The 57,671-nt window shown below is 68.5% G+C and carries 49 protein-coding genes (2 of these 49 running past the window's edge); 20 read left to right on the top strand and 29 right to left on the bottom strand.

The features are described from left to right. Both EV646_RS02545 and EV646_RS02550 read right to left on the bottom strand, forming a co-directional pair. Positions 1-541, bottom strand: partial view of a dienelactone hydrolase family protein gene (locus EV646_RS02545; RefSeq protein WP_132143461.1) — the 5' portion only. The gene continues 137 nt to the left of window position 1, outside the view; 541 of the gene's 678 nt are visible here — the first part of the coding sequence; it begins with the start codon at positions 539-541; the stop codon falls past the left edge of the window. Between the two features lie 10 nt (positions 542-551). After that, positions 552-1,223 carry a hypothetical protein gene (locus EV646_RS02550; protein WP_132143463.1) on the bottom strand — a complete coding sequence of 224 codons (672 nt, stop codon included), beginning with the start codon at positions 1,221-1,223 and terminating at the stop codon, positions 552-554. Between the two features lie 205 nt (positions 1,224-1,428). Between EV646_RS02550 and EV646_RS02555 the strand changes: the two genes are divergently transcribed. Then, on the top strand, positions 1,429-2,628 hold the full coding sequence (locus EV646_RS02555; protein ID WP_132143465.1) for a thiolase family protein: 1,200 nt from the start codon (positions 1,429-1,431) through the stop codon (positions 2,626-2,628). Further along, the gene (locus EV646_RS02560; protein ID WP_132143466.1) at positions 2,625-4,736 is read left to right on the top strand and encodes a 3-hydroxyacyl-CoA dehydrogenase NAD-binding domain-containing protein; all 2,112 of its coding nucleotides are present in this window, start codon (positions 2,625-2,627) and stop codon (positions 4,734-4,736) included. The genes EV646_RS02555 and EV646_RS02560 overlap by 4 nt, the downstream gene beginning before the upstream one ends. 53 nt (positions 4,737-4,789) lie before the next feature. Here EV646_RS02560 and EV646_RS02565 read toward each other — a convergent pair whose 3' ends face one another. Then, positions 4,790-5,122, bottom strand: a complete 333-nt coding sequence (locus EV646_RS02565) for a hypothetical protein (RefSeq protein ID WP_132143468.1) — start codon at positions 5,120-5,122, stop codon at positions 4,790-4,792. Between the two features lie 125 nt (positions 5,123-5,247). Between EV646_RS02565 and EV646_RS02570 the strand changes: the two genes are divergently transcribed. Further along, positions 5,248-9,450, top strand: coding sequence for an nSTAND1 domain-containing NTPase (locus EV646_RS02570; protein ID WP_132143470.1), 4,203 nt, complete (start codon positions 5,248-5,250; stop codon positions 9,448-9,450). Here the strand turns inward: EV646_RS02570 and EV646_RS02575 are convergent. From EV646_RS02575 to dxs, 5 genes are all read right to left on the bottom strand, one after another. Further along, positions 9,447-10,757: a peptidase MA family metallohydrolase gene (locus EV646_RS02575; RefSeq protein ID WP_132143472.1), complete on the bottom strand. Its 1,311-nt coding sequence runs from the start codon at positions 10,755-10,757 to the stop codon at positions 9,447-9,449. The two genes, EV646_RS02570 and EV646_RS02575, sit on opposite strands and share 4 nt — an antisense overlap. A 61-nt stretch (positions 10,758-10,818) precedes the next feature. Next, the gene (locus EV646_RS02580) at positions 10,819-12,300 is read right to left on the bottom strand and encodes an amino acid permease (protein ID WP_132143474.1); all 1,482 of its coding nucleotides are present in this window, start codon (positions 12,298-12,300) and stop codon (positions 10,819-10,821) included. A 73-nt stretch (positions 12,301-12,373) separates the two neighbouring features. Further along, complete coding sequence (locus tag EV646_RS02585) at positions 12,374-13,723, bottom strand: hypothetical protein (protein ID WP_241995174.1); 1,350 nt, start codon at positions 13,721-13,723, stop codon at positions 12,374-12,376. Positions 13,724-13,812: 89 nt separating this feature from the next. Continuing rightward, positions 13,813-15,132 (bottom strand): gluzincin family metallopeptidase, encoded by a 1,320-nt coding sequence (locus tag EV646_RS02590; RefSeq protein ID WP_132143476.1) that lies wholly within the window; start codon positions 15,130-15,132, stop codon positions 13,813-13,815. Between the two features lie 11 nt (positions 15,133-15,143). Next, on the bottom strand, positions 15,144-17,021 hold the full coding sequence (gene dxs / locus EV646_RS02595) for a 1-deoxy-D-xylulose-5-phosphate synthase (RefSeq protein ID WP_132143478.1): 1,878 nt from the start codon (positions 17,019-17,021) through the stop codon (positions 15,144-15,146). 190 nt (positions 17,022-17,211) lie between these two features. Between dxs and EV646_RS02600 the strand changes: the two genes are divergently transcribed. From EV646_RS02600 to EV646_RS02610, 3 genes are read left to right on the top strand one after another with little or no spacing between them, the layout of a single operon-like run. Next, the gene (locus EV646_RS02600) at positions 17,212-17,718 is read left to right on the top strand and encodes a DUF402 domain-containing protein (RefSeq protein WP_132143480.1); all 507 of its coding nucleotides are present in this window, start codon (positions 17,212-17,214) and stop codon (positions 17,716-17,718) included. A gap of 26 nt (positions 17,719-17,744) precedes the next feature. Continuing rightward, complete coding sequence (locus tag EV646_RS02605; protein WP_132143482.1) at positions 17,745-18,239, top strand: ribonuclease FAU-1 family protein; 495 nt, start codon at positions 17,745-17,747, stop codon at positions 18,237-18,239. Then, positions 18,236-18,847: a dihydrofolate reductase family protein gene (locus tag EV646_RS02610; protein ID WP_132143484.1), complete on the top strand. Its 612-nt coding sequence runs from the start codon at positions 18,236-18,238 to the stop codon at positions 18,845-18,847. The genes EV646_RS02605 and EV646_RS02610 overlap by 4 nt, the downstream gene beginning before the upstream one ends. On the opposite strand, the gene EV646_RS02615 is transcribed toward EV646_RS02610, so the two are convergent. Beyond that, positions 18,803-20,305 (bottom strand): CocE/NonD family hydrolase, encoded by a 1,503-nt coding sequence (locus EV646_RS02615; protein ID WP_132143486.1) that lies wholly within the window; start codon positions 20,303-20,305, stop codon positions 18,803-18,805. The genes EV646_RS02610 and EV646_RS02615 overlap by 45 nt on opposite strands. A gap of 138 nt (positions 20,306-20,443) precedes the next feature. On the opposite strand from EV646_RS02615, the gene EV646_RS02620 reads away from it, so the two are divergent. Both EV646_RS02620 and EV646_RS02625 read left to right on the top strand, forming a co-directional pair. Further along, a complete protein-coding gene (locus EV646_RS02620; RefSeq protein ID WP_132143488.1) occupies positions 20,444-22,357 on the top strand; it encodes a Na+/H+ antiporter in 1,914 nt (637 codons plus the stop codon). A gap of 3 nt (positions 22,358-22,360) precedes the next feature. Then, positions 22,361-22,774 carry an HIT family protein gene (locus EV646_RS02625; RefSeq protein WP_132143490.1) on the top strand — a complete coding sequence of 138 codons (414 nt, stop codon included), beginning with the start codon at positions 22,361-22,363 and terminating at the stop codon, positions 22,772-22,774. On the opposite strand, the gene EV646_RS02630 is transcribed toward EV646_RS02625, so the two are convergent. Both EV646_RS02630 and EV646_RS02635 read right to left on the bottom strand, forming a co-directional pair. Beyond that, positions 22,771-24,399 (bottom strand): alkaline phosphatase D family protein, encoded by a 1,629-nt coding sequence (locus EV646_RS02630; protein ID WP_132143492.1) that lies wholly within the window; start codon positions 24,397-24,399, stop codon positions 22,771-22,773. The genes EV646_RS02625 and EV646_RS02630 overlap by 4 nt on opposite strands. A gap of 67 nt (positions 24,400-24,466) precedes the next feature. Next, the gene (locus tag EV646_RS02635; RefSeq protein WP_132143494.1) at positions 24,467-25,036 is read right to left on the bottom strand and encodes a HEAT repeat domain-containing protein; all 570 of its coding nucleotides are present in this window, start codon (positions 25,034-25,036) and stop codon (positions 24,467-24,469) included. Positions 25,037-25,275: 239 nt separating this feature from the next. Here EV646_RS02635 and EV646_RS02640 point away from each other — a divergent pair, with 239 nt between their 5' ends. Next, on the top strand, positions 25,276-26,055 hold the full coding sequence (locus tag EV646_RS02640; protein ID WP_132143496.1) for a hypothetical protein: 780 nt from the start codon (positions 25,276-25,278) through the stop codon (positions 26,053-26,055). 44 nt (positions 26,056-26,099) lie between these two features. On the opposite strand, the gene acnA is transcribed toward EV646_RS02640, so the two are convergent. The 5 genes from acnA to EV646_RS02665 all read right to left on the bottom strand — a co-directional run bounded on the left by acnA (position 26,100) and on the right by EV646_RS02665 (position 36,642). Next, positions 26,100-28,877, bottom strand: a complete 2,778-nt coding sequence (acnA, locus tag EV646_RS02645; protein WP_132143498.1) for an aconitate hydratase AcnA — start codon at positions 28,875-28,877, stop codon at positions 26,100-26,102. 265 nt (positions 28,878-29,142) lie between these two features. After that, the gene (locus tag EV646_RS02650) at positions 29,143-30,075 is read right to left on the bottom strand and encodes an LLM class F420-dependent oxidoreductase (RefSeq protein ID WP_132143499.1); all 933 of its coding nucleotides are present in this window, start codon (positions 30,073-30,075) and stop codon (positions 29,143-29,145) included. A gap of 10 nt (positions 30,076-30,085) precedes the next feature. Continuing rightward, positions 30,086-33,382, bottom strand: a complete 3,297-nt coding sequence (locus EV646_RS38740; RefSeq protein ID WP_158290888.1) for an MSCRAMM family adhesin — start codon at positions 33,380-33,382, stop codon at positions 30,086-30,088. 36 nt (positions 33,383-33,418) lie between these two features. Continuing rightward, the gene (locus EV646_RS02660) at positions 33,419-34,615 is read right to left on the bottom strand and encodes a class I SAM-dependent RNA methyltransferase (RefSeq protein ID WP_132143501.1); all 1,197 of its coding nucleotides are present in this window, start codon (positions 34,613-34,615) and stop codon (positions 33,419-33,421) included. Beyond that, positions 34,612-36,642: an APC family permease gene (locus EV646_RS02665; RefSeq protein ID WP_132143503.1), complete on the bottom strand. Its 2,031-nt coding sequence runs from the start codon at positions 36,640-36,642 to the stop codon at positions 34,612-34,614. Before EV646_RS02665 ends, EV646_RS02660 begins: the two co-directional genes overlap by 4 nt. A gap of 94 nt (positions 36,643-36,736) precedes the next feature. On the opposite strand from EV646_RS02665, the gene EV646_RS02670 reads away from it, so the two are divergent. Together EV646_RS02670 and EV646_RS02675 are read left to right on the top strand one after the other, a co-directional pair. Beyond that, positions 36,737-37,399, top strand: coding sequence for a potassium channel family protein (locus EV646_RS02670; RefSeq protein ID WP_132143505.1), 663 nt, complete (start codon positions 36,737-36,739; stop codon positions 37,397-37,399). Further along, positions 37,399-38,076, top strand: a complete 678-nt coding sequence (locus EV646_RS02675; protein ID WP_132143507.1) for a potassium channel family protein — start codon at positions 37,399-37,401, stop codon at positions 38,074-38,076. Before EV646_RS02670 ends, EV646_RS02675 begins: the two co-directional genes overlap by 1 nt. A 4-nt stretch (positions 38,077-38,080) precedes the next feature. Here the strand turns inward: EV646_RS02675 and EV646_RS02680 are convergent, their stop codons facing one another. From EV646_RS02680 to dut, 4 genes are all read right to left on the bottom strand, one after another. Next, positions 38,081-38,911, bottom strand: coding sequence for a DUF3159 domain-containing protein (locus EV646_RS02680; RefSeq protein ID WP_132143509.1), 831 nt, complete (start codon positions 38,909-38,911; stop codon positions 38,081-38,083). Beyond that, the gene (locus tag EV646_RS02685) at positions 38,904-39,293 is read right to left on the bottom strand and encodes an OB-fold nucleic acid binding domain-containing protein (RefSeq protein WP_132143511.1); all 390 of its coding nucleotides are present in this window, start codon (positions 39,291-39,293) and stop codon (positions 38,904-38,906) included. Before EV646_RS02685 ends, EV646_RS02680 begins: the two co-directional genes overlap by 8 nt. A gap of 18 nt (positions 39,294-39,311) precedes the next feature. Further along, complete coding sequence (locus EV646_RS02690) at positions 39,312-39,983, bottom strand: DUF3710 domain-containing protein (RefSeq protein ID WP_132143513.1); 672 nt, start codon at positions 39,981-39,983, stop codon at positions 39,312-39,314. A 125-nt stretch (positions 39,984-40,108) separates the two neighbouring features. Further along, positions 40,109-40,561, bottom strand: a complete 453-nt coding sequence (dut, locus tag EV646_RS02695; RefSeq protein WP_132143515.1) for a dUTP diphosphatase — start codon at positions 40,559-40,561, stop codon at positions 40,109-40,111. A gap of 52 nt (positions 40,562-40,613) precedes the next feature. Between dut and EV646_RS02700 the strand changes: the two genes are divergently transcribed. Both EV646_RS02700 and EV646_RS02705 read left to right on the top strand, forming a co-directional pair. Continuing rightward, the gene (locus EV646_RS02700; RefSeq protein ID WP_132143517.1) at positions 40,614-41,069 is read left to right on the top strand and encodes a DUF3093 domain-containing protein; all 456 of its coding nucleotides are present in this window, start codon (positions 40,614-40,616) and stop codon (positions 41,067-41,069) included. Positions 41,070-41,098: 29 nt separating this feature from the next. After that, on the top strand, positions 41,099-41,416 hold the full coding sequence (locus tag EV646_RS02705) for a DUF4235 domain-containing protein (protein ID WP_132143519.1): 318 nt from the start codon (positions 41,099-41,101) through the stop codon (positions 41,414-41,416). Between the two features lie 79 nt (positions 41,417-41,495). Here the strand turns inward: EV646_RS02705 and EV646_RS02710 are convergent, their stop codons facing one another. From EV646_RS02710 to EV646_RS02720, 3 genes are all read right to left on the bottom strand, one after another. Beyond that, complete coding sequence (locus tag EV646_RS02710; RefSeq protein ID WP_130379292.1) at positions 41,496-41,795, bottom strand: DUF4193 domain-containing protein; 300 nt, start codon at positions 41,793-41,795, stop codon at positions 41,496-41,498. A gap of 286 nt (positions 41,796-42,081) precedes the next feature. After that, positions 42,082-42,876, bottom strand: coding sequence for an inositol monophosphatase family protein (locus EV646_RS02715; RefSeq protein ID WP_132143521.1), 795 nt, complete (start codon positions 42,874-42,876; stop codon positions 42,082-42,084). Next, the gene (locus EV646_RS02720; RefSeq protein ID WP_132143523.1) at positions 42,873-43,940 is read right to left on the bottom strand and encodes a ferrochelatase; all 1,068 of its coding nucleotides are present in this window, start codon (positions 43,938-43,940) and stop codon (positions 42,873-42,875) included. The genes EV646_RS02715 and EV646_RS02720 overlap by 4 nt, the downstream gene beginning before the upstream one ends. A gap of 146 nt (positions 43,941-44,086) precedes the next feature. Between EV646_RS02720 and EV646_RS02725 the strand changes: the two genes are divergently transcribed. Further along, complete coding sequence (locus EV646_RS02725; protein ID WP_132143525.1) at positions 44,087-45,286, top strand: MFS transporter; 1,200 nt, start codon at positions 44,087-44,089, stop codon at positions 45,284-45,286. A gap of 39 nt (positions 45,287-45,325) precedes the next feature. Further along, positions 45,326-46,012, top strand: coding sequence for a MerR family transcriptional regulator (locus tag EV646_RS02730; RefSeq protein ID WP_132143527.1), 687 nt, complete (start codon positions 45,326-45,328; stop codon positions 46,010-46,012). On the opposite strand, the gene EV646_RS02735 is transcribed toward EV646_RS02730, so the two are convergent. After that, positions 45,995-46,603, bottom strand: coding sequence for a trimeric intracellular cation channel family protein (locus EV646_RS02735; RefSeq protein WP_338419238.1), 609 nt, complete (start codon positions 46,601-46,603; stop codon positions 45,995-45,997). The genes EV646_RS02730 and EV646_RS02735 overlap by 18 nt on opposite strands. Before the next feature lie 82 nt (positions 46,604-46,685). Between EV646_RS02735 and EV646_RS02740 the strand changes: the two genes are divergently transcribed. Genes EV646_RS02740 through EV646_RS02750 form a run of 3 tightly spaced genes read left to right on the top strand, consistent with a single transcriptional unit; the run spans position 46,686 to position 49,368 of the window. Next, on the top strand, positions 46,686-47,735 hold the full coding sequence (locus EV646_RS02740) for a phosphotransferase family protein (RefSeq protein ID WP_132143529.1): 1,050 nt from the start codon (positions 46,686-46,688) through the stop codon (positions 47,733-47,735). 4 nt (positions 47,736-47,739) lie between these two features. Beyond that, a complete protein-coding gene (gene fdhD, locus EV646_RS02745) occupies positions 47,740-48,570 on the top strand; it encodes a formate dehydrogenase accessory sulfurtransferase FdhD (RefSeq protein ID WP_132143531.1) in 831 nt (276 codons plus the stop codon). Between the two features lie 54 nt (positions 48,571-48,624). Continuing rightward, positions 48,625-49,368, top strand: coding sequence for a hypothetical protein (locus EV646_RS02750; RefSeq protein WP_132143533.1), 744 nt, complete (start codon positions 48,625-48,627; stop codon positions 49,366-49,368). A 3-nt stretch (positions 49,369-49,371) separates the two neighbouring features. Here the strand turns inward: EV646_RS02750 and EV646_RS02755 are convergent, their stop codons facing one another. Further along, complete coding sequence (locus tag EV646_RS02755) at positions 49,372-52,116, bottom strand: AAA family ATPase (RefSeq protein ID WP_132143535.1); 2,745 nt, start codon at positions 52,114-52,116, stop codon at positions 49,372-49,374. Positions 52,117-52,123: 7 nt separating this feature from the next. Further along, positions 52,124-53,245, bottom strand: a complete 1,122-nt coding sequence (locus tag EV646_RS02760) for a metallophosphoesterase family protein (RefSeq protein ID WP_132143537.1) — start codon at positions 53,243-53,245, stop codon at positions 52,124-52,126. Positions 53,246-53,383: 138 nt separating this feature from the next. Here EV646_RS02760 and EV646_RS02765 point away from each other — a divergent pair, with 138 nt between their 5' ends. Continuing rightward, complete coding sequence (locus EV646_RS02765; RefSeq protein ID WP_132143539.1) at positions 53,384-53,905, top strand: GNAT family N-acetyltransferase; 522 nt, start codon at positions 53,384-53,386, stop codon at positions 53,903-53,905. Beyond that, positions 53,898-54,395 carry a phosphatase domain-containing protein gene (locus EV646_RS02770; protein ID WP_132143541.1) on the top strand — a complete coding sequence of 166 codons (498 nt, stop codon included), beginning with the start codon at positions 53,898-53,900 and terminating at the stop codon, positions 54,393-54,395. The genes EV646_RS02765 and EV646_RS02770 overlap by 8 nt, the downstream gene beginning before the upstream one ends. A 1-nt stretch (position 54,396) precedes the next feature. On the opposite strand, the gene EV646_RS02775 is transcribed toward EV646_RS02770, so the two are convergent. The 3 genes in view from EV646_RS02775 to EV646_RS02785 are tightly spaced (at most 10 nt apart) and all read right to left on the bottom strand, a layout consistent with a single transcriptional unit that may run on beyond the window. Then, positions 54,397-56,070 (bottom strand): ABC transporter substrate-binding protein, encoded by a 1,674-nt coding sequence (locus EV646_RS02775; protein WP_132143543.1) that lies wholly within the window; start codon positions 56,068-56,070, stop codon positions 54,397-54,399. Positions 56,071-56,080: 10 nt separating this feature from the next. Beyond that, a complete protein-coding gene (locus tag EV646_RS02780; protein WP_132143545.1) occupies positions 56,081-57,049 on the bottom strand; it encodes an ABC transporter ATP-binding protein in 969 nt (322 codons plus the stop codon). After that, positions 57,042-57,671 carry the 3' portion of an ABC transporter ATP-binding protein gene (locus EV646_RS02785; RefSeq protein WP_132143547.1) on the bottom strand. 378 nt of this gene lie beyond the right edge of the window, so only the last 630 of its 1,008 coding nucleotides appear in the window; its start codon lies beyond the right edge, outside the window — the gene reads right to left on this strand; it ends in the stop codon at positions 57,042-57,044. Before EV646_RS02785 ends, EV646_RS02780 begins: the two co-directional genes overlap by 8 nt.

Here is a 57,671-nt window from a genome sequence, read left to right on the forward strand (position 1 = left end):
GGATCTCGGCATCACCCAGAGCACCGACAATGTCATCGACCGGCAGATAGGCATCGTCGTCACCGAAGTGATGCAGGCTCGCCGAGGTGACGTTCGGGGCGAGCTCGAGCAATTGCGGCAGCGCGGAGCCGTAGTAGCTCACCAGCACATCAGGCGGCGACTCCGCGGCCACGTTGAATCCGAGCCCACCACCGAAGCAGAAGCCGATCACACCGGTGCCGGCGTCACGGCTGCGCAGATAGTCCAGCGCGGCGACCGAGTCCGAGACAGCCAGATCCCAGTCGACCCGGCTCGCGAGCGCGATCGCCTTCTCCAGTACGTCGGGCGCGGACTCGTCCAGCTCGGCTTCGTCCAGCCGCCAGTAGATCTCCGGCGCGATCACGTAGTACCCGAGCGCGGCGAGATCCGCCGCGCGCTGCTTGATGTAGCCGGAGACCCCGAAGATCTCCTGGAGCAGCAGCAACCCGGGCACATCACCGTCGGCGGGTCCCCACTCGTGGACTGGCATCAATCCTGAACCGGTATCGATCTCCAGAGTCACACGGTGAAGCCTACTGGTCGGCTAGAACCTCTTCCCGTGCAGGCGCCGGCGCCGGGGTAGGCGCGGGCATCCAGAGCTTGCATTCGTCGATCGCGGCGACGAGCAGGTTGTACAGCCTGTCGTCGGGGTCCGGCACGCAGGCCTGCGAGATCCCTTCCACCGCGCAGGACACGGCGCGTGGTGCCGTCCGGCGGGCGAAGTCGGGCGTACCCCGGTGTGCCCTGGAGGTGAAGGACCGCGCCCACTTGGTCGCGGCCGGGACCGCGTCGAGGGCCGCTTGCGACTCGGGCTCGAGGTCGTCCAGTGGACGCCCGTCGAGGATCGCCAGCTGCCTCTCCCCCACCAGCAGCGCTACGGCGAGGATGTACTGCCGCTCCTGCGACACGACCGGCAGCGCGTGCTGGATGCACCGGGCCGCCACCCGCGCTACGACGTGTGGGTCGTCTGGGGTCAGGCCGATCACCGAAGGGATCAGCGGAGCCAGCCGAGCGCGGCCGGCGTCCGTCGTACAGTCGTTGACGTCACGCGCAACGCCCGCGAGCAACGGGTGCGTGCAGGCCGGGTGGTCCGACCATGGCTCACCTGCGAGGTAGGAGGCGAACTCCATGAAGCAGGCGCCTTTGCGTGGGTTGCGGTGCTTGCCCCGGCTCAGGACCGGTACGGCGAGATCGAGATTGTTCATTGCACGCTCCAGGTACGTACCTGACACCAGCATGCGCCGATTCGCCCCCGGACGCCACGGGTAACTGCCTCCGTAAGCACCTGGTTGTGGTTTGTGAGCACCCGGTTGTGTTTTGTGAGCAGCCGCACAGGGCGGGGTGGTTGGGCAGTTCTGTTACCGGCGGGTAGCATCTGGGTAGCTTTCCCGACCCCAGAGGAGGGCCCTCGTGCCCCGTGAGATCCGCGATGTCGTGTTCGTCGACGGCGTTCGCACCCCGTTCGGCAAGGCCAAGGGCCAGTACGCCGAGACGCGCGCCGACGACCTGGTGATCAAGTGCATCCGGGAACTGCTCCGGCGGAACCCCCAGCTCCCGCCGGCCCGGGTGGACGAGGTCGCGATCGCGGCCACCACCCAGATCGGCGATCAGGGCCTGACCATCGGCCGGACCGCGGCTCTGCTGGCCGGCCTGCCGAACACCACCCCCGGCTACGCCATCGACCGGATGTGCGCCGGCGCCATGACCGCCGTCACCACCACCGCCGCGGGCATCGCCTTCGGGGCGTACGACGTGGTCGTGGCCGGCGGCGTCGAGCACATGGGCCGGCACCCGATGGGCGAAGGCGTCGACCCGAACCCGCGGATCATCTCCGAGAAGCTCGTCGACACCTCTGCCCTGGTGATGGGGTCGACCGCGGAGAACCTGCACGACCGCTTCCCGAACATCACCAAGCAGCGCGCGGACGTCTTCGCCGCGGCCTCCCAGGAGAAGGCGGCCAAGGCCTACGCCAACGACCTGATCCAGCCGGACCTCGTCCCGATCGCGACCCGGTCGGCCGAGCAGGGCTGGGGCTACGCGAGCACCGACGAGCCGATGCGCCCGGGCACCACGGTCGAGGACCTGGCCGGCCTGAAGACGCCGTTCCGCCCGCACGGCCGGGTCACCGCGGGCAACTCGGCTGGCATCAACGACGGCGCGACCGCGTGCGTACTCGCGTCCGCCGAAGCCGCCGAGGAACTCGGCCTGACCCCGAAGATGAAGCTGGTCTCGTACGGCTTCGCCGGCGTCGAGCCCGAGGTGATGGGCGTCGGCCCGGTCCCGGCGACCGAGAAGGCGCTCAAGCTGGCCGGGCTGACGATCGACGACATCCAGGCGTTCGAGGTGAACGAGGCGTTCGCGGTCCAGGTACTCGCGTTCCTGGAGCACTACGGCATCGCCGACGACGACCCGCGGGTCAACCCGTACGGCGGCGCGATCGCCTACGGCCACCCGCTGGCGTCGTCCGGCGTCCGGCTGATGAACCAGCTGGCCAAGCAGTTCGAGCAGCGCCCGGAGGTCCGGTACGGCCTGACCACGATGTGCGTCGGCCTCGGCATGGGCGGCACCGTGATCTGGGAGAACCCCAACTGGGAGGGTCAGGCAGCATGAGCTTGCAGGAACTGATTGACGCCGCCGTCGCGATCGAGACCGACGAGGTCGTCACGCAGGCGCACTCCCGGGACGTTGTGCTGCCGGGCAAAGCGGGGCTGATGGCGCTGATCACGCTCGACAACGGGCATGACCACACCAAGCCGAACACCTTCGGGCCGGAGGGCCTGGCGTCGCTGAACACCGCGATCGACGCCGCGCTGGCGCGTGACGAGGTCGTGGCCATCGGCGTCACCGGCAAGCCGTTCATCCTGGCCGCGGGTGCCGATCTGACCGGCGTACCGAAGCTGACCGATCGGGAGCAGGCGCTCAACCTCGGCCGGATCGGGCATGGCGTGATGCGCAAGCTCGTCGACGGCGGGAAGCCTTCGTTCGCCTTCGTCAACGGCGTGGCGCTCGGCGGCGGGCTCGAGGTCGCGCTGCACGCCACCTACCGCACCGTCTCGGCCGCGGCCGGCATGCTCGCGACGCCCGAGGTCTTCCTCGGCCTGATCCCCGGCTGGGGCGGCAACTTCCTGCTGCCGAACCTGATCGGTGCCGACAAGGCGGTCAAGGTCGTCGTCGAGAACGCCCTGAACCAGAACAAGATGCTGACCGGGCCGGAGGCGGTGCAGTTCGGCATCGGCGACGTACTGCTGGACTCGGCCGACTTCCTGGAGCAGTCGCTGCTGTGGGCGAGCAAGGTGCTCACTGGTTCGGTTGTCGTCGAGCGGGCGGAGATCGACCGCGGTGAGGCATGGGACGCGGCTGTTGCTCGAGGCAAGGGCTTTGCCGACCTCAAGGTGAGTGGTGCGGCACCGGCGCCGTACCGGGCGCTCGACCTGATCGCGGCCGCCAAGGACAACGACCGCGACCGTGGTTTTGCGGCCGAGGACGAGGCGCTCGCCGATCTGATCATGAGCGAGGAGCTGCGCAGCGGTCTGTACGCGTTCGACCTGGTCAACAAGCGGGCCAAGCGGCCGGCCGGTGCGCCGGACAAGTCGCTCGCCCGCCCGGTCAGCAAGGTCGGTGTCGTCGGTGCCGGCCTGATGGCAGGTCAGCTCGCGCTTTTGTTCGTACGGCGGCTCGAGGTGCCCGTCGTACTCACGGATCTCGACCAGGAGCGGGTGGACCGCGGGGTCGGGTACGTGCACGGCGAGATCGACAAGCTGCTCGCGAAGGGCCGGCTGCGCTCCGACAAGGCGAACCAGCTGAAGGCGCTGGTGACGGGCTCGGTCGACCGGTCGGTCTTTGCCGACGCGGACTTCGTCATCGAGGCGGTGTTCGAGGAACTGCAGCTGAAGAAGACGATCTTCGCCGACCTGGAGAAGATCATCCGGCCGGACGCGATCCTCGCGACCAACACCTCGTCGTTGTCGGTGACCGAGATGGCCGCGGAGCTGGAGCACCCGGAGCGGGTGGTCGGGTTCCACTTCTTCAACCCGGTCGCCGTACTGCCGCTGCTGGAGATCATCCGGGCGGACCAGACCGACGACGCGTCGCTGGCCACCGCGTTCGCGGTCGGCAAGACGCTGAAGAAGTCGTGCGTGCTGGTCAAGGACGCGCCGGCGTTCGTGGTGAACCGGCTGCTGACCCGCTTCCTGGGTGAGGTCAGCGCGGCGGTCGACGAGGGCACGCCGATCCCTGCCGCCGACAAGGCGCTGTCTGCGTTGGGTCTGCCGATGCCGCCGTTCGTGCTGCTGCAGCTGGTCGGCCTGCCGGTCGCGCTGCATGTGGCGGAGACGATGAACCGGGCCTACCCGGACCGGTTCGCGGTGTCGCCGAACCTCGCCAAGGTCGTTGCCGCAGGCAAGAGCTCGTTCTACCTGTGGCCGGAGGGCAAGCCGGTGGTGGACCCGGAGGTCGAGGCCCTGGTCACGGTCGGCGACAAGCCGTCCTCGCCGGACGAACTCCGGACCCGGGTGCTGACCGCCCTCGCCGAGGAAATCCACATCATGCTCGACGAGGGCGTCGTAGCGGAGGCCCAAGACATCGACCTCTGCCTCCTCCTCGGCGCCGGCTGGCCCTTCCACCTCGGCGGCATCACGCCGTACCTGGACCGGTCAGGCATCTCGGAGAAGGTCAACGGCTCGCGCTTCCTCCCCAAGGGCGTCGCCAGCCTCGCCTAGAACCGCTGGGGGTCGGTGCGGCGCCGGAAGCCCGCTCCGGCCCCCAGCAGCTTTTACACCTCCGAGAGCGGCGTGTGATCGCGCCTCCTCTGGACCGCCAGGGTGATGCCGAGTGCGGCCGCGCCGAAGGCGATCCCGCCCAGTGCTCCGAGCGCGACCGAGGTCGCGTCCAGCGCACTCCCCTGGGTTGACACTGTCGGTGCCGGCTGGTCCCCGTACCCGGGATAGCCGGACCCTTCGTCCGGCCAGTCGTACGGAACCAGCGGACTGCTCTGAGATCCTCGATCGGGATCCACTGGGACGGCTGACGCTTCCGGAGCGGCTACTGCGGCGAACGCGAGTACGGCGAACGCTGCGGCAACGTGGTGACTTCTGTGCTCGGACATTTCTCCTCCAGTCCATCGCTTGATGTCTCCGTTGTCGCGCGGACCGGTATCGCGCCGCCCAGGCCCGGTATCACGGCGGTATCGCGGCCATTGACGCCGTCGTACGACGGGTCGACAGTCGAGGGATGGGTATCGGTGTTCTCGGGCCCATCGCGATCGAGGGGGATCAGAAGACTCTCGGACGACGTGACCGGGTCGTAGTCGCAGCGCTGGCAGTACACCCTGGGGACGTCGTCAGCGCTGAGCAGCTTGCTGACGTGTTGTGGGGCGAGCGGCTGCCACCGTCCTGGCCGAAGGTGGTGCAGGGCTGCGTGATGCGGCTCCGGAAGGTCCTCGGCGCGCATGCGATCGAGACATTGCCCCTCGGGTACCGGCTCGCCGTACCGCTCGACGAGATCGATGCCCAGCGATTCGATCGCGCCGTGGTGCGTGCTCGCGACCTGCTGGCGGCCGGGCAACCCGAGCGATCGGCTGTGGTTCTCGCGGATGCGCTCACGTTGTGGCGCGGCCTACCGCTGACCGAGCTGGACGGCTGGGACACGGCTCGGATCGAGGCGTCGCGACTGACGGAACTACGGCACACCGCCGACGAGTTGTACGTCGAGTCGGCGTTGCGATCGGGTCAGTTCGACACTGTGCTCGCCACGGCGCAGGCCCTGGTGACCGAAGCCCCGCTGCGGGAACGTCGCTGGGTCCTGCTGGCCACGGCGCAGTACCAGGCCGGCCGTCAGGGCGAGGCGCTGCGAACAATCCACCGGCTGCGAACCGTGCTGAACCGCGACCTCGCCCTCGATCCCAACGCCGATGTCGATGCACTGGAGCAGGCGATCCTCCGCCAGGACCCGTCCTTGGTCGCAGCCAGCGCATTGCCGGAACCGAGCCCGATCTGCCCGTACCCGGGCCTGCAGCCGTACGACGTCGACGACGCCGACAGCTTCTTCGGCCGCGACTCCGACATCGCGGCGTGCCTGCGCAAACTGACCGACAACTCGGTGCTGGCCGTGGCCGGCCCGTCCGGCTGCGGCAAGTCCTCGCTGGTCCGGGCGGGCGTGGCGGCCGCGTTGCGCCGGGACGGCAAGCGCGTCGTCGTGATGACCCCGGGTCCGCATCCGTCCGCCTCGTTGGCGGCTGCGATGACCGGTACGACGGCGCCGGCGCTGCTCGTGGACCAGTTCGAGGAGGCATTCTCGCTCTGCCACGATGCCAACGAGCGAGAAGCATTCCTGACCGCTCTCAGCGCGCATGAAGGGCCGCTGATCATGTCGATCCGCGCCGATCGGCTGACTGACGTCTCCACCAGTCCGGCCTTCGCGCGGATCGTCGAACGCGGGCTCTACTTGCTGTCCGGCATGACACCGGACAATCTACGGGCAGCGATCGAGGAGCCCGCCCGCCGGGCATCGCTGGTCGTCGAGCCTGGGTTGGTCGACCTCCTCGTCAACGAGGTCGCCGACCAGCCGGGCGCGCTACCGCTGATGTCGCACGCTCTGCGCGAGACCTGGCAGCGCCGCGAGGGCCGCACGCTCACGGTCTCCGGCTACAACGCGTCCGGTGGCATTCGCGGCGCCGTCGCCCAGACCGCCGAAGAGGTGCACGAACGGATCTCACCGGAGCAACGAGCGGTCTTGCGCGACCTGTTCCTGCGGCTGGTCGCCCCGGGCCAGGAGGGTGAGCCGGTCCGCAGCCGCGTTCCACGCCGGCTCGTGGTGACTCGTGCGGACGACGACACGATGATCGACCTGCTGGTGGCCTCGAGGCTGATTACCAGCGACGCCGGTGTCGTCGAGCTTGCGCACGAATCCCTGGTCCGCGCCTGGCCACGATTGCGCGGCTGGCTTGACGAGGACCTGGAGGGCCGGCGCATCCTGCACCACCTGGTCGCCGCGGCAGACTCCTGGAACAACCTCGGCCGTCCAGAAAGCGAGCTCTACCGCGGCGTCCGCCTCGCCAAAGCCCTGGACTGGCAGGAACGTACGACGCCCACGCTGACCCCCGTCGAGGAAGACTTCCTTGCCTCAAGCAAGCGATTGTCCGAGGCAGAACTGCGCGCTGCCGAAACCCGGGCTCGCCAGCAACTGAAGGTCAACCGCCGCCTCCGCACCGCCCTTGCCACCGGCGCCTTCCTCCTGGTCGGCGCACTGATCGCCGGCCTGGTCGCCGTCCGCCAAGCCGACCGAGCCGAACAAGCCGCCACCAGGGAACTGGCTCGGCAGGTCGGCGCCCGAGCCCTGCTGACCGAGGACATCAGCCAGTCGATCCTGCTCGCGGCGCAGGGTGTGCACCTGGACGACTCCGCCGAGACCCGGGCCAACCTCGTGGCCGCGATGAACAAACAGCCGCTGCTGGTCGGGTCCGCGTCCGCCCCTCTGGGTCTGATCGAGTTCCTCGAGGTCTCGCCCGACGGCACCCGAATCGTCTCCGGCGACAACAACGTGACGATCCACTTGCAGGACGCGCGGTCAGGCAAGGTACTGCACTCGTACAGCTTTGGTCCCGTCGCGGCGGACCAGGACACCTTCACCAAAGCGAAGTTCAGTCCGGACGGCCGCCTGGTCGCGGCCCTCGCCGCGAATCCTGACCAGCAACTCGATCCCCGCTGGCCACTCATGCTGTTGAGCGCCGACACCTTGGAGCCCGTGACGCCGCAGCCGGCGCTTCCGCCGATGGACGAACTGCGCTTCGACAGCGTCGCCTTCAGTGCAAACGGTCGCTACCTTGCCGCCGGCGTCTTTGGCGCGGACTACGAGTCCACCGCCTACGGTCTGGTCTGGGACGTCCACGACCTTGGCAGGCCACCACGCAAGCTGCGGATGACCAATGCCAGCCAGAGCGTCGTCCTCAGCCCGGACGGCCGCACGATCTACGGCCAGTGGCCGCTCACCGCCTACGACGTCGCCAGCGGCAAGCTGTTGTGGCAACGGAAAGATCTCCTAGGTGGGCCCTACTTCGACACATCCGTCGGCCCTCCCATCGCGGCCCTCACCAGGAGCGGAGACCTGCTGGCGTTTCAGCACCCTGGCCCGGAGCCGAGCGAGCGGACGACGACAACGCTGGTGGACGCGCGTACGGGCGACACAGTCAAGGAGTTGAGTAGTCAGACCGATCCACCTCTTGACATGGCCTTCTCCGGCGACGGCAAGCTCCTGGCTACGGCGCAGTCCGGCGGAGAGGTCGTCATCTGGGATGTTGCCGACCGGGTCCCACGTCTTCGTCTCAAGACAACCGAAGCGTCGTGGGCCGTTGCTTTCAGCCCGGACGCGCGGAAGCTCTACAGCGGCGGGGACGACGGCATCCTGCGGATCTACGATCTCAGCGGTCAGCGGCCCTATCTTCGCTCGACGCAAACCGCTCCCGCAGGCCAGTACCTGCATGTCCTCGCCTCCGACAACGGACAGAAAACCGCCTACTTGTGGCGACACGGCAAGACCTCCTGGCTGAGGATCGCCGACGCCGCCACCGGCAGCATGACGACACCCACCCGTCTCGGCATCGACCTGCAGTCGGCAGCACGGACGCCGGCGGCGTGGCACCCGAGTGGCCAGGAGTTGGCGGTCCACGATCTCCAGACCATCCAGACCATCGACGCGGCGACCGGCAAGGTTCGCAGCGAACGCCGCGCCGGCGACGTGACCACGGTTGCTTATGTCGACGACGGCAAGCACATCGCCGTCGGCTGGAAGGAAGGCGTCTACTACTTCGATCCGGATCTTTCAACCGCCAGGTTGATATCAGGCTTCTTTACGGACTGCTGCGTTGCTACGTCGAAGGACGGTGCGACGATGGCGCTCTTCCAGAACCACGACGGCGTATCCCGGCAGAACTGGCGAATCGTCCACGCAGCCACTGGCACGGACATCCGGAGTGGAGGCCTTCCCGTTCGCATCAACTCCACCGCCTACTCGCCCGATGGCCGGCTGATCGCAGGCACAGGAGCCGACGGTGCGGTGCTTACCATCGACACCCAATCGGGCACAGTCAAGCGAGCAGCGGCGAGCGGACACACCGAGGCGGGCATCAGCATCCGCTTCTCCCCTGACGGCAGACGCATGGTGTCAGGTGCCGCGGACGGCACCGTCAGCCTCTGGGATGCCGGCACCCTCGACCTCCTGGGCACCGTCACTGTAGACAGGGCTGTCGCAGTTCGCCCGGCCTTCACCGGCGGCAGCGACATCGTCACGATCGCGGCGTACGACGGCAAGACCTACCAATGGGACACACGCATCGACCGGACTCTCGCGTATGCCTGCGCGATGGCGGGTCGCAACCTGACCGCCGGCGAGTGGACCCAAGCGTTCGGCGATCGGCCGTACGAGAAGACTTGTCCCTAGCCCTTGTACTTCTTGACCGCGGTGACCAACTGGGCAGCCGTCTTCCCGGTGTGCTTCTTGAGGATGGTGGCGTACGCCGTCTGGCTGGTGCTGTGTTGGGCCAGGTCGGTGTAGAGCGCGGCTACGCCCCTCTCCCCCAGCTTCGAGACCAAGTAGGCCGTGATCCACCAGCTCTGGCCGTAGGAGCGGTCGCCGGCCTCGTCGAATTGCTGACGGCCTGGGAGGACCTTCATCGACGCGAGGTACTTCGTCCGGACGGTCTTGCGGTAGGGGTCGACCGTCCACTGCGGGTCATCCTCGATCGACGCGCAGCGCACGTACTCGGCGATTCCCTCTTCCAGCCACAGCGGTGTGCGCGTGCCGATCGGCAGCGTTGCCACGTGGGTCATCTCGTGCACGAGCAGGTCCTGGTCGAGGTCCTTGCGCACCGCCGGGTTCACCACGATCCGGCTGCTCACCGGCGGTCCCGCATGCGGCTTCCACGGCTCGCCGTCGTACAGGCTGACTGCCTTCGCGGCGATGGTCCAGCCCGCGCCGTTGCCGGAGGTCCACAGGATCGACAGCACCTGCGGTTCGGACATCGCGACCACCATCACGGCGCCGTTCCAGGGCCGGGGCCAATGCCGCCGTACGCCGTCCACCGCGCCCTGAGACGCCGCACCGATCTTCTTGCCGAGCGCGAGCTCGCCCTGGTCAACCACGACGACGACCTTGCCGCGCCGGACCACCGCGATCTCCTGGTAGTCCCACGGCTGCCGGTGCCCGTCCGGGCTCAGGACCTCGTCGAACGCGCCGTCCTCGACCAGGACCCACGCCGTACCGCGCCGGACGAACGTGTACGCGAGGTCGGTCTGCACCGGCTTCCTGTCCAGCCCGGTCAGCTGGTACCGCATCATCACCCGGGTCGAGAAGGTGGTCGGCCCGTACTTCGCCGCCAGCGTCGGCGTCGGCCGCTCATCGGCGGCGAAGTACTTCAGGTTCGCGAACTCGAACTTCCGCAGGTTCGTGAACAGCAACCGCTGCCGCGCCGCCAGCTTCGGCTGCTTCGGATCCACCGCGGCCAGGAACCCCTTGAGATCACCCTTCAGTACGGCGGTCGACCGCTTCGCCAGGAGTACGTCGACCTGACGCTTCCGGGCCACCTTCTGCGGAGTGGTGAGCTGCCCCGGCGTCGCTGTCGCCTCGACCGCCACCGCGCTGCTGCCCGGCGCCGACCCGCCCTGCTGCAGGCGGACGACGACCAGGCCCGCGGACCCCGCCAGCGCCAGCGCGGCGAGTCCTGCGAGCAGGCGCCTCGGGTGATTCATCCCTGTCCTTCCGGTGGTCGGCTGACGGATCCTACCGCCAGCCGAGTCCGGAGAGAGTCAATCACGCCCGGGTGGCTTCGCCGGTCCGTTCCTCCACGCCGACGCGGCTCCGGCGGTACCCGTAGACGGCGTACACGAGGAAGCCGAGGGCCATCCAGATGATGAACCGCAGCCAGGTTTCCATCGACAGGTTCAGCATCAGGTAGAGGCAGATCAGCGCGGCCACGATCGGGATGACCGGGTTGCCCGGCACCCGGAACGACCGCTGGATGTCCGGCCGGCTGCGGCGCAGCAGCGGCACCGCGATCGAGACCAGGGTGAACGCGGCCAGCGTGCCGATGTTCACCATCTCCTCGAGCTTGCCGATCGGGGTGACCCCGGCGACGATCGCCACCACGACGCCGATGGCGATGGTCAGCCGGTACGGCGTACCCCACTTGGGGTGGGTCTTGCCGAGCTCGCGCGGCATCAGGTGGTCGCGGCTCATCGCGAACACCACCCGGGCGGCGCCGATCATCAGCGTCAGCACCACCGTGGTCAGACCGGCCACCGCGCCCGCCGAGATCAGCGTGGCGAAACTCGGCTTGCCGACCGAGCGGAACGCCTCGGCCAGGGCCGCCTCGCTGTTGATGTCGGTGTACTTGATCATGCCGGTGATGACGATGCAGACCAGCACGTAGAGGACTGTGCAGATCGCCAGCGAGCCGATGATGCCGCGGGGCAGGTCGCGCTGCGGGTTCTTGGCCTCTTCGGCCGTGGTCGCGACCACGTCGAACCCGATGAAGGCGAAGAACACCAGCGAGGCGCCGGAGACCAGGCCCATCACGCCGAACGTCGACGGCGTGAACCCGAACAACGCCTGGAACAGCGGCGTGGTCCACTCGACGTGCGCGTCCGGGGTCGGCACGCTCGGCGGGATGAACGGCGACAGGTTCGAGCCCTTGATGTAGAACAGGCCGGCGACGATCACGAACAGCACCACGAACAGCTTGATCGCGACCAGCACCAGGTTGACCCGCATCGACTCCTTGATCCCGATCGTCGCCAAGGTCGCCAGTACGACGACCAGCAGCATCGCGAGCACGTTGACATTGCTGTCCGGCCCGATCGACGACGGCCAGCCCAACCCGATCTGATCCAGGAACAAGGCGGCGTACGTCGACCAGCCCTGGGCCACGACGCTTGAACCGAGCATCAGCTCGAGCAGCAGGTCCCAGCCGATGATCCAGGCGAAGATCTCGCCCAGCGAGAAGTAGGAGAACGTGTACGCCGACCCCGACACCGGCACGGTGGAGGAGAACTCCGCGTAGCACAACGCGGCCAGCGCACAGCAGAACGCGGCGAGGACGAAGGACAGTGCGATCCCGGGACCGGCGAAGGTCTTCGCCGCCCGGCCGGTCAGCGTGAAGATACCGGCACCGATGATGACGCCGATCCCGAACACCGTCAGGTCGACGGCGGAGAGACGTTTCTTGAGCTGGTACTCCGGCTCGTCGGTGTCCGCGATCGATTGCTCGATCGTCTTCTTCCGCAACAGACTCATCGCACGCCTCCCTGGGAATGGACGGAACAACATCCGAGCGTGCCCCTCTGACAGGCCGAAAGCAAACCGCCACTCAGCGTTGTGGCGTGTACCCCTGCAGTGCCATCCACAGCGTCGCCTCGGTGAGGCCACTGCGCGTGAGCAGGATCCGGTCCCGGGCCGCCTGGTCGATGCCGTGCGCACCCATGTCCTCGTACAGATCCTCGACCTGCTTCAGGCCGATGCGCTTGACCAGGAAGCGCACTGCGAGCCAGCTGACGCCGTACACGTCGACGTTGTTCTGGTAGAAGCCCGCATCATTCGGGAGGGACGTCAACGCAGGCAGAGCCTCGTCGATCACCTCCTGCTCCCACGTGGCGATCTCGCCCGGGCCGCTGATCGCCTCGATCCCCCGCCACGACACGTACTCCGCCGCGCCCTCGGCCAGCCACAGCGGTTCGTAACCGCCGAGGTCGGCGGTCGCCACATGAGTGATCTCGTGCGACAGGAGAATCTCGTCGACCCGGTCCCGCTCGTTCGGATTGACCACGATGTAGGCACCGGCCACCGTGCCGTCCGCGGTGTCCTGACCGGGCAGCGAGGAGAACGTCGAACCCGCACTCGCCGCCGACTCGATGTCCTCGTCGGCGAATCGGGCATCCCGTACGTCGGTCTCGTCGAGCGCGATGATCAGCACCGACCCGGTCCAATGCCGGGGCCAGTACTTCGCTACCTCCGTCAGCGCCTCGACCGCTTCGGCCCTGATCGCGCGGCCGCGCTGAGTGTCGCCCTTCTCGACGACCACCATCACCCGCGACGAGCGGAGCACCTCGATCCGGCCGAGGTCCCAGGCTTCCTGATGCGCGCCCGGCCCGAGACCCGAGTCGAGATCGTCGTCATCGGTCAGCACCCAGCGGCCGTTCCGGTTGATGAAGACGTAGCCGAGCTCGGTGGTGACCGGCGTGAAGTCGACCTTCGGGATCTGGTACCGCATCAGTACCCGGACCAGGTACGCCGACTTGCCGTGCGTACGGACCACTGCCTGATCGAAGCGCTCCTCGGCCTGGCTGTACCCGAGTTCCGTGAAGCCGATCTCGACCAGGTTCGCGAACAGCACCTTCTGCTCCGCGCGCAGCGGCTTGTCGGCCGGGTCGATGTCGCGCAGGAACAGTGCCTCGTCGACGGTCTGCACGGCCTTGGCCCGGCGCAGCAGGATCATGTCGATCGCGACCCGGCGGGCGGCGACCGCGGCGGCGGTCTTCGACGGCTTGGCGCTCTGGTTCGGGGCGGGGGGCGTCAGCGTCGCGCTGGGCCTGGCCCGGGCATCCCGTTCCCGCTCTTCAACGGTGTAGACCACGCCGCCGGACACCAGCAACACGGCCAGCAGCAACCCCAGCCAGCGCCGGGGCCGATGCGGCGGAGCGCTAGGCGCGGTCACACTCACGTCGGGTCAATCCTCCGAGTACCCGTCAATCGCAGCCCGGCTACCTTACTCGTTCCGGCTGATTCCGCCACTACGGCTTCGAACGCCTTTTATGCGGCAGCAGCCTTGAGCGCCTGGAAGAGACCCGCCTCGGTCATGCCGACGTGCTCCTGCATGATCCGGTCCCGCTCCGCCTGGGTCGAGCCGAGCGCTGCCATCTCTTGGTACAAGGTGCCCACTTCGGTACCGCCGAAGCGCTCGAACAGGTAGTCGACGGCCAGCCAGGACAGCGGGTACGAGCTGTCCGAGTGCGCGAAGAACACCGCGTCGGCCGGCAGGCTCTTCGCCTTCGCCAGGTACTTCGTCCTGACCTCCTGCCGGTACTTCCCCAGCGCCAGGTCGACCGCACCGTCCATCGGCAGGAATTCGACGTACGTCGCCGCACCTTCGACCAGCCAGCGGGGCGCATAGGGACCGTACGGCGCGGTCGCGACGTGGGTGAACTCGTGGGCCAGGGTGCGGGCGTCGACCTTGTTCCGGTTGCGCGGGTTGACCACGACGTACGAGTCGGCCCGCTGCCCCGCGCCGACGACCTCACCGGGCAGCGTCCGGTAGACCCAGGTCGCCATCGCGATCGCGTCCTCGGCGTTCTTCGGCGTGGTGTAGTCAGCGCCGCGGACGAGTTTGTCGTCGAGCGCGATCACGACGCCGGCGCCGGACCAGCCGCCTGGCCAGCTCTTGGTCACCGCCGTCACCGCGCTGCTGGCCTTGCCGACCAGGCTGTTCGCGAGCTGGTCCTGACCCTTCTCGACCACGACGAGTACGCGCGGCGCCCGCTTGACCAGAACCGTGCCGGTGTCCCACGCCTCCTGATGCGAGCCGCGCGGCAGCCGCTTGTCCAGGTCGGAGTCCGACACCAGCATCCAGCCGCCGGCGGGTTTCTCGATGAAGGTGTAGCCGAGCATCGCCCGAACCGGGACGGCGTCGATGCCGCGGATCTGGTACGTCATCGCGATGGCGACGAGGTACGTCGACGGGCCGTACTTCTGCGTGACGGCGTCGTCGTACTGCTGGGCCAGCTGCTCGTAGCCGAGCTTGGCGAAGCCGAACTGGCGGAGGTTCGTGAACAGCGTGCGCTGCCGGGCGACGAGGCTCTTGTTACCGGGATCGACGTCAGCGAGGAAGGCTGTCTGGTTGTCCTGGACCACGGCCTGCGCGCGCTTCTTGAGCACCTGGTCCACCGCCGCGGACCGGGCGGCGATGTCGATGTCCGGCGTACTCGGAAGACTTTGGGCGGTGTCGGATCCGCGGCCGCTCGAACGGTGCAGGGCGAGGCCGCCGGTGACCGCGACGGCTACCAGCACCAGCGAGAACAACAATGGCCAAATCCGCGTGCGCCGACGGCCTGACGCGTGACGCCCCCCTGTCATCTGGACCCAGCTCAGGCGCCCGGCCGGCTCGGCTCGCCGATCGCCTCACCCTGGTGCTGCGCGATCATCTCGGTGATGTCCCGGGCCACTTCCTGCCCGGTCAGCCCGATCTCCTGCAGTACGGCGGGACGCTTGGCGTGCTCGAGGAAGACCTGCGGGATGCCGAAGTCGCGGACCGGCGTCTTGACCCCGGCGTCACGCAGCGCCTGCGCGACCATCGAGCCGCAACCACCGGCCCGGCCGTTGTCCTCGATGGTGACGACGAACTTGAACTTGGTGGCGAGCTCGACCAGCTTCGGGTCCACCGGCTTGACCCAGCGCGGGTCGACCACGGTCACCCCGAAGCCCTGCGCCTCCAGCCGCTGCGCGACGTCCATCGCGGTGACCGCCATCGACCCGATGCCGACCAGCAGGACGTCGGTGCCGGACCGCTTGAGTACGTCGGCCTCGCCGACCCGGTCGATCGCGTCGATGTCCGGGAACACCTCGCCCTTCGCATACCGCAGTACGGTCGGGGCGTCGGCGACGTCGACCGCCTCGTTCAGCAGCTCCTCCAGGCGCTTGCCGTCGCGCGGCGCGGCCAGCCGGAGACCGGGGACGACCTGCAGGATCGACATGTCCCACATGCCGTTGTGGCTCGGGCCGTCATCACCAGTGACACCCGCGCGGTCGAGGACGAACGTGACTCCGCATTTGTGTAGCGCGACGTCGAGCAGCAACTGGTCGAACGCGCGGTTGAGGAACGTCGCGTAGAGGCCGACCACCGGATGCAGGCCTCCCATCGCGAGACCGGCGGCGCTGGTCACCGCATGCTGCTCGGCGATGCCGACGTCGAAGATCCGGTCCGGGAACTCCTGCGCGAACGGCGCGAGGCCGGTCGGGTGCAGCATCGCCGCGGTGATCGCGACCACGTCCGGGCGGCGGTGACCGATCCGGATCAGCTCGTCGGCGAACACGTCGGTCCAGCCGCGCGGCTTGTTGACCGGGCGGATCTGGTGGAAGTTGTCCTCTTCGTCCTGCTCGGCCGCCGGGTAGCCGAAGCCCTTCTGGGTCACCGCGTGCACGATCACCGGGCCGCCGAACGACTTGGCGTTGCGGAGCGCGTCCTCCATCGCCTGCCGGTCGTGGCCGTCGACTGGGCCGACGTACTTGAGGCCGAGGTCCTCGAACATGCCCTGCGGGGCGAGCATGTCCTTCAGGCCCTTCTTCACCCCGTGCAGCACCTCGTAGGCCGGTGGGCCGACGTACGGCGTGCGGCCGAGGTTCTTCTTGATCAGGTCGAGGATCTTCTCGTACCGCGGGTTGGTGCGCAGGCTGGTCAGATGCGTGGCCAGGCCGCCGACGGTCGGGCTGTAGGAGCGGCCGTTGTCGTTGACGATGATGACGAGCTTGAGGTCCTTGGCGGCGGCGATGTTGTTCAGCGCCTCCCAGGCCATGCCGCCGGTCAGGCCGCCGTCGCCGATCAGCGCGACGACATGCCGGTCCTCTTTGCGCAGCCGGTAGGCCTTGGCCAGGCCGTCGGCGTACGAGAGGGCGGTCGAGGCGTGGCTGTTCTCGACCAGGTCGTGCTCGGACTCGGACTGGCTCGGGTACCCGGACAGGCCGCCCTGCTGACGGAGCGTGTCGAACTTGGGCGCCCGGCCGGTGAGCAGCTTGTGCACATACGTCTGGTGACCGGTGTCGAAGACGAGCCGGTCACGGGGCGAGTCGAACACCCGGTGCATCGCCAGGGTGATCTCGACCATCCCCAGGTTCGGCCCCAGGTGGCCGCCGGTCCGCGACACGGTGTCGACCAGCACATCCCGGATCTCGGCCGCGAGATCGGTGAGCTGCTGACCGGTCAGCTTCTTGAGGTCCGCCGGCCCTCCGACCGTCTCCAGCACGCGCATCGAGCTCCTCCCGCGGGTCGTCCTCGAATGCTTGAGTCTATGTTCCCCCGGCGTACTTTCCGAACCTGGCAACTGCGCCTGGGGATATCTCACACTCCAAGACGCTCACTCCGCGTGATTTGTTCACCGTCGCCCTAGAGTGAACGGCATGGAGCCAGACCGGGGCCGGTGGGGTGGGGATAGTGTCAGCATGGTCCGCACGCTCTTCCGCAAGTACGACGGACGGCCGCACCGGCTGCTGGAGTCCGTCAAGCTCGGGGAGGACGAATACGGACTCTGGGTCGGCTCCGCCCCCGGCCAGCGCGGCCAGCGCGCCGACGGCAGCTGGGTCTCCATCGACCACCACCGGGTCCGCCTGTACCCGCGCGGCCAGTGGTGGAGCGCCCTCTTCAACGACGAGCCGCACCCGACCCGCATCTATTGCGACGTCACCATGCCGGCCGAGTTCGGGGTCGACAGCGTCACCACCGTCGACCTCGACCTCGACATCCGCCTGATGCGCGACGGAACCGTCCGCGTCATGGACGAGGACGAGTTCCTCCACCACCAGGTCGAGTACGGCTACCCCCCACAGGTCGTCGCCACCGCCCAGGCCACCTGCCTCTGGCTCACCGACCACATCACCACCACCGAGCCGTTCACCACGGCCTACAAGCCCTACCTGGACCAGATCCGCTCGCTCTCCGCAGCAACCTGACTCCTGCGCGGGATAGGTTTCGGGTTATGCGTGATGTCAGGGTGGTGTACCGGAAGTACGACGAGAAGTTGCACTGGCATCAGTGGATGCGGCTGCTGGGCGAGGACCAGTACGGTGTCTGGCTCGGTGCGCCGGCGAACTCGGTGTCGCAGCGGGGGTCGGAGCCGGAGGTCACCCACTCGCAGGCGCATGTACAGCTGTTTCCGCGGGACAAATGGTTCACAGCGATCTTCAACGACGAGCCGCGGCAGACCGAGATCTACTGCGACATCACCACGCCGGTGGAGTTCGGCGAGGACGTCTTCACCATGATCGACCTCGACCTGGACGTGGTGAAACGCCGTGACGGCACGATCTACATCGACGACGAGGACGAGTTCGCCGACCACCAGGTGAAGTACGGCTACCCCGCCGACGTGATCGAATCCGCGCGGACCACCTGCGACTGGCTGGCCACCGCCGTCGCCACCGAAGAGCCCTTTCTGACGGCCTACAAGACTCACCTGGACAAGATCCGATGATCAGACTCGACATGACGATCTCCCTGGACGGCTACGTCGCCGGGCCGCAGGACGACGCGGAGAACCCGCTCGGGCTCGGAGGGTTCCGTCTGTTCAACTGGCTCGACCGGCGCCACGAGCCGGGGCCGAGCGGTCTGATGTACGACGAGCTGATGGCGACCCGAGCTGTCATCGCCGGGCGGCGTACGTACGAGCTCGCTGGGCATTGGCAGGGCGACCACCACGACGGCGTACCAATCTTCATCCTCACGCACGAGGTCCCGGATGAGCCGCCGCCCGGGAGCGTCCGCTTCGTCACCGACGTGGTCGAGTGCGCCGCGCAGGCCCGTGCGGCGGCGGGCGACGGCGACGTGATGGTGCATGGGGCAGGTGCCGCGCAGGCGTTGCTGCAGGCTGGGGAGCTCGACGAGCTGGAGCTGCACGTCGTCCCTGTGCTCCTCGGGCAGGGGCGGCGGCTGTTCGATCACCTGCCGGCGGAGCGGGTCGAGCTGGAGCTCGTCCGGCAGCTGGCGACCGGCGACGAGGTGGATCCGCCGCAACAGGTGCTGCACCTGCGCTATCGCTTACGGAGCGCGGTGGATGCTCAGGGTGCCACCCTTCAGGAGTAGGGCTCCGGGGAGCGGCCCACGTTGGCCGGCGAACATGTCGGCTACCGGGGTGACGGTCAGGTAAAGGTTTTGGCCGGCTGGTACGTCGACCGCGATCGCCGGGAGCTCGATCGTACGGCGGGCGCCCTTCACCACCCGCTCCTCGCGCAGCGGCATGGTGTTGTTCTGGACCACCTTTGCTGTCAGTGCGTTCCTGCCGACGCTCAGGGCGAAGAAGGCACCCGAGTCCGGCACCATGGTGTAGACCTTGGCATCGATGCGCGGTGTGCCCGCGATGGTGATCGGGCCCTTGGCGATCTTCAGGTTGATGGGTAGGCCGGCGCCGGTCGGGGTCAGGATCTTGCCGAGCCGGTAGCGCTGGTTCGGCTGGAGGCTCTGTTGCGTCAGGCAACGACCTCCGGCGGTGGCGAGGTGGTAGCCGCCGGCGAAGTCGTCCTTGGCGCCGAGCAGCCTCGATGCCATGAACCGCAGCTCCAGGCCGGCGAAGTTCGAGCTGCCGAGCGCGATCGAGCACGGATCACCAGCGGTCGCGAAACCGGGCGGCAGCACGCTCGGCAGCGTGTGGCCGCCGTTGTACCCGACGAAGACCGATCGCTTGCGAGCCTGAGATGTCAGCGCGTGATCGAAGTTCGCCAGCCCCTGGTTGAGGTTGAAGAGGTTGTCCGAGATGCCTTGACCGAACAGCACCGGGATGTCGAGCTTGCGTCCCTGACTCACATGCCAGGCCGGACCGTTGTGAGCGAAGAAGGCATCCAGCGCCCGCCCGGCCTTCCCCATCGGCCACGCGCCGGTAGCGATCAGCGCGACGAACGCCGCCGACACCGCCGGCGGGAGGTTCTTTCCACCACCGGCGTACAGCAACGACAGCCACATCGTCCGAGCCGCCTCGTCCGGAGCCAGGCTCTGCTTGAGGTCCCACCAAGTGACTTCGGGAGCGAGCGCATCGAACCGGGTCCGGCCGCTGTCCCGCAGCTCGGTGAACGCCCCGGCGAATTGGTATCCACCCCCGTACGATCCGCCGATCGCGCCGATCAGCGGGTCACGCGGTCGTTGCTTCGTCACCCAATCGAGCCCGGCGACGAGGTCGACGAGCTTGATCACGTCGCGGCCCTCGTAGTCCGGGTTCATCACGTGCGCAACACCGGTGCTCTCGCCGAAACTGCGCTGATCGAAGCTCAGTACGCCGAAGCCGGCATCGAGCCAGGGCTTGAACGCGGCCGGATCCTTCGTCCGGCTGCCACCCCAGCCGTGGCTGTGGAAGATCAGCGGCACGGTGTGAGTAGCCGATGCGCCAGCGGGTTTGAACAACGAGTAGCAGATCCGGACCGGCGTCGTCGTACCAGGCTCGGGCACCGAGGCGACACAACCATCGGTGGCGGCGTACGCCGGCGTGGCGGCGACCAGGGAGGAGGCCAGCAAAGCGAGGAGGCACACCAGTGAGACCACACGACGACGCATCAGTCACTCCCAGCGATCGACAGATCCCGCTCCGCACACGCTAAACGACGGCGGCCGCGCAGGCCAGATCCCGGCGGCTGCCCAAGATCTGCGCTGTCGGCGAACCGCGCGTACAAACCGGTCCGGCACTGCGAAACTATGCGCGTGCATATCGCGATCGAGATCGTGGCCCTCGTCGCCGTGGTCGCGGCTGGAGCCGCATTCGCCGGGCGATTCGGGCTCCCGGCTCCCCTCTTGCTCGTCGTGGTCGGGATCGCCGCGTCGTACCTGCCCTTCGTCCCCCGGGTCGAGCTCGAACCCGAAGTCGTGCTGGTCGGCTTCCTGCCACCGCTGCTCTATTCGGCGGCGATCAAAACCAGCCTGGTCGACTTCACCAGACATCGCCGATCCATCGGCCTCCTCTCGGTCGCCCTGGTCGTGTTCACCGCGGCCGGCGTCGGCCTGGTCGCCTACTGGCTGCTCGGTGTGATGGCCGAGGCTCAGGGCCATGAGCCACTCCCGCTGTGGGCGGCCTTTGCCATCGGAGCTGTCGTCGCGCCTCCCGACGCCGTCGCCGCCACCGCGGTCGCCAAGCGGGTAGGACTCCCCCGCCGCCTGGTCACGATCCTCGAGGGCGAGAGCCTGATGAACGACGCGACCGCCCTGGTGTGCCTGCGGACGGCCATCGCCGCCGCGGCGGTCGCACCCACGGTGCTGCATGTTGGCCTGGATTTCCTTCGTGCGGCGGGTGGGGGTGTCGCCGTCGGCTTGATCGTGGCCATCGTGCTGGCCAAGATCCGGCGCCGGTTCACCGACCCCGTCCTCGACACCACGCTCAGCCTGACCGCGCCGTTCATCGCCTACATCGCGGCGGAGAACCACTACGTCCACGCCTCCGGTGTGCTGTCCGTCGTCGTCGCCGGCCTGCTGCTCGGCCACAAGGCGCCGGTCATCCAGTCGGCGAAGTCGCGGATCTCGGAGCGGACCAACTGGCGCACGTTCCAGTTCCTGCTGGAGAACGCGGTCTTCCTGCTGATCGGTTTGCAGACCCGGTGGATCCTCGACGACCTCGCGGAGAGCCCGCTGCCGGGCTGGCTGATCGCGCTGGCCACGGTCGCGGTCTTCGTGGCCGTCATCCTCCTCCGGCCGATCTGGATCATCCCGAGTACGTTCTTGTCGCGACGGATCCTGGGGCAGTCACGACCAGGGCCAGTGTCCTGGCAGGGCCTTGTCGTGGTCTCGTGGGCGGGTATGCGCGGCGTGGTGACGCTGGCGGCCGTCTTCACGCTGCCCGAGGACACGCCACATCGCGAAGTACTGGTCTTCATCGCCCTGACCGTCACCGCGGGCACCCTGCTGGTTCAGGGCTCGACCCTCCCCTGGCTGGTACGACGTCTGCGCTTGCCCGGCCCGGATCCGGCGGAGGACGCGTTGCAGGCGGCCGCCGTACTGCAGGGAGCACATCGGGCGGCGGAGGAGCGGCTGGCGGAGATCCTGACGCCGAACGACCCGCCGGATGTGGTGGCGCTGCTGCGGCAGCGCGGCGACTCACGAGCTCAGGCTGCGTGGGAGCGGCTCGGCCGGCCCGAGACCGAGTACGAGACGCCGAGCGAGGCCTATCGCCGGTTGCGGATGGAGATGCTGTCGGCCGAGCGTGCGCACATCCTGAAGATCCGGGACGACGGTCTGGTCGCCGACGAGGTGCTGCAACGCGCGCAGTACACCCTCGACATCGAGGAGTCCATGCTGGACCGGGCCGAAGCCGACGACGTCGGTGGTCAGAACGAGGACCTGCGGATACCGCCACCACCGGGTGGGGCGTGCAAGCACCTGGAGGACGCCCCGCTCGTGCGGATACCGAACACACCGGAAGGTTGTGAAGAGTGCCTGGCCGAGGGCGGCACCTGGGTGCACCTGCGTCTCTGCCTGGGCTGCGGGCACGTCGGCTGCTGTGACTCGTCGGTGATGAAGCACGCCAGCAAGCACTACGACTCCACCCACCACCCGGTGATGCGGAGCTTCGAGCCGGGCGAGAACTGGCGCTGGTGCTTCGAGGACGAGAAGCTGGGCTGAATCATGTCTGACTGCTTGTTCTGCTCGATCATCGCCGGGTCCACGCCGGCGCACGTCGTACTGGAAACGCCTGAGGTGGTCGGGTTTCTCGACGTACGGCCGGTGTTCAAGGGACACACGCTGCTGGTGCCCCGGGAGCATGTGGCGACGCTGGTGGAGCTGCCGGACGAGTTGATGGTCCCGCTGTTCGGAGCAGCGCGGTCGCTGGCGGCCGCGGTGCGTACGGCGCTTGACGCGCAGGGCTCGTTCGTCGCGGTCAACAACGTGGTGTCGCAGTCCGTCCCCCATTTGCACATTCACGTCGTACCGCGAACGAAGGGGGACGGACTGCGAGGCTTCTTCTGGCCACGGACGAAGTACGCCGACGACGCCGAGGCGGCCGAATACGCCGGGAAGCTACGCGCCGCGCTGGGTTAGGGGCGGGCGGTCTCCCACTCCACCGTGTTGTCTGCGGGAGCTGCCAAAGTGCGGGCCGCGACCGGCGGGTTGTCGTAGGTCAGGTTGAGACCGGGCTTGCGGTCCTCGATGGTGAAGGACGCGCGGGTGAAGACCTCGGCGTCCTTCGTCTGCACCGAGCGTACGGTCCGGAAGTCGGCTTGGAGCGACTCCTTGGTGATGGTCGTGTTCACGTAGCCCCGCAGGTTGTTCTGGAAGCGCAGGTGCGGATTCCAGGCGAACCACGGGTGCGAGCCGGTCGCCGAGTCGGCACCGTCACCGCCGGACGTGATCGACGAGCACACCAGCTCCGACCCCACCGTCGTCGACGTCGGGTCGTCGTAGTCCAGCTTCAGGTCCGACGCCCAGTGCGCGTGCACGTCACCCGTGAGTACGACGGGATTCCGTACGCGCGCGTCGACCCAACCCCGGGTGATCCGGTCGCGGGAGGCGACGTACCCGTCCCAGGCGTCCATCGACGTCGCCTTCAGCGGGCCCGAATTGTTGTCGCGCTGGGCGAAGAACACCTGCTGGCCGATGATGTCCCAGCGTGCCTCCGAGCGGCGGAACCCGTCGATCAGCCACTTCTCCTGCCGCTCACCGGTGAGGGACCGCTTCGGGTCGACCGCCGCCGGGCAGTCCTTGTAGCCGTCGCCGCAGCCCTGGTCGTCGCGGTACTGCCGGGTGTCGAGCATGTGGAAGGTTGCCAGCTCGCCCCACTTCACCCGCCGGAACAGCTGCATGTCGATCCCGCGCGGCTTCGACGACGCGCGCAGCGGCATGTTCTCGTAGTACGCCTGGAATGCGGCCGCCCGGCGGGCGAGGAAGCCGTCCTCGGGCTTCTCCGGCGTCTCGTTCGCCCAGTTGTTGTCGACCTCGTGGTCGTCCCAGACCACCAGCCACGGCGCCACCGCGTGCGCCGCCTGCAGATCCGGGTCGGTCTTGTACTGCGCGTGCCGCTGCCGGTACGACGCCAGGTCGGTGGTCTCGGGCCCGTCGTGATCGCGGACGTTCCCGCCCGGAGCGACGTACGCGCCCTTGGTGTACTCGTACTGGTAGTCGCCCAGGTGGAGCACGAGGTCGGGGTGGTCCTGAGCCAGCCGCCGGTACGCCGTGAACCAGCCGTGCTCGAACTGGGAGCACGAGACGAACGACATGGCCAGCTCTCGTGGTGTGGTGCCACGGGCTGGAGCGGTCAGGGTCCGGCCGGTGCGGGAGACGTAGCCCTCGGCGCGGAAGCGGTAGTAGTACTCGCGGCCGGGCTGCAGACCCTGCACGGTGACGTGGATCGCGTGTGCATGCTCCGGGCGGGCGACGGCCACACCGGCCTTCACCACGTGGTGGAAGCGCTCATCGGTCGCCACCTGCCACTGGACGGCGTACGCGCGATTCGGCATGCCGCCGAGGCCGTTCGCGGCGACCGGGTCGACGGCGAGGCGGGTCCACAGCACGAACCCATCCGGCCACGGGTCGCCGCTGGCGATGCCGAGGGTGAACGGGTCCTGCCGAACCGGCGTCGCGGCGGTATTGGTCGAGTCGCTGAGGCCGGCGACAACCGCAGTGGAAGCCAGGCCAGCTTTCAGGACGGATCTACGGGAGGTCTCCATGCGCTGACCGTCCCCGTCAATAATGTGCGGATGCTGACGGCCGGATGGCCACTGGATGACATGAATATCAGTCGAAGATGCGATCCAACCGCTTCTCCAAGCGGGCCAGGGCCTTCTCGGCCGCCACGCGAACCGTGAGATCGGGGTCGTCAGCCACCGCCTGGAGAGCTTCGGCATGCTCGGCTTCGCCTGCTGCACCCAGGGCTCGGGCCGCGGTGGCACGAACTCTGGGGAGCTCGTGCCCGAGGTCGGGGACCAGCGCGTCTGCGAGTTGGCCGAGCTCGCGCTGGGCGGTGACGCGGGCAACGTGTTCACGCACTCGCCAGGCCGGGTCGCCGGCGGCCGTCATCAGAGCGTCGACCGCGTCGTCACGCCAGACATAGAGGAAGGTCCGGGCAGCCCAGACCCGTGCCCAGTAGAAGTTGACCGGGTCGAGTTTCGCCCACCCACCGGCCGTCGGCCCCGTCAGCCACTTCAGCCTGTCCAACTCGGTGGTGAACGCCTCCTTCGCCGTCACGTCCCCCGTCAGCACGGCGATGGCAAAGTCGATCACCGCGTCCTCACCGTGCTTGGCGCAGGATCCGAGGACGATCTCGCGCGGATGCTCCCGCTCCCCCGACTCCTTGTACTTGGCCATGCCTTCAGTAAAGCCTGGACCACCGACACAATACGATCCGCGGATGGCTGTCTTGGACCGTTCGTCGGATGAGTACAGGCTCGTCGCCGGGCTGATCGAGTCGGCGTACCGCCAGGTCGGCGCGACCGAGTCCGGGCACTGGAACGGAGACATCGGCCTGCTGTCCGGCTTGACGCGCAGCCGATCCGACGTCGACGGCACCATCCACCTGCACCAGCAGGCGGGTGATCGGTGCACTGATGCGGACGCAGGCTCCGCGGTGGTACGGCCTCGCCGCCCGCGACGCGGCGTACAACGTGGTCTACGAGGCCCTGCGACAAGCGAGCGACAACGAATCGTCACGAACGGGCGAGCTGCTCGACGCCGCGCTGCCACCCGCGACACGCAGTCTCGACGACGCGCTGGCCTGGCGGCGAACCTACGAGATCACCGAAGCCGTCCTGGCCGACAACGGTATGGCGCACGTGTACTCCACCGAGGCGCCGGACAGGCTCCGGGGCGGCCGGACGCCTCGCACGACGGCAGGGGCCGAGGCCGCGCGTGGGTTGGTCGACGGTCTTGCTGCCGCGAGCACGCAAAGCCGCGGCGAGGTGTTCGACTCGTTGCTCAATCACCCCAAATCTCGACGGTGGGACCTCGCGTTTGCCATGGTGGCTCGCGAACACGGCCCCGCGCTGATGGCGAAACTCGCGAGCGAGCCGCACCTGTTCACGGAGGTGTCCAAGCGGGCGGACATCGAGTGGGGCCGACTGGACTCGGGTTGGCCGAGGCCCGGCTTCGAGGACGCGCCGGACTTCGGTTATGCCGTCGGTCGCGACACGGCGAGGCTGCTGAGCAGATCGGCGTCGTACCTGGCCGGGCAGGAGGCGCGCACCGTCAGCCGGGAGCTGACTCCGCAGAAGGTCTTCGGCGGTCAGGCGCCCTTCACCTCCGTGCAGGCGCCTCCGTCCCCACCTGACGTCTCCACCGCGCCCGGACAGTCACCGGGAACCGAGCGGCACAAGCCTCAGGAAAAGTAGAAGGCGCCGTCCGGGCTGGACGGCGCCTTCTCTAGGGCGTCTTGTCAGCTCGCGATCAGCGAGCGGAGCACGTACTGCAGGATGCCGCCGTTGCGGTAGTAGTCGGCCTCACCTGGGGTGTCGATCCGGACCACCGCGTCGAACTCCTTGACCGATCCGTCGGTGGCCGTCACCGTCACGTGGACGGTCCGCGGGATGGTGCCGTCGTTCAGCGCGGTCACACCGGTGATGTCGAAGGTCTCCTCGCCGGTCAGCCCGAGCGACTCGGCGTTCTCACCCTCCGGGTACTGCAGGGGCAGCACACCCATACCGATCAGGTTCGACCGGTGGATCCGCTCGAAGGACTCGGTGATGACCGCCTTCGCCCCGAGCAGCGCCGTACCCTTGGCGGCCCAGTCACGCGACGAACCCGAGCCGTACTCCTTGCCGGCCAGGATCACCAGCGGCGTACCGGTCTCGGCGTACGCCTGCGCGGCGTCGTAGATGGTGGTGACCGGTGCGTCGTCCTTGGTGAAGTCGCGGGTGAAACCGCCCTCGGTGCCGGGGGCGATCTGGTTGCGCAGCCGGATGTTCGCGAAGGTGCCGCGGATCATCACCTCGTGGTTGCCGCGGCGCGACCCGTACGAGTTGAAGTCCTTGCGCTCCACGCCGTGCTCGGCCAGGTACTTGCCGGCCGGGCTGTCGGCCTTGATCGAACCGGCCGGGGAGATGTGGTCGGTGGTGACCGAGTCGCCCAGCTTGGCCAGCACGCGGGCCCCGGCGATGTCGGTGACCGGCGCCGGCTCCTTCGCCATCCCGTCGAAGTACGGAGGCTTACGCACGTACGTCGAGTCGGCGTCCCAGGCGAAGGTCTTGCCCTCCGGGGTCGGCAGCGACTGCCACCGCTCGTCGCCGGCGAACACGTCGGCGTAGTCCTTGGTGAACATCTCCTTGTTGATCGAGGAGGCGATCACCTTCTCGACCTCGTCCGCGGCCGGCCAGATGTCCTTCAGGAACACGTCGTTCCCGTCGGTGTCCTTGCCCAGGGCATCGGTCTCGAAGTCGAAGTCCATCGTCCCGGCCAGCGCGTAGGCGATCACCAGCGGCGGGCTCGCCAGGTAATTCATCTTGACGTCCGGGTTGATCCGGCCCTCGAAGTTCCGGTTGCCGGAGAGCACCGACACGACGGCCAGGTCGGCCTCCTGCACTCCGGCCGAGACCGCCTCCGGCAGCGGGCCGGAGTTGCCGATGCAGGTGGTGCAGCCGTAGCCGACGAGGTGGAACCCGAGCTTCTCCAGGTACGGCGTGACGCCGGCCTTCTCGTAGTAGTCGGTGACCACCTTCGAGCCCGGCGCGAGCGACGTCTTCACCCAGGGCTTGCTCGACAGGCCCTTGTCGACGGCGTTCTTCGCCAGCAGCGCGGCGGCCAGCATCACCGACGGGTTCGAGGTGTTGGTGCAGGAGGTGATGCTCGCGATCACCACGTGGCCGTGGTCGAGCTCGATCTCCTGACCGTCCAGGCTGATCTTGGTCTTCTTCGACGGCCGGCCGTTGCCGCTGCCGTGCGGCACGTGCGGCTCGTCGTCGACGTTGCCGTGACCGTTGGGCGCGTCGCTGGCCGGGAAGCTACCGAGCTCCGACGGGTCGACCTCCAGCTCCTCGGTCGCGTAGTCGACCAGCGCACCGCGGAAGCCTTCCTTGGCCTCGCTCAGCGCGACCCTGTCCTGCGGCCGCTTCGGGCCGGCGATCGACGGGACGACCGTCGACAGATCAAGCTCCAGGTACTCCGAGAAGCGCGGCTCGACGTCCGGGTTGTGCCAGAGGCCCTGCTCCTTCGCGTACGCCTCGACCAGGGCGACCTCGTCGTCCGAGCGGCCGGTCAGCCGCAGGTACTCCAGCGTGACGTCGTCGATCGGGAAGATCGCACAGGTCGAGCCGAACTCCGGGCTCATGTTGCCGATGGTGGCCCGGTTCGCCAGCGGCACCGCCGCGACGCCGTCGCCGTAGAACTCGACGAACTTCCCGACCACGCCGTGCTTGCGCAGCATCTGGGTGATGGTCAGTACGACGTCGGTCGCGGTGGCGCCGGCCGGGACGGAACCGGTCAGCTTGAAGCCGACCACCTTCGGGATCAGCATCGACACCGGCTGGCCGAGCATGGCTGCCTCGGCCTCGATCCCGCCGACACCCCAGCCGAGCACGCCGAGACCGTTCACCATCGTGGTGTGCGAGTCGGTGCCGACACAGGTGTCCGGGTAGGCCTGGCCGTTGCGGACCATCACCGTACGGGCGAGGTGCTCGATGTTGACCTGGTGGACGATGCCGGTGCCGGGCGGGACGACCTTGAACTCGTCGAACGCGGTCTGGCCCCAGCGAAGGAACTGGTAGCGCTCGCGGTTGCGCTCGTACTCCAGCTCGACGTTGCGCTCGAAGGCGTCCTGCCGCCCGAACACGTCGATGATGACGGAGTGGTCGATGACCAGCTCGGCCGGCGCCAGCGGGTTGATCTTGGTCGGATCGCCGCCCAGCTCACCGACCGCCTCGCGCATGGTGGCCAGGTCGACGACACACGGCACGCCGGTGAAGTCCTGCATGATCACCCGGGCCGGGGTGAACTGGATCTCGGTGTCGGGCGCGGCGTTCTGGTCCCAGTTGCCGAGCTTGCTGATGTGCTCGGCGGTGATGTTCGCGCCGTCCTCGGTGCGCAGCAGGTTCTCCAGCAGCACCTTGAGCGAGTACGGCAGCGTGTCCGCGCCCTCGATACCCGCCAACCTGAAGATCTCGTACGACTGTCCGTTGACCTCGAGTGCCCCCTTGGCACCGAAGCTGTCGACGCTGGCCATCAGCCTGCTCCTCTATCCGGTCCTGTTCGCTGTGCCCATCCTGCCGAGCCCACCGCCCGGCCGCGAGGTCAGGTTCCCCTAACCCGCCCCAAACTCTCTCGACATCAAGATACACGACATCGAGCCACCTCAGCACCCCAACTCCGAACCTGTGGACAACTCCCCAGCCACCCGGCCAAGTCGGAACAGCGCTGGAGATATTCCGACTTACGAGGTCTAAGCCGGAATTTCTCGCTCGGTGTTCCGAGTTGGCGAGCGAAGCTGCTCAGGAGACCTGTGGGAGGACTTCGGCGGCGATCAGGTCGAGGTGGTTGAGGTCTTGGAGGTCCATGATTTGGACGTATTGGCGGGTGGAGCCGATGGTGGCGAATTGGCCTAGGCGGTCGACGACCTCGGCGGGGGTGCCGGCGATGGAGTTTTGCTTGAGGTCTTCGACGTCGCGGCCGATGGCGGCGGCGCGTTGCTTGACCTCGGCGTCGTCCTTGCCGACCACGACGGTGTGGGCGGTGGACAGGGCCAGCGTCTTCGGGTCGCGGCCGATCGCGTCGCAGGCTGCCTGGACGCGCTTGAAGAGGGTTTCGGTCACCTCGACCGAGCGGAAGCCGGCGTTGAACTCGGCCGCGTGCTTCGCCGCCAGCTCCGGCGTCCGCTTCTTGCCCGCACCACCGACGATGATCGGCGGATGCGGCTGCTGGACCGGCTTTGGCAGGGCCGGCGAGTCGCTGATCTGGTAGTGCTCGCCGTCGAAGTTGTACTTCTCCCCCACCGGCGTGTCCCACAGCCCGGTGATCAGCTCGAGCTGCTCGGTCAGCAGGTCGAACCGCCCCGGCGTGTCCGGGAACTCCAGCCCGTACGCCTTGTGCTCCGCCTCGAACCAGCCCGCACCCAGCCCGAGCTCCGCCCGGCCGCCGCTCATCTGGTCCACCTGGGCGACGCTGATCGCGAGTACGCCGGGATTGCGGAACGTCGCCGAGCTCACCAGCGTCCCGAGCTTGATCCGCTTGGTCTCGCGGGCCAGGCCGGCCAGGGTGATCCAGGAGTCGGTCGGGCCGGGGAGGCCGTCGTTCGGGCCCATGACGAGGTAGTGGTCCGACCGGAAGAACGCGTCGAAGCCGTTCTCCTCGGTCTTCCGGGCGACGGCGAGCAGGTCGTCGTACGAGGCACCTTGCTGGGGTTCGGTGAAGATCCTGAGAAGCATGCGGCCCACGCTATCTCGCGGTGGTGTACAGCCTCTCCAGGTACGACGGTTGCCACTCAGGACCGCGACCGTTCAGCCGCCGCACCAGCCCATGTACGTCGAGACGCGGCTCCACCGGGTTGTCCCACCAGTCGGGGACCTGGTCGTACCACCGGTCGATCCGCAGGGTCCGCCCGGCTGCGTCGACGCGCGCGAACAGCCAACCGCCCTGCTCACTCTCCGCCTCGGTCAGCCAGAGATCGCCCAGCAGCCCACTCACCTTGTCCGCGGCGAACTCCGGGTCGTCCACCTCGGGCGGCTCGAGATCGAACCGGTACGACGGAGCGGCCGGGTCGAGCACCTGCACCTGGATGGTGAACCCGGACGGCACAATCGCAGTCCGCGCCCGGCACCACGCATGCAGCGCCTTGAACGCCTCCGACTCCTGCGGCCGAGGCCGAGGCCGCTCCACCTCAGCCCGCATGGCCTCCTCGATAGACCCCGGCACCGGCTCGATCCGAGGCCCATCGGCCCCCACCAACCCCAAGCCAGGAATAGACATCCCCGACGAACTGGCAGGCACCACAAGCCGCACGGGACCCGCGCCGTCGAACTCGGTTGACGCAGCACCGTCAGGCCGATCGGACGGCTCGGCCCGCAACACCGGGATCGAAGTCGTCGGCGCCTCGTCAACCCAAGCCAGCTCCTCGCGACCACCTTCGGCTGGCGTGTACCGCTCATCGAGCCAGTCGGCGTCCTCCGCGTCGTACTGCGCGTGGGCAGCAGCCTCGGCCCGCGGCTCGGCACCGGCCGATTGCCGGGTGTCCGTTGCGGGATGCTGAGCGTCGGGAGAGGTGTGCCCAGCTGCCGGAGTCGAGATATCGGGGCCCGGTTCGGCTTCTGGTGTCCACTCGTCGTCCACGACGGGGATCACGCCGGTCGGAATCTCGTCGTCGTCGAGCACCTGCGCAGCCTCGGGACCGGTCCCCGCGTCGGACGGGCGCTCCGGCTGGCTGAGCCATTCCTCGTACTCCAGCTCGGCAGTCAGCCTCGGATCCTCGCCGAGCGTCGCCTCCGGCTCGGGTTCCGCGACGGACTCGTGCTCCGTTTGGACCATCGGGTCGGGGCGGGGCATGGGGTCCGGTTGCGGGGAAGGTTCCGGCTCAGGCCAGGGGGTTGGCTCGGGCTCCGGGAGCGGGATTGGTTCAGGCTCCGGTTGAGGCGTCGGCTCCGGAGTTGGTTCCGGTGTGGGCTCTGGTTCGGGCCAGGGCCCAGGGTCGGGCTCAGGCTGAGGCCGGGCAGGGTCTGGGTGAGGTCGAGGCGTGGGCCCGGGCTGCGGGTACGGCGTGGGGCCCGGCCTGGGCTCTGGCTGGGGAGCGGGTCCGGGCTGGGGGTACGGCGTGGGGTCCGGCCGGGGCTCTGGCTGCGGGTACGGCGTGGGGTCTGGGCCGGGCTCGGGCCCGGGCTGGGGCCAGGGGGCCGGACGAGGCTCGGGCTGGGGCCACGGCTCGGGGCGCGGTTGAGGCTGCGGCCAGGGCTCGGGCTCAGGGTGAGGCTCAACCTGAGCTTTAGCCGCCGGAGCATCGTGCGGACCGGCGGGCGATGCCTCATCCGAACCATCAGCCGGCACCACCGCGATCTCCGCCGTCACATCGTCATCAGCCTCGACCTGCGCCCCGGCCGGCTCACGAGGTGTCGCTGCAGGCTCGACGGTGTAGTCGGCAGGCGCGGTGTAGTCGGCGGGCTCGGTGCGAGCGACCCCGGGCTCGGGGTGGTGAGCTGCGGGCTCGTCTGGATGCCCGGAGTCGTCCGCCGGGGTCACGGGCGCGAACGGCGATGGGCCAGTGAAGGAGGCAGGCTCCTCTTCCGCGGGTACGACGGCTATCTCGGCGGTAGGGGCGTCGTCGTCTTCGGGTGGTGCGGGATGTTCGGCCAGGTAGGAGGCGGCATCTTCTACCCATTCGCCATTGATCCAGGCGCCCCCGACGACCTCGCGAGCCTCGGGTTCGCGGACGGGTTCGTGGACCGCCTCGGGTGCGGAGGTGTCGTCTTCGGCGAAGGGGTTGTATTCGCTGGTGGCGTCCTCGTCGGACCACGCCGGGCGGTCGGCGGTTTCCTCTTCCTCGACCGCGGCAGGCTGATAGGCGGCAGACGGTGCGTCGGCGAAGAGGCTTTCGTAGAAGTCATCGCCCTCGTGCACCCCTCCGCCGACCCGCGGCGGCTCCGACGACGGCAGGCCATCGCCGTACGGCGGCGGAACGGGCAGGCTCTCCCCGTACGACGGCTGGACCGGCTGGACCGGCAGGCCGTCGCCACCAGAAAGACCCCCCGGAAGGTAGGTCCCCGGCGGTGGACCACCCTCGGAGCCCGTCGGCGCCTGAGGCTCGTCGGCGACCTCGTCGCGCTTGCGGCGTCTGAGCCAGCCCTGTTTCTTGTCGACGACGCCGTACTCGTCGCCCCGCGCCGCCGGGCGATACAGCGTCTGCTCGTACGACGTGACCACAGGCGCAGGCACAGGCGGAGGTGCGGCCGGCTCGTCGATGGGCTGGCCGGTGAACGGGCTGATGCCGGGCGGGACGACGAAGGATTCCTCTTCCTCGTCCGCCGGCGGGCCTGCGGGGGTTCCGATCACGACATCCTCAACGACCGAGACCTCGGCCGTGTCAGGGTCTTCGGCAAAATTTGCCGCAGCCGCAATGAAATCCTGCGCCGCGGCCACCCCGGCGGGCAGATCGGGCTGCACCGGCGACCGCGGATCGATCCCGAACCGGTCGAAGAACTCCCCCAGCGCCTCCGCCGTGATCCCGCCCGACGCAGCCGTCCTGATCAGAGACACCCCGCAGGACTGCAGCTCGTCCAGCCCACCGAGGTAGTCGGCCCATTCGGCCACCCACTCGATCATCTCCGCCGCGGCTTCGGCGTCCGACGTGATCCACTGCCCGATCGGCGCGAATCCGTCGTCCAGCGGCTGCCAGGGGTCGCCCGGGTACGACGCCCGTGCCCACGTGCCGTTGAAGGCGCCGTACACGAAACCGAGCTCGCCCGCGGCGATGAGCGCCCGGACCTCCGGCTGGCCGATCCAGTCCGGCGAGCCGGCGAGCAGGTCCGCCCCCGCTGTCCGGCTGTGCTGCGTGTGGAACCCGTACAGCACCGCCCGGCCGTCGTCGAGCCGGATCATCCGCAGGATCGACCCGGTCTCGTCCTGGTGGTAGTACCCGTCGGCGTCGGCGTACCACCGCCGGTCGAAGCCGGTGGCATGGGCGACCGCGGCGAGTGCGCTCCAGCGGGCGCGCAACTCCTCCGGGTCGTCCAGGTCAACCAGCGGCATCAGGTCTCCAGCGCATTTGGAATCCGAGCCAGAACGCTACCCGAGGCCTCCGGTAGCCACCAGTTCACTGTCCACAGGCTCGAGAATGGCCACGCACTCGATGTGGTGGGTCATCCCGAACAGATCGAAAGCCCGCAGCGACGCGATCCCGTAGCCGAGCCGGCCGAACGTCTTCAGGTCCCGCGCCAGCGCCGCCGGGTCACACGCCACATAGGCGACTCGCCGCGGTGTCAGCGCCGCAATCCGCCGTACGACGTCCTTCCCAGCACCCGTGCGCGGCGGATCCAGCACCACCAGATCCACGTGCTCCAGCCCCTGCCCAGCAGCCAGGTTCAGCACCCGGTCCACGTCACCGGTCTCCAGCGTCACGTCCGGCAGGTCGTGCAGATTCCGCCGCGCGTTGCGTACGGCGTCCTTGTCGCCCTCCACAGCCAGTACGGCGCACCCCACCTCAGCCAGGAACGCCGCAAACAAGCCCACACCGGAGTACAAGTCCAGCGCGGTCTCCCCCGCCGCAGGCTCCAGCCCATGCAGTACTGCATCCACCAGCATCGACGGAGCAGCCGGGTGCACCTGCCAGAACCCACCAGCCTCCACCCGGAACCGCCGACCCCGCACGACCTCCACCACGCGCCCAGCAGGGTCCTCATCCGTCAGAACGGCGGTCTTGCCCTCTGACGACACCACAGTCTGCACCGACGACACACCAGGCCACCGCTTGTCCAGCACGTGCGGCGTAGCCGGGTGCGCGATCAGACATCGGTCAACCGGGATCAGCTCGTGGGAGCGGTGAGCGAACATCCCAGGCCGGCCGTCGACCACGTTGTAGCGCATCCGCGTGCGCCACCCCAGACCGTCGTCACCGGGCGACTCCATCACCACGGTCCGCTCGATCCCACCGATCCGCCGGAGCGTGTCCGACACCACGGTCGCCTTCAGCCGCCGCTGCTCGACGATGTTGGCGTGCTGGAAGTCGCAGCCGCCGCAGAGCCCTGGTCCGGCGTACGGGCAGGGCGGTTCGATCCGCTGCGGTGACGGTGTCAGCACCTGGACAGCGTCGGCCCGCAGGTACTTCGCGTTCTGTTCGGTGACGCGAGCGTGCACCAGTTCACCCGGCAACGCATGCCGGACGAAGACCACCTGACCCTCATGCCGGGCCACACAGTGTCCCCCGTGTGCTACTGGTCCAACTTCCAGCTCAACAACTGTCCCGACGATGTCGTCGCCTGTCACCGATCTCCTGACGCCTTGCGGGCACCACGCCGTACCTGGCCTGCCACCCGCTCCTCACGGTCCTGCCGCTCCTCCGCCACCTGCGACGAGATCAGCTGGTACGGAACGGACGTAACCATGACACCAGGTGTGAACAAGAGCCGCCCCTTGAGCCGCAGCGCGCTCTGGTTGTGCAGGATGTGCTCCCACCAGTGACCGACGACGTACTCCGGGATGTAAACCATCACCACGTCCCGCGGCGACTGCCGCCGGATGTCCCGCACATACTGCAGGATCGGCCGGGTGATCTCCCGGTACGGCGAGGCCAGCCGCTTGAGCGGGACCGGGATGTTCCGGCTGTCCCACTCGGCCTGGAGCGCCTCCGACTCGTCCCGGTCGACGTCCACCGTGACCGCCTCGAGCGTGTACGGCCGGGCCGCCTTGGCGAAGGCCAGCGCCCGCAGCGTCGGCTTGTGCAGCTTGGACACCAGCACGATCGAGTGCACCCGCGACGGCAGCATCAGCGTCTCGTCGCCTTCGGCCGCCATCTGCTTGCCGACCGTGTCGTAGTGCCGCCGGATGCCCTTCATCAGCATGAACAGCACTGCCATCGCGATGATCGCGATATACGCGCCGAGCAGGAACTTGGTGATCAGCACGATCACCAGCACCACTCCGGTCAGGCTCAGGCCGATCGTGTTGATCACCCGGGACCGCTTCATCTGGGCCCGTTTGGCTGGGTCCTGCTCGGTCTTCAGCAGCCGGGTCCAGTGCCGGACCATCCCGGTCTGGCTGACCGTGAAGGAGACGAACACACCGACGATGTAGAGCTGGATCAGCCGGGTGACTTCGGCGTCGAAGGCAACGATCAGGACGATCGCGAACAGGGCCAGGATGATGATGCCGTTGCTGAACGCGAGCCGGTCGCCGCGGGTGTGCAACTGGCGCGGCAGGAAGCCGTCGCGGGCCAGGATCGAGCCGAGCACCGGGAAGCCGTTGAAGGCGGTGTTCGCGGCCAGCACCAGAATGACGCCGGTCGCGGCCGCGACCAGGTAGAAGCCGGGTGAGAAGTGGTCGAAGATGCCCTTGGCCAGCTGACCGATGACCGGATCCTGGTGGAACCCCTCCCCGACCGGCACACCGTCACGCAGCAGTTGCGTGGCCGGATCTTCGGCGAACCGGACCTTCATCACGTTGGCCAGCGCCACCACGCTCACGACCATCAGGATCGAGATGCTGCCGAGCAGTGCCAACGTGGTCGCGGCGTTCTTGCTCTTCGGCTTCTTGAACGCCGGTACGCCGTTGCTGATCGCCTCGACACCGGTCAGTGCCGCACAGCCGGACGAGAACGCCCGCAGGATCAGGAACCCCATCGCCAGCCCGCTCGCACCGTGCGCGAACTGGTTCTCGGCAGCGATGCCCAGGTTCGCGCTGGACGCGTCCGGCAGGTGACCGAACACCATCCGCCCGAAGCCCCAGGCGGCCATCCCCAGAATCGTGATCATGAAGATGTACGTCGGAATCGCGAACGCCGCGCCGGATTCGCGGACCCCGCGCAGGTTCATCGTTGTGAGGAACAACACCGCGATGACCGCAGCGGTCGCCTGGTGCCCTTCCAGCGCCGGTATGGCGGAGGCGGCGTACTGGGCGGCGGACGAGATCGACACCGCGACGGTGAGCACGTAGTCGACCAGCAGCGCGCTGGCCACGGTCAGACCCGCGGTCGGGCCGAGGTTGACGGTGGCAACCTCGTAGTCACCGCCGCCGGACGGGTACGCGTGCACGTTCTGCCGGTAGGACAGCACCACCACGACCAGCACGAAGGCGACGGCCAGTGAGATCTTCCAGGAGATCGTGAGCGCGGCCAGGCCGGCGATCGACAGGGTCAGGAAGATCTCGTCCGGTGCGTAAGCGACCGACGACAGCGCGTCGCTGGCGAACACCGGGAGGGCGATTCGCTTCGGCAGCAGCGTCTCGCCGAGTTGGGTGCTGCGCAGTTTGCGGCCGAGCAGCAGCCGTTTGCCGATATCGCCTAGAGCGGGAGTCACACCGGTGATGTTAGAGGCAGGCCTGGGTCGGTGTAGCGTCTGACCTGCCTAGACCGAGCCATCGGCCCCTGACGGGGCAAGGAGTGATCAGCGAGTGCACGTCGTCATCATGGGCTGCGGCCGCGTCGGGTCGACGCTCGCGAGGACCCTCGAGAAGCGGGGCCACACGGTCGCGATCATCGACCAGTCCGCCGACTCGTTCCGCCGGCTGAGCCCGAACTACACCGGGCGGACCATCACCGGCATGGGTTTCGATCGGGAGATCCTGATCGAGGCCGGCATCGAGGAGGCCGAGGCGTTCGCCGCCGTCTCCAACGGTGACAACTCGAACATCCTCGCGGCCCGGGTGGCCCGGGAGACGTTCGGCGTCGGCAACGTGGTGGCCCGGATCTACGACCCCGGCCGCGCCGAGGTCTACCAGCGGCTCGGCATCCCCACCGTCGGCACCGTGCGCTGGACCGTCGACCAGATGATGCGCCGGCTGCTGCCCGAAGGCTCCGAGCCGGAGTGGCGCGACCCGTCCGGGACCGTCCGGCTGGCCGAGGTGCACGTCCACTCCGACTGGGTCGGCCGGGCCGCGTTCGACATCGAGAAGGCCACCGGTGCGCGGGTCGCGTTCCTGACCCGGCTCGGCGAAGGACTGCTGCCCCGGGCCGACACGGTCATCCAGGAGGGCGACCTGGTCCACGTCGTGATGCTGGAGAAGGACGTCGCCGCGATCGAGTCCCAACTCGGCCACAAGCCTGAGGAGCTGTGATGCGGGTAGCCATCGCCGGGGCCGGCAACGTCGGCCGTTCGATCGCCGCCGAGCTGCTGGAGAACGGGCACGAGGTGCTGCTGATCGACCGCGATCCGCGCGCGATCAAGGCCGAGTCGGTGCCGCGGGCGGAGTGGCTGCTGGCCGACGCCTGCGAGCTGTCCTCGCTGGAGGAGGCCGCGTTGCAGCGTTGCCAGGTCGCGATCGCCAGTACTGGCGACGACAAGGTCAACCTGGTCGTCTCGCTGCTGGCCAAGACCGAGTTCGGCGTTCCGCGGACCGTTGCCCGCGTCAACCATCCGCGCAACGAATGGATGTTCAACGAGGCCTGGGGCGTGGACGTCTCCGTCTCGACGCCGCGGATCATGTCCGCGCTGGTCGAGGAGGCGGTGTCGGTCGGCGACCTGGTCCGGCTGTTCACCTTCCGTCAGGGCGACGCGAACCTGGTCGAGCTGACCCTGCCCGAGGACTCCCCGATGATCGGGATGCGGGTCGGCGACGTCGACTGGCCGCTGGACACCGCGCTGGTGGTGATCCTGCGCGAGGGCCGCGTGCTGCGGCCCGACCCGGAGGGCACGCTCGAGCTCGGCGACGAACTGCTCTTCGTCGCCGCGGACGAGACCGAGGAGAGCCTTGAAGCCATGCTCTCCCCGGGGCACCACCACAAGGTGGAGTGACGACCTACTTCTTGTTGCCGCGGAGCAAGTGGGTCACGTGGTCACGCGCCTCGTCCCACTTCTCCGCCGGCAGCGATCCCCGCAGTACGGCGTATGCGAGCCAGAGCGCGAGCGCGTACAGCGGAAGGCCCATCCCGATCTTCGCGATACCGAGGGCGTTCAGCATGTCGGCGAAGTACAGCGGCACCTGGACGAGCAGCCGGAACGCGAAGAGCCCCGCGAACACCAGCGTCGCCCGGGTGAATCCCCTGAGCATCGCCGGGTCCTTGCGCCACGCCGTCCCGGTCTGCGTGATCACGCCGTACAGGACGCCGAACAGCGGCCAGCGGATCAGCACGGTCAGGAAGTACAGCACGAAGTAGCCGAGGTTCGTGAAGAAGCCGGGCAGGTAGACGTCCTTGGCGTCGCCGGTGCGGTTGGCGACCCAGGCGGAAATGAGGACGCCGACGAAACCGCCGGCGACGTTCCGCAAAGGCTGCTTGCGTAGCAGCCGCAGTACGGCGACCGCCGCGCCACAGGCGATCGCGACGATCAGCGCGAGCCGCAGGTTGTGGTCGCTGGCCGCGTAGACGATCAGGAACGCGATCCACGGCAGGCCGATGTCGAGCAGCGCGCCCCAACCGCCGAGCGCGTGGAAGAAGTCCTTGTCCGTCGTCGCCGGGCGCTCGGGCTTCTTCTTTTCCTCGTCACCGGTGAGAACCGACTCCGCGGCCTCCACCTCGGGCCGCAGCATCTCCACGAGCTGCTCGTCCAGGTGCTCGTCGAGTTGCTTGCGCAGACCGTGCTCGGCCTGCTCGTCGTCCTGAACAGAAGGGTCGCGCCGCGGCTCAGCCATGCGCGGCCGTCGGGCGGAGTTCGTAGCGCGGGTTGAACATCACCCGGTCGCCGTCCACGACACCGATCCGCCCGGAGGCGATCAGTTCGGAGCCGGGGTGGATCCCGGCGATCTTGCGCCGGCCGAGCCAGATCAGCTTGACCGTTCCGGTGCCGTCGTACAACTCACCCTCCAGGGCGGGTACGCCGCCGCGCGGACTGAATGTGATGGTGCGTAGCGTGCCGTACAGCGTGACCATTTCACGGTCGTGGCAGCCGGTGATGGACCGCGCGCCGCAGTCCTGCGCGAAGTCCTGCAGGACCTCGGCGTCTTGCTGGTCGCGGTCGCCGGCCAGCCCGCGGAAGGCGCGCCGTAACAGGCCCGCGGGTTTGTCACTACCCATGGCTTCGAGTGTAGTCCGTCACGCCTGGTCTTCGGCAGCGAGCTGAGCGTTCGGCGGCAGCCGCAGCGGCAGCGACTCACGCGGCGCCATCGGCTCGTCACCGCGGACCACGATGACCTTCCGCAGCGTCTCCTCCATCGGCAGCGCCGCCTCCGGCTCGACGGCGGCCCGGCCGAGCACAGTGGCCCGGAGCAGCCAGCGGGGGCCGTCCACGCCGATCACGCGGGAGGTCTGGCTGAAGATCTGGCCGTCCGGACCTTCGACCGGTACGACGAGCACCAGCTCGACGCCGAAAGGTCCGTCGGTCTCGGTCGCCGTCCCGCCCATCCGGCTGGCCTCGGCAGCGATCTCGCGCCGTACCTCGTCCCAGATGCCACTCTTCTTGGGCGCGGCGAACGCGCGCAGCTCGAGCGCGGCCTCCTGCTCCTCCAGCACCAGCAGGATCGCCTGCACCTGGCCCGACTGCTCGTCGACCTGCAGCTGCAACTGCATGCCCGGCAGACCGGTCACCACCAGGGCACCGAGGTCGATGCGGTCCTCCGCCTCCAGGTCCTTGGCGTCCACCTCGCTGGAGTCGAACGGGCCTTCAGCGCGCGGCTCCGGCGTACCAGCTTCGGCTTCGACGGCCTCGGTCACGGTCGCCTCGGTCGTGTCGAGGTCCTCGTTCTTGGCCTTGCGGCGGAAGATCACTGCTCTTGCCCTCTTCTGTTCAATTCGCACAGCCCGGTTCGGTTCACACAGCCGCCCGAAGGCCGACACAGTCTCGCGCATCCGTCAGGTCAACGGGTCCACTGGTCAGCGTGTCGCGCATGTGCTCAGCGTGTCACACCACCAAAGCCGCCGGTCGAGCCGTACCCCCCGTCACCGCGGGCCGAACCCGGCAGCGTCGTCACCTCAACGAACCGGGCCTTCTCCACCCGCTGGATCACCAGCTGCGCTATCCGGTCGCCACGCTTGAGGGTCACCTCGGCGTGCGGGTCCAGGTTGATCAGGCAGACCTTGATCTCACCCCGGTACCCGGCGTCAACAGTGCCCGGCGCGTTCACGATCGACACCCCATGCTTGGCCGCCAGCCCGGAACGGGGATGCACGAAAGCGGCGAACCCATCCTGCAGCGCGATCGCGATCCCGGTGCCGACGAGGCCGCGCTCCCCCGGCTTCAGGGTGATGTCACTGGCCGCCACCAGATCCGCGCCGGCATCGCCGGGATGCGCGTACGACGGCATGGGCAGGTCGGGGTCGAGTCGCTGGATCAGAACCTCGGTCACGAGAGGCGACCCTACCGACGCGCTCCGACAGTGCGCGTGCCAGGCTGGTCCTGTGGGTGCTTACCGCGAACGTCTGAGCGTGCCGGTGTCCTGGTGGATCATCGCCGCCGCCGCTGTCGTCACGCTCTTTGTCATCACCGCCGTACCTGCGGGCACCCTCGCCGGAACCCTGGTCGCCGGCGTCGCCCTCGTGCTGCTGCTCACCTTCTTCATCCAGTACGGCGGTGCGCGGGTCGAGGTGGACGCGGAGCGGTTCCGGGCCGGCCGAGCGTTGATCGAACGCGCGTACCTCGGCGAGGTCGAAGCGCTGACCGGCGACGACGCGCGGCACGCGTTCGGGCGGGACTGCGACCCGAAGGCGTACCTGCTGTTGCGGAGCTACGTGCGTGGCGCGGTGCGGGTCGAGATCACCGACCCACGCGACCCGGCGCCGTACTGGGTGATCGCCACGCGGGCGCCGGAGCGGTTGGCAGCGGCGCTGAGCGGGAACAGCGTGGCAAGATCCTGACTATCGGGGAGAGCCGTTAGGAGGCTGCTGTGGTCGGAGCGAAGATCGGCTGGAAACTCGTGGTGGCCGCGTTCACGCTCGTCGTGGGCCTGGTCGCGAACAAGGCCGTGAGTACGGCGTGGAAGCTCGGTTCGGGCGGGAAGCCGCCGAAGAACGGCGAGGGCGGCTACACGGAAGTGGTCACTTGGGCTGTCGCGAGCGGAGCGGCCGCGGCCGCGGCCAAACTCTTCGCCGAGCGGCGGGCGGCGGCGTACTGGTTCAAGTCGACCGGCTACGCACCCCCCGGCTACGAGCAGGACGACGTACGCGGCGGTCTGGTCAAGAGCATCGGCAAAGACGAGGACTGACCCCAAAGCGGCAACAGCGGGACCGCCTCCGTACTGGAGGCGGTCCCGCTGTTGTTTCAGCCGAAGGAGGGCGCTGGTGTCAGGCTGCGCAGTCGCGGCAGATCAGCTGCCCGTTCTTCGTTTCCGCGAGCTGACTGCGGTGGTGAACCAGGAAGCAGCTCGAACAGGTGAACTCGTCGGCCTGGCGCGGGAGCACCCGCACCGCCAGCTCTTCGTGGCTCAGGTCGGCACCGGGCAGCTCGAAGCTCTCGGCCGCCTCGGCTTCGTCCTCGTCGACCTTGCCGGAGTTCTTGTCGTGACGGCGAGTCTTCAGCTCCTCGATCGACTCTTCGGAAGCGTCCTCGTCTGTCTTGCGCGGGGCGTCGTAATCAGTCGCCATGGTGTTTCCCTGCCCTCTTCGTACCCGTGGTGTTGCCTGCTGAGCCCTTGAACGGGTAGAGCGGCCGAGAAATTCCGTCTGCGGAATCTTTCGTCCCCCGAAACCCTTGACAGCCAGGCCGGGACCGGCAACTACCGTTCCCGAGGACGGGATTGTGCCCTATGAAGGGCCCTTCGCGCGCGCCCGGGTCCACCTTTCGGCGAACGTGTCGCCCCAAATGTCAGGACCGAACAGCAGAATGCTCGTTAATGTGCGATCCTGCGCACTAACGAGCATCCAGCGACAGTTACGCGCGCAGCGGGTCCGCCGCGGCGATCAGATCGTGGAACGGCCCGAACAGCGCCGGGCTGGCCGCGATCGACATTTCCGGCGAGACGACGGCTCCGTTCAGCCCGCCGATCGTGGCTCCGGCCTCGGCCGCGATGAGTGCGCCCGCGCCGTAGTCCCATGGATTCAGTCCGCGTTCGTAGACCGCGTCCAGCCGGCCGCAGGCGACGTAGCAGAGGTCGAGCGCGCCGACACCGATCCGGCGGATGTCGCGAACCTTGGTGATCAGCTGCTGGACGACCTCGGCCTGGACTTGCCGCCGGTCGGCGTCGTACCCGAATCCGGTTCCGACCAGAGCGGTGCTCAGCTCGGTACAGCCCGACACCTGGATGGGCTTGCCGTCGAGGAAGGCGCCGCCGCCCTTGGTCGCGGTGAACACCTCACCCTTGGGTGCGTCGACGACCACTCCGGCGACCGTCTCCCCGTCGTACTCGACCGCGATCGAGACGGCGTACGCCGGGATGTCGTAGAGGTAGTTGACGGTGCCGTCGATCGGGTCGACCACCCAGCGGACGCCGCTGGTGCCGATCACGTCGTCGCCCTCCTCGCCGAGGAACGAGTCGTCCGGGCGGGCCTGCAGGACTCGAGCCCGGATGAGCTCCTCGGACTCCCGGTCGACCGCGGTGACGACGTCGGTGACGGTGCTCTTGGTGTCGGCGACCGTGATCGTGCCGCGGCGGCGCTCGACGATCAGCCTCGCTGCCTCCTCCGCCACCTCCACGGCCAGCTTGAGCAGGTCTTGCGGGTCGGTCATACGGCTTCCTTAGAGGTAGGACGGCGAAGCGGTGGGCAGCAGTCGTGGCGGCAGTCGTCCCAGGCCGGGCCGAGCTTGCCGACGCACGGCCGGGCCGGCTGCTCGCCCCGCTCGGCGGCGGCACGCTCGACGACCAGGTCGCGCAGCATGGTGACGAACGGCCGGTCGGTACCCGGTGTCGCGGCGCGGGCCATCGGCAGCCGCAGCTTCTCGGCGGTCCGGGCGGCCTCGGTGTCGAGGTCGTAGATGACCTCCATGTGGTCACTGACGAACCCGATCGGTACGACGGCCACGCCCGGCACACCGTCGGCCGCGAGCGCCTCGAGGTGGTCGTTCACGTCCGGCTCCAGCCACGGCACCTGCGGCGGGCCCGAGCGCGAGCAGTAGACGAGGTCGGTCCGCCGGGTCTGCCCGGTACGACGCTCGAGCTCCGCGTTGATCTCGGCCGCGACGTCCAGGTGCCAGTCGACGTACCCGTTCCCGTCCGGGCCGCTGGTGTCGTTCATCGCGGTCGGGATGGAGTGCGTCACGTACGCGATCGCCGACCCGTCCGGCAGCTTGCTCAGCGCCGCGGCGGTCGACTCCACGAACGAGCCGACGAATCCGGGGTGGTTGGCGTAGTGCCGTAGCTTGTCGACCCGCGGCGCGTTCGGGACCTGCTTCGCCGCGTCCTCGAGGTTCTCGCGGTACTGCCGGCAACCCGAGTACGACGGGTAGGCCGCGGTCACGATCACCACCGCCCGGCGGACCCCGTCGTCGGCCATCTGCCGCATCGTGTCGGTCAGGTACGGCGCCCAGTTCCGGTTGCCCCAGTAGATCGGCAGGTCCAGCCCGATCTCGTCGAACGACTCCCGCAGGGCCGTCAGCAGCTCCCGGTTCTGGTCGTTGATCGGGCTCTTGCCGCCGAACGCGTAGTAGTGCTCGCCGACCTCCTTCAGCCGCTCGTCCGGGATCCCGCGCCCGCGCGTCACGTTCTGCAGGAACGGCAACACGTCATCCGGCTTCTCGGGCCCCCCGAAGGACAGCAACAGCACCGCGTCGTACGGCGAAGCATCCACAGGCATGCTCCAAGTTTCGCAGTTGGGGCCAGAGCCCGGACGGCCAGGCCATCACAATCGCGCGCGGGCGGCCCGGCTGAGCGCAGGCCGGAGCCCGCGCCGGTAATTGAGATGGCCTGGCGGTCCGGACCGGTTAGGGTGTCCCCGGTCCCATGCTCAAGCCCTATGCCCATCTCATGCGCCGTCCCGGTGCCAGTGCGTTCTTCACCGCCGGGATCCTCGGGCGTATGCCGATCTCGATGGTCGGCCTCGGCATCGTCATCCTGATCGCGCGGGAGAGCGGGTCCTACGGCCTGGCCGGTGCGGTCTCCGGTGTCGCCGTCATCGCGGGTGCGCTCACTGGGCCGATCCAGGGCCGCCTGGTCGACCGGTTCGGCCAGCGGCTGCTGATCATCATCGGCTCGGTCGCCTGCACCGTCGCGCTCGCCGCTCTGCTGGTTGCTGTCCGTGCCGACACCGCCACCTGGGTGCTCTACCTGCTCTCGTTCGTTGCCGGTGGCACCCGTCCGCAGGTCGGCTCGTTCGTCCGCGCCCGCTGGACCCACCTGCTCGGCCGCGGCCGCGCCCTGCAGACCGCGTTCGCCCTGGAAGCCGTCGGCGACGAGGTCGTCTTCATCGTCGGCCCGGTCGTGGTCACCCTGCTCGCTACCCAGGTGAGCCCGTACGCCGCTCTCGCCGCAGCGGGACTGCTCGGCCTGGCCGGCGGCCTCTGGCTCGCCGTACTGCGTGCATCCGACCCGCCGGGCCGGGGGAAGTCCACCGGCGCCGAGCAGGCACCGCTCCCCTGGCTCTCGATTCTCCTGCTCAGCCTGATCGGCCTCGGGCTCGGCGCGACGCTGGGCGGCGCTGAAGTCATCACCGTCGCGTTCACGACCTTGAAGGGCCAGGCCAGCATGTCCGGCGTCGTACTGGCTGTCTGGGCATTTGGAAGCCTGCTCGCGGGTCTCTGGTACGGCTCGGTGCACTGGCGCGCGCCGGTCGAACGCCGCCTCCTGATCGGCACGATCCTGCTCGCCATCACGCTCGCCCCACTCCCCTGGGTCGACAGCGTGCTGCTCCTGGGCGTGGTCCTGTTCTGCTGCGGCATGACCATCGCCCCGACCATGGTCGCCGTCACGGCGTGCGTCGAGGAGTGGGTCCCGCCGGAACGCCTAACCGAAGCGATCACCTGGACCGTCACCGGCATCCTCCTCGGCGTTGCCCCCGGCAATGCGGCCGCCGGCCACGCGGTCGACGTGTGGGGCCCGTCCGACGCCTACTGGGTCCCGTTCGCCATCGGCATCGCCTGCGCACTCGTCGCCGCCGTCTCCACCACCTTCGCCCGCCCGAAGACCCGGTTCGCGCACAACTAGGCTTGTATCTCCCCTGAGGGGAGGTGTGAGGGTACAGGTATGGATCTTTCGATCGGTGAGCTGGCGCGGCGGGCCCGGCTGTCGGTGAAGACCGTGCGGTACTACTCCGACCAGGGCCTGCTGCCGTCTCGTCGTACCGCTGCCGGTCATCGCCGGTACGACGGGACGGCCGTCGCGCGGCTCGACCTGATCCGGACATTGCGTGCCCTCGGCATCGATCTGCCCACGGTACGCAGGGTGCTGGATCAGGAACGCTCGCTCGCCGACGTCGCGACCGCGCACGCCGAGGCACTCGCGGTGCAGATCCGGACCCTGCGGCTGCGGCACGCCGTACTGACCGTGGCCGCCCGACGCCATTCCCCGGAGGAACTCGAACTCATGAACACCCTGATCGCGGACTTCCTCAGCTCGACGCTCGGCGACGACCCCAACTTCGCCGCCATGCGCCAGAACCTGACTCCCGTCCTGCCCGACGACGCCGACGCCGTACAGGTGGGAGCCTGGCTGGAGCTGGCGGCGCTGGTGCAGGACGAAGACTTCCGGGCAGCCGTACGACGGTTGGCCGCCGGCTACCGCAGGATCGCCGGCGACGCACTCTGGCACGACCCGGAGCTCCGCGACCGGCTCAGCAGCCTCCGCGACGAGGCCGACCCGCGCTGGCACCGGTATCTGGAGCTGCTCGCCGTCATCAACGGCTGGGCCGCGCCGTCACGGATGGCGGGGTAGCGGCGCGTTCCACCCGCGGCGGATGGCCAGCAGCCGGATGGTGAAGCAGATCAGTGCGGCAACGATCGGCACCCAGAGGGCGTTGTACTCGAGCGCGGCGGCGACCACGACGATGCCGGCGCCGAGGAAGGCGGGGGTGGCGTAAATCTCGGAGCGCAGTACGACGGGGACGCGGCCGCTGAGGATGTCGCGGATGACCCCGCCGCCGATACCGGAGATCATGCCGAGCAGGGCGGCCGAGAACGGCGATAGGCCGGCGTTGATCGCTTTCAGCGCGCCGGTGACGCAGAACAGTGCGAGACCGGCCGCGTCGAAGATGTTCACCAGCCGCTCGACCCGGCCGATGCCGGGATGCAGGAAGAACGTGAGCAGCCCGGCGGCGATCGGCACGACCAGATACCGCCAGTCCTGCAGAGCGGTCGGTGGGGTCACGCCGATCAGCACGTCCCGGATGAACCCGCCGCCGAGCCCGGTGACGAGCGCCAGCACCTGGATCCCGAAGACATCCAGCTTCTTCCGTACGCCGACCAGCGCCCCGGTGATCCCGAACACGAAGATCCCGACCAGGTCGAGCACATGCAGAGCAGTCACAGCCGCACGCTAAACCACGCGCGCGAGGCGGTCGGCCCGTTCTATGGTCTGTGGACATGAGCGAGCGGAGCGAGGACGCCGGATGAGTACAGCGCCTGACGTCGACTACAGCGCGACCTCCCTGCGGCCCGCGTGGAGTTCCCTCCCACTCGCAATCCGTGAGGCGGTGGCCGAAGCGTTGGGCGCCGAGGTCGCCGAGGCCGGCTCTCCCGTCAGCTCAGGCTTCACCGGCGGCTTCGCAGCTCCGCTACAGCTGGCCGACGGCCGCCGCGTCTTCATGAAGGCCTCCGCCGACACGCTGCACTCCTACCGCGCCTACCAACGCGAAGCCGAGGTGGTCCCGCAGCTCCCGGCGGCGATCAAGGTGCCCACGATCATCGCGACGGCTCACGCCGTCGACGACGGTGGGAGTGGGGGCTCGGCGGCGCCCGCTTCCTCCTCCGCGCTGTCCGCCGGAGGCGGGCGGCGGTGGTTTGCGGTGCTGTCGGAGTGGGTTCCGGGGCGAATGCCCGGTCGCCCGTGGACCCGCGAGGACTTTGAGCGGGTTAGCAGGACGTGTGAGCAGATCGCGCAGGTGATGGAGCCAAGCCCGCTCGGTGGATTGAAGTCGTTTCTCAGTGACCTCAATGACACCGACGCGCCGTTGCAGACGCCCGCTCGCATTCTGGCCGGCGAGGCACCACTGCCGACCGGCCTCCAACCATGGGTGCCCAAGATCCTGCCCGAGCTTGTCGCCCTGGTGGAGCTGGCGCCGGAAGCCTTTGCCGGAGACACCGCAACGCACGGCGACCTCCGGCCCGACAACCTGCTGATCGACGGCGACGGCACCTGCTGGACCGTCGACTGGAACTGGCTGGCGCTTGGACCGCGGTGGATGGACTGGCTCGGCCTGCTCCCGGTCGCGCAGCACCACGGCATCGACACCGCCGCCGCGATCCGGACCAGCCCGCTGGCGGCCGGCGTACCGGCGGATCATCTCGACTGCTACATCGCGGCGGTGGCGGCGTACATGATGAGGAATGCGGACGCGCCGCCGCCGTTCGGGTGTACGCCGGCGTTGCGTGAGCATCAGCGGTACTACGCCTGGACGTTCCTCGAGTGGCTCGCCGTACGGCGTGGGTGGCTACCGTAAAGGTATGAGTAAAGGTCCGACCACGAGGTTCAAGGTCGAGGTGCTCGACGGCGACCGGACGTCCCGGCGGGAGGACGTCGTCGTCACCGAGGAGCCGCTCGAGCTCCGGCTGGAGTGGCCCGGCCGTCCGCCCGAGCCGCTGGTGGTGACGATGCGGACCCCCGGGTCCGACTTCGAGCTCGCCGCCGGCTTCTGCCTCGGCGAAGGTTTCGCAACCCGGCCGGACGCGATCAAGACCGTTGCCTACTGCACCGACGTGAAGCTGACCCGGGAGCAGCAGTTCAACACGGTCACGGTCACCTTCGACGGCCCGCCCGACCGCGAATCACCCCAGCGGTACGGCGTGACGTCGGCAGCCTGCGGCGTCTGCGGCCAGCAGAGCCTCGACGAGCTGGCCGAGCGCGACTACGCCCCCGTCGACCCGGTGCAAACAACTGTCGACGTCGTACGGCGCCTCCCGGAGCAACTCCGCGAAGGTCAGCCGATGTTCGCGCGTACGGGCGGTCTGCACGCCGCAGGCCTGTTCACGGCAGATGGCCGGAAGGTCGTCGTGAAGGAAGACGTGGGACGGCACAACGCGGTCGACAAGGTGGTCGGCTGGACGCTCCTCAATCAGCACAGCCGCAAAGGCCTCGTCCTGGTCGTCAGCGGCCGCGCCGGCTACGAGATCATCCAGAAGGCGGTCGCAGCCGGCGTCGGCATGATCGTCGCCGTCGGCGCACCCTCCAGCCTCGCGGTCGAACTGGCCCGCCGTTTCGACATCACCGTCGCCGGCTTCACCCGCGGCGACCGCTGTGTGGTCTACAGCTGCCCCGAGCGGATCATCCGCGCATAGGTCGCACGCCGTACGGGTACCGAGTCGTCGCCGCTAACCAGGAGGCGAACGACAATGGACCTTCAGCTGATTGGTCCGACCGAAAAATTCCCACCGGCGACGCTGGTCGACCCACCTACACGTGGCTACATTCACCTCGGGGCAGCCGTCGAGCCGCCCTCCGGGCGAGCGCCGTTCGCGCGCAGCAGCGAGCAGAAGGCGCAACTGCTGGAACGGTTGAAGTCCATGGCACAGGACCTCGCCGACTCTGATGACGTGGAGAAGGTCACCGTGTATGACGCGGTTCTCATGCCACCGCCGGCGGGCTACGCCAGACGACACGGGGTGCACCACGCCCGGTACGACGTCGTGGTGCTGATCGAAACGACCTCACCCGAGCTGATCGGACAGGTACAGGAGACCGAGCTGTACCGGGTCCTGCACGACGCGCTGGTGGCAGCCGCCAAGGACGTGCATGTGATGGCCGCCCGCTGCACCAGATCGCTCGGGGACGTGGACAAATCCCGGCCTGGCCTGTTCCTGTTCAACTACTTCGTCGCCGAGGACGCCGACCTCGCAGTGGACCTGTGGGAGCACCTGTCCGGCTGGTTCGTGAAACAGAGCGGGCTGGACAACTCCACTCTGCTGGTACCGATCGACAAGTCCGATTACGTGTTCGTCAATCACGCGCGGTGGGACTACGGCATCCCGCGGCTCATGCTCCACCAGGTGGCGAAGCCGAGCTTCCGCAGCTACGTCCTGACCAACCTGCTGGTCAATCGGACCGGGGCGATGCCGGTGTTCTACCACCTGGCATGAACGTCAACTCTCCAGCTTGATAAAGGTCGCCCGCGGCACGTACTCGTAGCGGTCCGGCATGCAGGTCAGGATGATGATCTGCCCGTGGTCGCCGGCCCGCCCGAGCAACGCACCCATGTCCCGCAGCCGGGCCTTGTCCGACCAGCCGAGAGCGTCGTCGAAGATCACCGGCACACTGCCCTCGCCCGTGCTGACCAGGTGACTGATCGCGAGCCGCGTGATGATCGCAAGCTGCTCCTGGGCACCCGTCGACAACGCGTCCACCCGCAGCCGCACGCCGTCCAGCTCGCGTTCCGCGACGGCAAGGTCGTCGTCCAGCCACACCCGGAACGACGGCCCGTACACACTCCGCCCGAGCGCCTCGATCCGGCTCTGCAACGGCTCCGAGTACTTCGTCTGTGCCTCGGCCCGATGCCGGCTCAGCGTCTCGTGCACCCGCCGCGCCGCCTCCGCCCGCCGACGCAGGCTCTCATGTTCCGAACGTACGGCGGCCAACTCCAGCTCAGCCACATCGCGCCGCGTGGCCAACCCGTCCCGCCCCGACTGCTCCAACCGCCCCTCGGTCGTCCGCAGCGCATCCCGCAACGTGTCCCGCTCACCCTGCAACCGCGTCGCGACCGCCAACGCATCGGCAAGCGCCCCGGCAACCTGATCGGCGCCAGCCGCATCGACCTGCTCCTGTACGGCGGTCAGCTCCTCCAGCACCGCCTCAGCCTCTGCCTTCGCCTCGATCTCAGCGGCAGACACCGCCTCATCGTCCAGAGCAGCCCGAGCAGCATCCAACGCCTCGACCGCAGCCGCCAGCCGCTCCCCCGCCAGCTCCGATCGCGCCCGCGCGTTCTGCGCCTCCGACCGATCCTCGTCCGCGGCCTTCCGCGCCTGCGCCGCCGCGAATTCCGCGTCACTCAGCAACCGCTCCACCGACGCCAGCTCAGCCCGCGCTTCCTCGAGTGCGCGTTGCGCGCCGGCAAGATCGTCCGGCTCGCCCACCGGCAGCTCGAAGCCCTCGAAGAGCGTGTCGTGCGGCGACGCGAATTCCTCGAACAACGACATCTGACCCGGCACGCCCTCGACCGCGGGTTGCTGGTTCGGCACCTCCGCGGGCTCCTCCGGCCCCAGTCGCGCGGTCAGCACGGCGATCCGCTCCCCCAGATCACCACCAGCCGTCAGCGACCGCTCAGTCCGACGAGCCTCCTGCAGCTCAGCCGACGCAGTATCAGCCTTCCGGAGCAACTCCCGAGCCGCCGCCAGGTCCTTCACCCCGGCCTTCTTCAGCAGGTCCTTCTCCCGCCGCACAGCCTCGTCCACGCGCGACCGCAGCGTCGCCGCCTCGCCACCCGCGCGCACCGTGACCTCAACCTGCCCGGGCACGCCGATCACCAGCTCACCGGAGACCAGCAGCTCAGCCGATTCGTCGAAGCCCAACTCACTTGGCAGCGGGTCCACGCCTGTCCCCGACAACTCCACCGGCTCGGCGCCCAACCGTCGTACCGAAACCTCCGGAACTCCGGCCGCCAGCGCGGCGCGCGCCTCGACGACCTTGGCCCGGGCGTCTTCCAGCGCGGACACGAGCGCGTCGTCGACCTTGATCCGGTCGAGGATCGTGCCGGCCGCGGCGATCCGCGCGCGTACGTCGACCAACTCCGCCTGCTGCCCAAGCAACCGGTCGAGCTCAGCCCGGTCCACCAACTCCGAGACCCGCCGCTCGGCCTCCTGGACGTCCGTACGGCGTGCGTCCTTGAGCTCGACCACCTCCGCCAGCGCTGCCTCTGCCGCGTGCACTGTTTCCGCAGCGGTCTTGGCGACCGTCTCGGCATCAGTACGACGCTTGGCCAGCTCAGCGTCCGTCTTGGCGAACCGCTCGACCTCGTCAAGCAGCCGCTCCCGCTCCACCCGGGTCCGCGTGTGGTTCACCAACCGGGCCTGCGCGGTCTCGGCCCGGTGGCGTACGGCGTCGCGCCGCAGCAGGATCTCGTCGGTCGCCTTCTTGCGTTCGCGCAGCTCCTCGACCGACTTGAGGTGGTCGGTCAAACGGCTATCGACATCGGAGAGGTCGAGCGCGAGCCGCTCGGCGCGGCGGATGTCCTGCTGGACCTCCTCCATCGCCTTCATTGCCTGGGCCGCGGTCAGTTCGGCGGCGGCGACCGCCTTCTCGGACCTCGCGAAGTCGCCGGTTGCGCGACCGCCGCGTGTCCAGTAGCGCAGGTACTCATGCTCGACCGCCGTCACGAGCGGCATCGACGCACCGTCGACCGGCGTACCGGACTCCGCGGTCACCGCGGTGATCAGCGGCTCGGCGTCCGCCGGGGTCGGCAGCACCAGCGACTGGCCCTGGCTGACCATCAGGGTCTGCCACAAGACCGGGTCGACGTGCTCATGGAAGAGGCGCTCGGCTTCGTTGTGCGCCTCGCGACCGGTCCACGACTGCCGCCGGCCGTCGGGCTCGACGATGGTCAGCTCGGTCGAACGGTTCTTCAGCCAGCGCTTGGTGTAGGTGAGCTCGCGACCGCCGAGGGTCAGCTCGACCGTGACCTCAGGCCCGACGTCCTGACCGACCGGCTGGATCTCCCGGATCTGGGTCGACTTGGAGTCGTCGGGCAGCTTGAAGATCAGCCCGAACGCCTCGACCAGGCTGGACTTGCCGACCTCGTTGTCGCCGACCACGACGGTGGTGCCGAGCGCGGGCAGCCGAACGGAACGGTCCTTGACGCCGCGAAAATTACGAAGCGTCAGACAGTGCAGTCTCAACGCAACCTCATCCCGCGTCCCGGGCCAATCGATGCATCAACGACAGCGCCACACCGGCACTCTCGTCGCCGGCGGCCAGCGCCTGCCGCAGCTCCTCCATCGCCGCCCGGGCGGGACCGCTCAACTGCAAAGCGTCCAGATCTGCGGCGTCCGGCGCCGGCCGCACGGTCCAGAACTTGGTCCACCGCTCGACGCACGCGAACACTTCGCCCTGCGCGTCGATGATCGCGTCGAGCCGGCTCAGCAGCGGAAGCGGCAGCGATCCGTCCCCGGCGAGCCGGACGTACGTGCGTTCCTTGTCCGGCAGCTCGGCGAACCAGTCCTCGAGCGCCTGGATCGACTCCTCGTCGAACAACTCGACCCGATGGTCGACCATGTGCCACGCACCGACCCGAATTGCCTCCACCACGATCTCGTCAGCGCCCAGCGTCACCGCGAGCACATTGCCCGGATCGGTCTCCTCGGGCGTAGTCACTTCCTGCGTCCCGGAGAACCAGATCCGATCGGTCACCCGCGTGGTCGAGTGCCGGTCGCCGAGACCGACGTACTGCAACCGGCCATCCGCGACCGCCGCCTCCAGCGCGGCCTGATCGATCGTCGGTACGTCGGACATGCCGCCGGACAAGCTGGTCAGTTGCCCGTGCGCCAGCAGGATCCTGGTCTTGCCGGGCTTCAGCTCGGCGTACCCGGGCGCGGCCGGATCCGACAACGGCCGGCGGGACCGCCACGGCGCGCCGACGATCTCGACGCCCGGCACGATCTCCAGCGGCTTGGTGTCGGTCAGGACGGTGACGTGCTCCGGCGCGTGCGCCTGCCACTGGGCCGACGTCCACAGCGAGCCGGGCTCGAGGGCGTCGTGGTTGCCGGGCAGCAGCACCACCGGGACCGGGATCCGCTTCAGCGCTTCACAAGCACGCAAGATCGTCTGCCGCTCGACCTGGTTGTGCTCGAAGACGTCTCCGGTGACGACCACGAACGCCGCTCCGGTGCTCACCGCGACCTCGCCGATCCGCGCGACAGCATCCAGCCGGGCCTGACCCCACCGGGCCTGACCGTCCGGCCCCAGGAACCGGCGCATCATCCCCAGCTGCCAGTCCGAGCTGTGCAGAAACGTGATCGACTCTTCCATCGCGGGCAGAACGCTAACCTGCGGCACCGACAACCGCCCACTCAACACACCCCGAACCCCCACACCGCCCACACTCCGGACACTCCTTGGAACTCACATGGCAGGATCGGCTGCGTGCTGGAGACCGAGAGGTTGACAATGCGTCGATTCACGGCTGACGACGTCGAACTCCTGGTGGGGCTCGACTCGGATCCGGAGGTGATGCGATTCCTGACCGGGCAGCCGACGCCGCGGGAGGAGATCGAGAACGTCGTCTTACCCGGCATCTTGAAGGTGTACGCCGCCCATCCGCGGCTCGGGACTTTCGCGGCCCACCAGAAATCGGACGGCGCGTTCATCGGGTGGTTCGGCCTACAGCCGACCGCGGACGCGAAGACTGTCGACGTCGGTTACCGGCTCAACCGGACGGCCTGGGGCAAGGGGTATGCGACCGAGGGGACTCGAGCGCTCATCGACAAGGCCTTCGGCGAAGGTATGGAGCGAGTCGTCGCCGACACGATGGCGGTCAACCATCGGTCTCGCGCGGTGATGCGGCGGGCCGGGTTGCGGTTCGTGCGGGTCTACCACGAGCACTTCGACGACCCGCTGCCGGGCACCGAGTTCGGTGAGGTCGAGTACGCGATCGATCGCCGTACCTGGGAGGCTGGGCGACGTGCCTGACGATCAGCAGCCGTACGCCGTACTGGACATCGACGCGACCTTGTCCGACACCAGCCAGCGGATCCACTTCATCGAGAAGCGGCCGAAGGACTGGGACTCGTTCTTCGCGCATGCCAAGGAGGACGCCGTACTGGAGGAAGGGCTGGCGGTCGCGACGACGCTGGCGGCCGACCACGTGATCGTCTACCTGACCGGGCGGCCCGAGCGGCTGCGGCGGGACACACTGAGGTGGCTGAAGGACAACGGCTTCCCCGACGGCAAGGTCTACATGCGTGGCGACACCGACCGCCGCCCGTCGGTGACGATGAAGCTCGGCCGGCTGAAACGTCTCGCCGAGGAGCGCCGCGTGGCCGTCCTGGTCGACGACGACGTCAAGGTGTGCGCGGCCGCCGAGAAGGCCGGCTACCCGGTGCTGAGGGCCGACTGGGGACTCGACGCCGAGACCCAGCCGACCCTCTTCGAGGCCCAGGAAGAAGAGGGCCGGACCTGAGCTATTTGCTCAAGCCCACACCGAGCACGTTCGGGTACGGCGGGTACGACGGCAGGTAGAAGTTCTGCACCTTCGATCCGTGCAGGAACGCGTTCCGGGCGTAGATCAGCGGTACGACGGGAGCGTCGGCCAGGATCTGCTTGTCCAGCGCACCCCACGCGGCAGCGGACTTCGCCTTGTCCGGCTCCGCGGTTGCGGCGTTGATCGCGGCGTCGACCGCCGGGTTCGAGTACCGGGAGATGTTGTAGCCACCGTTGCCGATCTCGGACGACGCGAACAGCGGCTGGATGTTGCCGATCGCGCTGGAGAAGTCCGGCAGCCAGCTCGACACGGTCAGGTCGAAGTCGGCTTTGTTGCCCGTGATCAGGTCCGTCAGCGGCTGAGCGTCCAGCGGCTTGATCTGCACCGTGATGCCGGCCCGCTTCAGGCCCTGCTGAATCGCCTGCGCGACGTCCATACCGGTGTCGGTGTCGGCGACCATGAGCAGCTTGAGGTTGCTGACGCCGGCCGCCGCCAGCAGCTGCTTCGCCTTCTCCGGGTCTCCGGCCGGCGGCGCGTCGTACAGGTTGAACTTGCTGTAGCCGTCGATGCCCGGCGTGATCAGCGTGGAGGCAATCTCGCCGCCGTACTCCGGACCGCCCTCGGCAACCTGGACGGCCTGCTTGTCGACGGCGTACTCGATCGCCTTGCGTACGGCGGGGTTCGCCAGCGCTGGGCGCTTGGTGTTCAGCGCCAGGTAGAGCAACGCACCGGACGGCGAGGTCGCGACGCGTGACTTGACCGCGGGGTTGCCGTTCACTGTCGGGATCAGCGCGGCCGGCAGCGAGACTCCGGTGGCGGCGGCGAACTTGTCGTCGCCGGCGTCCGCGATCAGCCGCTGGTTGACCACATCGGCCTGCAGGCCCATGTCGATGACAATCGAGTCCGGCAGACCGGTCCGCGCCTCGTCGGTCGACTTGTCCCAGTTCGGGTTGCGCTCCAGCTCGAGCTTCGAGCCCGGCGAGTACGACTTCACCTGGTAGGGGCCGCTCGCGACCGGGTCCTCGCCGTAGTGCGCCGGGTCCTTGTCGGCCGCCTTCGGCACCGGCGAGAACGCCGGCATGCTGACGATCCACGGCCAGTCGCCGAACGACTTGTTCAGCTTGAAGATGATCGTGCTGTCGTCCGGGGTCTCGATCGACGCCAGCTGGGCGCCCTTGTAGGGGCCGGCGTACTTGTCGCCGCCGACCAGCAGCGACTTGTGGTAGCCGAGTCCGCCGGACAACTCCGGCGCGAAGGACCGCTCGACGCCGTACTTGATGTCGGCGGCAACGATCGGCGTACCGTCGGCGTACTTGAGACCCGGCTTGAGCTTGTAGGTCCAGGTCTTGCCGTCGGCACTGACCTGGCCGGTGTCGGTGGCCAGGTCGGGCACCAGTTCGGCGGCCTTGTCCGGCGAAGTCTTCCACGACGTCAGGCCGCGCAGCACCAGGTGGATCGTGCTGGTGCCGAGGTTCTGGCTCTTGGCCGGGTCGAGGCTGATCTCCTTGGAGGTGCTCAGGATGTGGAAGGTGCCGCCCGCCTCGGCGGCACCCGTCGTACTGCCACCGGAGGTGGATTGGTTATTGGCGTTGCAGGCGGCAACCGCCAACGCCAGCGCGGCCGCAACGGCGACCGCACTTGTGGTGCGCTTCATCGGTGTCCTTTCAGATTTCTGGCAAGTAGCAGGCGGCCTTGTGTTCGTTGCTTCCGGCAACTGCTTCGAGCACCAACCGTTTCGTCGAGCAGATGTCCTCGGCCTTGTAACATCGGGTCCGGAACGGGCAGCCGGACGGCGGCGAGATCGGTGTCGGGACATCACCGGTCAGCACGATCCGATCCCGTACGGCGCCCGGCTCGGGCACCGGCACCGCCGACAGCAACGCCCGCGTGTACGGATGGGCCGGATGGTCGTAAACCTCGGCGGCCGGCCCTTCCTCGACGATCGTGCCGAGGTACATCACCGCGATCCGGCTGGCTACCTGCCGTACGACGGCCAGGTCGTGAGCGACGAGCACATACGACAGACCGAGTTCGTCGCGGAGGTCGGCGAGCAGGTTCAGCACCTGCGCCTGGATCGAGACATCGAGTGCCGACACCGGTTCGTCGCAGACCAGGAGCTCCGGCTGCACCGACAGAGCGCGGGCGATGCCGATCCGCTGTCGCTGACCACCGGAGAACTCGTGCGGATAGCGATCGAGGTGTTCCGCCGACAAACCGACCTGCTCGAGCAGCTCGACCAGTTGGATCTTGGTCGGCCGGATCCCCTGCGCGCGGAACGGGGTGGTGAGGATCGTGCCGACCGACTGCCGCGGGTTCAGCGACGCCTGCGGATCCTGGAACACCATCTGGACCTTGCGCCGGACCGGCCGCAGCTTCCGGCCGCTGACCTTGGTGACGTCGACGCCACCGATCTCGACCCGGCCGGCAGTGGGATCCAGCAACCGCGTCGCGACCCGCGCGAGCGTCGACTTGCCCGAGCCCGACTCCCCCACCAGTCCGACGGTTTCGCCCTTGCGGACAACGAAGCTCACGTCGTCCACGGCCTTCACTGCCTGGGCCTGACGCCAAGGCACGCCGCCGCGGAGACCGAAGTACTTCTTGATGTTCTCGAGGTGCAGCAACTCGTCAGGCATCGGACGGCCTCCGCCCCAGGTGGCAAGCCGCTTCGTGATCGCCTTCACCCGGGCGCGGCGTCAGCTCGGGGCGTTCGGTGATGCAGCGTTCGCCGACGCGCTCGGTATAGGCGCAGCGCGGCTGGAACGGGCAGCCGGTGCTGATCGACCCAGGCGACGGCGGACTGCCGGGGATCGTCGTCAGCCGCGGCTTCGGCGGTACGTCGACCCGCGGCATCGCACCGAGGAGTCCCAGGCTGTACGGATGCGCCGCGCGATGGAACAGGTCCCGAACCGTGCCTCGTTCGGCCGCCCGTCCGGCGTACATGACGAGGACGTCGTCGGCGACCTCGGCGACCACTCCGAGATCGTGCGAGATGAGGACGAGCGCCGTACCGAACTCCTCCTGGACGTCCTCCAGCAGTCGCATGATCTGTGCCTGCACGGTGACGTCGAGCGCGGTGGTGGGCTCGTCCGCGATCAGCACCTTCGGGTTGTTCACCAACGCCATGGCGATGACGACCCGCTGCCGCATTCCGCCGGAGAACTCGTGCGGGTAGCTGTTCGCCCGGCGCGCGGCATCCGGGATGCCGACCAGGTCGAGCATCCGGACCGCTTGGCGCTGCGCTTCCTTCTTCGAGGC

Source organism: Kribbella antiqua, from assembly GCF_004345665.1.
Taxonomy (GTDB): Bacteria; Actinomycetota; Actinomycetes; order Propionibacteriales; family Kribbellaceae; genus Kribbella; species Kribbella antiqua.

Bases quoted from the DNA above. Each gene is read 5' to 3' on its own strand.
- EV646_RS02635 (WP_132143494.1), bottom strand. From the start codon at position 25,036: ATGGCCAAGTACAAGGAGTCGGGGGAGCGGGAGCATCCGCGCGAGATC.
- EV646_RS02590 (WP_132143476.1), bottom strand. From the start codon at position 15,132: ATGACAGGGGGGCGTCACGCGTCAGGCCGTCGGCGCACGCGGATTTGG.
- dxs (WP_132143478.1), bottom strand. From the start codon at position 17,021: ATGCGCGTGCTGGAGACGGTCGGAGGGCCGGCGGACCTCAAGAAGCTG.
- EV646_RS02605 (WP_132143482.1), top strand. From the start codon at position 17,745: ATGCGTGATGTCAGGGTGGTGTACCGGAAGTACGACGAGAAGTTGCAC.
- EV646_RS02710 (WP_130379292.1), bottom strand. From the start codon at position 41,795: ATGGCGACTGATTACGACGCCCCGCGCAAGACAGACGAGGACGCTTCC.
- EV646_RS02725 (WP_132143525.1), top strand. From the start codon at position 44,087: ATGCTCAAGCCCTATGCCCATCTCATGCGCCGTCCCGGTGCCAGTGCG.
- EV646_RS02775 (WP_132143543.1), bottom strand. From the start codon at position 56,070: ATGAAGCGCACCACAAGTGCGGTCGCCGTTGCGGCCGCGCTGGCGTTG.
- EV646_RS02580 (WP_132143474.1), bottom strand. From the start codon at position 12,300: ATGAGTCTGTTGCGGAAGAAGACGATCGAGCAATCGATCGCGGACACC.
- EV646_RS02615 (WP_132143486.1), bottom strand. From the start codon at position 20,305: ATGCGTCGTCGTGTGGTCTCACTGGTGTGCCTCCTCGCTTTGCTGGCC.
- EV646_RS02650 (WP_132143499.1), bottom strand. From the start codon at position 30,075: ATGCTTCTCAGGATCTTCACCGAACCCCAGCAAGGTGCCTCGTACGAC.
- EV646_RS02720 (WP_132143523.1), bottom strand. From the start codon at position 43,940: ATGCCTGTGGATGCTTCGCCGTACGACGCGGTGCTGTTGCTGTCCTTC.
- EV646_RS38740 (WP_158290888.1), bottom strand. From the start codon at position 33,382: ATGCCGCTGGTTGACCTGGACGACCCGGAGGAGTTGCGCGCCCGCTGG.
- EV646_RS02565 (WP_132143468.1), bottom strand. From the start codon at position 5,122: ATGTCCGAGCACAGAAGTCACCACGTTGCCGCAGCGTTCGCCGTACTC.
- fdhD (WP_132143531.1), top strand. From the start codon at position 47,740: ATGAGTAAAGGTCCGACCACGAGGTTCAAGGTCGAGGTGCTCGACGGC.
- EV646_RS02680 (WP_132143509.1), bottom strand. From the start codon at position 38,911: ATGGCTGAGCCGCGGCGCGACCCTTCTGTTCAGGACGACGAGCAGGCC.
- EV646_RS02600 (WP_132143480.1), top strand. From the start codon at position 17,212: ATGGTCCGCACGCTCTTCCGCAAGTACGACGGACGGCCGCACCGGCTG.
- EV646_RS02760 (WP_132143537.1), bottom strand. From the start codon at position 53,245: ATGGAAGAGTCGATCACGTTTCTGCACAGCTCGGACTGGCAGCTGGGG.
- EV646_RS02730 (WP_132143527.1), top strand. From the start codon at position 45,326: ATGGATCTTTCGATCGGTGAGCTGGCGCGGCGGGCCCGGCTGTCGGTG.
- EV646_RS02610 (WP_132143484.1), top strand. From the start codon at position 18,236: ATGATCAGACTCGACATGACGATCTCCCTGGACGGCTACGTCGCCGGG.
- EV646_RS02715 (WP_132143521.1), bottom strand. From the start codon at position 42,876: ATGACCGACCCGCAAGACCTGCTCAAGCTGGCCGTGGAGGTGGCGGAG.
- EV646_RS02640 (WP_132143496.1), top strand. From the start codon at position 25,276: ATGCGGACGCAGGCTCCGCGGTGGTACGGCCTCGCCGCCCGCGACGCG.
- EV646_RS02560 (WP_132143466.1), top strand. From the start codon at position 2,625: ATGAGCTTGCAGGAACTGATTGACGCCGCCGTCGCGATCGAGACCGAC.
- EV646_RS02570 (WP_132143470.1), top strand. From the start codon at position 5,248: ATGGGTATCGGTGTTCTCGGGCCCATCGCGATCGAGGGGGATCAGAAG.
- EV646_RS02625 (WP_132143490.1), top strand. From the start codon at position 22,361: ATGTCTGACTGCTTGTTCTGCTCGATCATCGCCGGGTCCACGCCGGCG.
- EV646_RS02575 (WP_132143472.1), bottom strand. From the start codon at position 10,757: ATGAATCACCCGAGGCGCCTGCTCGCAGGACTCGCCGCGCTGGCGCTG.
- EV646_RS02620 (WP_132143488.1), top strand. From the start codon at position 20,444: ATGCGCGTGCATATCGCGATCGAGATCGTGGCCCTCGTCGCCGTGGTC.
- EV646_RS02740 (WP_132143529.1), top strand. From the start codon at position 46,686: ATGAGTACAGCGCCTGACGTCGACTACAGCGCGACCTCCCTGCGGCCC.
- EV646_RS02675 (WP_132143507.1), top strand. From the start codon at position 37,399: ATGCGGGTAGCCATCGCCGGGGCCGGCAACGTCGGCCGTTCGATCGCC.
- EV646_RS02780 (WP_132143545.1), bottom strand. From the start codon at position 57,049: ATGCCTGACGAGTTGCTGCACCTCGAGAACATCAAGAAGTACTTCGGT.
- EV646_RS02750 (WP_132143533.1), top strand. From the start codon at position 48,625: ATGGACCTTCAGCTGATTGGTCCGACCGAAAAATTCCCACCGGCGACG.
- EV646_RS02630 (WP_132143492.1), bottom strand. From the start codon at position 24,399: ATGGAGACCTCCCGTAGATCCGTCCTGAAAGCTGGCCTGGCTTCCACT.
- EV646_RS02685 (WP_132143511.1), bottom strand. From the start codon at position 39,293: ATGGGTAGTGACAAACCCGCGGGCCTGTTACGGCGCGCCTTCCGCGGG.
- EV646_RS02765 (WP_132143539.1), top strand. From the start codon at position 53,384: ATGCGTCGATTCACGGCTGACGACGTCGAACTCCTGGTGGGGCTCGAC.
- EV646_RS02550 (WP_132143463.1), bottom strand. From the start codon at position 1,223: ATGAACAATCTCGATCTCGCCGTACCGGTCCTGAGCCGGGGCAAGCAC.
- acnA (WP_132143498.1), bottom strand. From the start codon at position 28,877: ATGGCCAGCGTCGACAGCTTCGGTGCCAAGGGGGCACTCGAGGTCAAC.